The organism is Pseudomonas sp. GM21 (assembly GCF_000282215.1).
Taxonomy (GTDB): domain Bacteria; phylum Pseudomonadota; class Gammaproteobacteria; order Pseudomonadales; family Pseudomonadaceae; genus Aquipseudomonas.
Genome location: NZ_AKJS01000146.1, coordinates 1 through 49536, shown reverse-complemented (window position 1 = coordinate 49536; position 49536 = coordinate 1). Strand labels below are relative to the sequence as shown.

Sequence of the window (49536 nt, the reverse complement as noted above, 5' to 3'; positions counted from 1 at the left end):
CTCCCCGTAGCAGCTGACGAGCAACGCGAGGCTGCGTCTGGGATTTGCCTGACAAAACGCGATTGCCCGGTGAGGTTCAAGACGGTATCTACAGGGACCGAGTTATTTCATCCCCAACCGCTTGGCCATGCGCCCCAGATTCGCCCGGTCCAGGCCCAGCTCACGCGCCGCACTCGCCCAGTTGTTGTGGTGCCGCTCAAGGCAGGCACTGATCAATTGCCGCTGATAGTTCTCCGTGGCTTCACGTAAATCGCCAGACACCGACACTGCAGGGCTGGCCACTGCTTGCTCGGTAACGACCTCGACCCGGCCCGTGGGCAAGTCCAGGTCAGCCGCGCTCAAACTGAGAATCTTCGGTCGGTCCTTGCAGTTACCCAGTGCTTTGAGCGCACTTCGGCCAATCAAATGCTCCAGCTCCCGCACGTTCCCCGGCCAGTTGTAGGCCATCAATGCGGCCTGTGCATCGCTGTTCAAACGCAGGCTGTTGAGGCCCATGCGCGAGCGGTTCTGCTCCAGGAAAAAACCGCTGAGCAGCAACACATCCCGTCCGCGATCGCGCAGCGCCGGTACCAGCAAGGGGTAAACACTCAAGCGGTGATAGAAGTCCGCACGGTAGCGACCGTTGCGCACTTCTTCGGCCAGGTCGCGGTTGGTTGCCGCGATCAGGCGCACGTCAACCTGGTGTTCCTTGTCCGAGCCCAAACGCTGCAATTGCCCGCTTTGCAGGACGCGCAGCAGCTTGGCCTGCACGGTCAGTGACAGCTCGCCGACTTCATCGAGAAACAGCGTACCGCCATTGGCCAGTTCGAACTTGCCGCGACGATCATTCGTCGCCCCAGTGAACGCACCTCGCACGTGGCCGAACAGTTCGCTCTCGACCAGAGTATCCGGCAGGGCCGCGCAGTTAAGGCTGATGATTGGTTTGTCGGCCCGCGCAGAGGCGGCATGAATCGCCTGCGCGACCAGTTCTTTGCCGACCCCGGTTTCGCCGGTGATCAGTACGGTCAGGTCACTGCCACCCACCAGGCTAATCTCTTCCACCAGACGTTTGTGCGCCTTGCTCTGGCCGATCATTTCGCGGTCCTGCTGACCGCTGGCCTGACGGTAAACCTCGGCGCGCTGGTGTTCGTCTTCGACACGATTGGCCAGGCGTTCGATGCGTTCGGCGGCGTTGACCGTGGCCGCCGCGAGGCTGGCAAAGGCTTGCAGCGCATCCAGTTCGATGGGTTCAAACTGTTCCGGGTCGAGGGCGTCGAGGGTCAGCAAACCCCATGGACGCTCGTCGATAAACAGCGGGCAACCCATGCAGTCGTGGACTTCCAGATGATCGTCGAGCCCATCGACCAGTCCGTCGTAAGGGTCAGGCAGGTCGCTGTCGGCGGCGAAGCGGGTGGGACCGTGGCTGCTGAGCAAGGCCTCGAAGCGCGGGTGTTCGCTGACTTTGAAGCGCCGGCCCAGGGTGTCAGTGCTTAACCCGTCGACGGCCAGCGGCACCAGCCATTCGCCGTCAAGGCGCAGCAGGGCAGCGGCATCACAGGGAAGCAGGGCGCGCATGGCTTCGAGCAGACGTCGATAGCGCTCCCCTTCGGGCAATTCGCGGGACAGGTCGGAAACCAGAGGCAGCAGAGCGGTGAGCAGGGATTTCGCAGTCATAGTGACCCCATGTAGTCGGCAAGACTATAAAACAGCTCATGTCGATATGACTACGGTGTTTTTAAGTTATTGATTTGTAACGATTATAGTTTTGGCACGGAATCTGATATGTCTTAGGAAATACACACAAAGCTCCGGAGTCGTCCTTATGCTTAGCGTTCAAGACCGTGCCATCGTCAAATCCACCGTGCCACTGCTGGAAAGCGGCGGTGAAGCGCTGATCACGCACTTCTACCGCATGATGCTCTCTGAATACCCCGAAGTCCGCCCGCTGTTCAACCAGGCCCACCAGGCCAGCGGTGATCAGCCACGCGCACTGGCCAACGGTGTGTTGATGTACGCACGACACATCGACCAGCTCGACCAGTTGGGCGACCTGGTGGCCAAGATCATCAACAAGCACGTGGCCCTGCAAATCCTGCCGGAACACTACCCGATTGTTGGCTCCTGCCTGCTGCGTGCCATCGCCGAAGTGCTGGGCGAGGAAATCGCCACCCCTGAAGTCATTGCGGCCTGGGGAGCGGCTTATGGTCAGCTTGCCGACATTTTAATCGGCGCTGAAGGCAGCATTTACGACCAGAAAGAACAAGCACCCGGTGGCTGGCGCGGGGCGCGGGAATTCATCGTCGCGGCCAAGGTCGAGGAAAGCGCGGAAATCACTTCGTTCTACTTGGAACCCGCCGACAAAGGTCCGATCCTTGCGGCGGAACCTGGCCAGTACATCGGCATGAAACTGATCCTGGAGGGCGAAGAGATTCGTCGCAACTACTCGTTGTCGGAGCTGGCGAACAAGGGCCACTACCGCATCAGCGTCAAACGTGAAACCGGTGGGCGTGCGTCTAACCACTTGCACGATCATCTGCAGGTCGGTTCGAGCATTCAGTTGTTCCCGCCATCGGGCGATTTCACCCTGACGGCCAACGACAAACCGCTGGTGCTGATCAGCGGTGGCGTCGGCATCACGCCGACCCTGGCAATGCTTGAAGCCGCGTTGGCCACCGAGCGCCCGGTACATTTCATCCACTGCGCGCGCAACGGCAGTGTGCATGCCTTCCGCGACTGGATTGATGGGTTGGCCGAGCGTCATCCGCAACTCAAGCGCTTCTATTGCTACGACGAAGATGATGGTGTCAGCGCTGCGGCGCACAAGGTCGGGTTGTTGAGCCAGGAGCAATTGGGCGAGTGGCTGCCCGAGCAGCGTGACCTGGATGCGTACTTCCTGGGGCCTAAAGGGTTCATGGCCGCGGTCAAGCGCCACCTCAAGGCCTTGGGGGTTCCAGAGAAGCAAAGCCGTTATGAGTTCTTTGGGCCGGCTGCGGCGTTGGAGTAACTGGGCGCGGCGACTCGGGAGACCGAGTCGCCTGCTTCGCGAGCAGGCTCGCTCCCACATTGGATCCGCATCGGACACATGATTGGTGCTCGACGCGGTCAATTGTGGGAGCGAGCCTGCTCGCGAATGGCCGCACCACGGTCTTCAACCTTGAAAAACACTTACAAAGTTAATCCCTTCTTAACCGGTTTATCGTTTATTCCCCCAAATCCGCCAGCACGCGCCAGGCTCTCAAACGTCGGAGCCTGCGTGTAGACTTGCGGCAATTGATACTTAAAAGGGATAGGCGATGAACGAGGAAACAATGCGGTTGGGACGCGAACGACGCTATCTGGTGTTACTGGGCATCATCTGCCTGGCACTGATTGGCGGTGCGTTGTACCTGCAAGTGTTCAAGGGCGAGGCACCATGCCCGCTGTGCATCCTCCAGCGCTACGCATTGTTGCTGATTGCGGTATTTGCCTTCATCGGCGCGGCAACGCGCACCCGGCGCGGCATTACTGTGTTCGAGACGTTGGTGGTCATCTGCGCCATTGCAGGCGCAGCGGTCGCCGGGCATCACGTCTACACCCAGTTCTACCCTGCGGTCAGCTGCGGCATCGATGTGCTGCAACCGATTGTCGATGGTTTGCCGCTGGCGAAGATCTTCCCGCTGGGCTTCCAGGTAGATGGTTTCTGTTCCACGCCGTACCCGCCGATCCTCGGTCTGTCGCTGGCGCAATGGGCGCTGGTGTCGTTCGTACTGATCGTGATTCTGGTGCCGTTGCTGACTTCGCGTAACCGTAAAGCGCCGCGCTGAAGCGGTTCGCTTCGCCGCTGCTTGATCTATAGAAACGCCCCGGCCCTCGTTGAGAGGGCCGGGGCGTTTTGCATTTCAGAGGCCGGATAAAAATCCCGTGATACGCGACAACCAGGGGTGCGACACGTGTGCGACACGTTGTCACAGCGGGAGTGTCGCGATGCATTTCACGAGGATTAATTGACGCAGGACAAGGCAACAAAATCTGACGGGTCCCGTGGCTCATCACATCACCCTGGAAATGATGAAGCAGGCAGTTTTAACAGGGGCTGGCGAATCGCCAGAGCCCTTGTCTGATAGGGGATTGGGCAATGACGAAGACACTGGAGGTGGCCTCGAAGCTGTCTGAACTGCGCAAGGTAGACCCACTAATTTTGGTGTTTTTGTTGAGAATGAATTTCGATAACATGCCGCGCTTTTGCGAATTCCGCTAGTGATTGTTGTCTGAATGGATAGAAATTATTTCGAGATAAGACATGGTTTATGAATCGCTACATATCTACAATCGCCCGCACTGAAATCCCGGCACTGCTCACCCTTACTCAGGTGCATGAGCAGAAGTAGGGCGTCGGGGGGCTTGAACGCTTCATGCGACTCCCTGGTGTCGGAGCCTTCCAATTATCCGCACCAAATGGAATTGGTCTGTAACAAGGCCTTTGACCACGAATTCGAATAAGAACTTAACGCTGGCCCAGGATTTGTCGAGCAGCGTCTGACGCGCGACGGGCAGCCCTTATTCAATCCAAGAAAAATGCCAACCCTTGGCAGGGTGAAGTGTTGGCGATCAAAACCCAACTGCATTGCGCAAGCTGCTTTAGAGGTCGTGAGATGAGTAAAAACAGGTACCCCAGATTACTAGGCCTAGTGCCGCTGCTCGGCACGTTGTTGCTGGGAGGCTGCAACATGACCTTGCTCAATCCAACGGGCCAGGTCGGCCTGGAACAGCGAAACCTGATCATCACCGCCACGCTGCTGATGCTGTTGGTCGTGGTGCCGGTTATCGTCATGACCTTCCTGTTTGCCTGGAAGTACCGCGCTTCCAACCAGAACGCCATTTACACCCCGAAATGGTCGCACTCGACCAAAATCGAAGTGGCAGTCTGGACCATCCCGGTTCTGATCATCATTGCCCTGGGTTACATCACCTACGTTTCGACCCACGAATTGGACCCTTACCGTCCGATTGAATCCGACGTCAAGCCTGTGACCATCGAAGTGGTCGCGCTGGACTGGAAGTGGCTGTTCATCTACCCGGAACAAGGCATTGCCACGGTCAACAAGATCGTGTTCCCGGCGCACACGCCAATCAACTTCAAGATCACCTCCGACGCCGTGATGAACTCGTTCTTCATCCCGGGCCTGGGCGGCCAGATCTACGCGATGGCGGGCATGCAGACCAAGCTGCACCTGATCGCCGACCGTAACGCTGAAATGGACGGTATCTCCGCCAACTACAGCGGCGCAGGTTTCACCGGCATGAAATTCAAAGCGATCGCAACTTCCCAGGAAGATTTCGACGCCTGGGTAAGTGAAGTCAAAAAGGCACCTAAGCAGCTTGAACAAGCTGAGTACGCAGCCCTTGCCAAGCAGAGCCAGAACAACCCAGTCGAGCTCTACTCCTCGGTGACGCCGAACCTGTTCCAGACCATCGTCGACAAGTACGAAGGCATGAAACCGGGTCCTAAGGTCAAGCACGAGAAGAAAGAGAAAGAAGTGGCCGCTACGCAAGGAATGGACATGAACTCGCATTCAGCTGCCGGGGCAGAGGAGTAAACGATGTTTGGTAAATTAAGTTGGGAAGCGGTCCCGTTCCACGAACCGATCGTGATGATAACCATCGCCATGATCGCGCTCGGTGGTCTGGCGCTGTTCGCTGCAATCACCTACTTCAAGAAGTGGACTTATTTGTGGACCGAGTGGCTGACGTCGGTCGACCACAAGAAAATCGGCGTGATGTACATCATCGTCGCCATGGTCATGCTGCTGCGCGGTTTTGCCGACGCCATCATGATGCGTACCCAGTTGGCCATGGCCACCGAGGGTTCGCCTGGCTACCTGCCACCTGAACACTATGACCAGATCTTCACCGCCCACGGTGTGATCATGATCATCTTCATGGCGATGCCATTCTTCACCGGCCTGATGAACCTTGCAGTGCCGCTGCAGATCGGCGCGCGTGACGTTGCTTTCCCGTTCCTGAACTCCCTGAGCTTCTGGCTGCTGGTTTCCGGCGTGGTGCTGATCAACCTGTCCCTGGGCGTCGGCGAATTCGCCAAGACCGGTTGGGTTGCCTATCCACCGCTGTCGGGTCTGCAATACAGTCCGGGCGTGGGGATGGATTACTACATCTGGGCGCTACAGCTATCGGGTCTGGGGACGACACTAACGGGGGTCAACTTCCTGGCCACCGTGCTGAAAATGCGTACCCCTGGCATGAAACTGATGGACATGCCGATCTTCACCTGGACCTGCACCTGGGCCAACGTTCTGATCGTGGCTTCGTTCCCGATCCTGACCGCTACCCTGGCACTGCTGACGCTTGACCGTTACATGGATTTCCACATTTTCACCAATGAACTTGGTGGCAATCCAATGATGTACGTCAACCTGTTCTGGGCGTGGGGTCACCCTGAGGTGTACATCCTGATCCTGCCGGCATTCGGCATTTTCTCGGAAGTCATCTCGGCCTTCACCGGCAAGAAACTGTTCGGCCACCACTCGATGATCTACGCTTCGGGCGCGATCTCGGTACTGGGCTTCATGGTTTGGCTGCACCACTTCTTCACCATGGGTTCGGGTGCCAGCGTCAACGCCTTCTTCGGTCTGGCGACGATGCTGATCTCCATCCCGACGGGTGTGAAGCTATTCAACTGGCTGTTCACCATTTACCAAGGGCGTCTGCGTTTCACCAGCCAGGTACTGTGGACCCTGGGCTTCATGGTGACCTTCGCCATCGGCGGCATGACCGGCGTACTGCTGGCCATCCCGGGTGCTGACTTCGTTCTGCACAACAGCCTGTTCGTGATCGCTCACTTCCATAACGTGATCATCGGCGGCGCGGTATTCGGCTACATCGCAGGTTTCGCCTTCTACTTCCCGAAAGCGTTCGGCTTCAAACTGCACGAAGGTTGGGGCAAGGCAGCGTTCTGGTTCTGGATCACCGGCTTCTTCGTCGCGTTCATGCCGCTTTATGTTCTGGGCTTCATGGGTATGACCCGTCGTCTGAACGCCACCACCAACCCTGAGTGGGTGCCGTACCTGTACGTCGCCATGTTCGGTGCGGTGATGATCGCTGTCGGCATCGCCTGCCAGCTGATCCAGCTGTACGTCAGTGTGCGTGACCGCAACAAACCAGAGAACATCTGCGATCACGGCGACCCGTGGAATGCCCACACTCTGGAATGGTCGACCTCGTCGCCACCTCCGTTCTACAACTTCGCCGTGCTGCCGAAAGCCGACTGCATCGACCCGTTCACCGAAGCCAAGGAAAACGGTACTGCGTACAAGGCTCCGGCCAGGTACGAGCCGATCCACATGCCGAACAACACCGCCACTGGTGTGGTGATGGGCGCGCTGTTGACCGTGTTCGGTTTCGCGATGATCTGGCACATCTGGTGGCTGGCAATCGCTAGCCTGGCCGGCACTGTCATCTACTTCGTGATCCATGCTGCACGTGACGATCAAGGCTACATGGTGCCGGTCGATGTAATCGAACGCATCGAAGCCGAGCAGCACAAGCGTCTGGTCGCGGCAGGGAAAATCCCGGCCACCGCCATCCGTGTTGAAACCTCGTTGGAACAGGCTTAAACCATGTCGAACTTAGTGACCAATGCTGGACACACCCATGTCGATGGACATGGGCACGATGACCATCACCACGACTCGGGCGAGATGACCGTATACGGTTTCTGGCTCTACCTGATGACCGACTGCATTCTGTTTGCGTCGATCTTCGCGGTGTACGCGGTACTGGTTAACAACGTAGCGGGTGGCCCGTCGGGCCACGACATCTTCGAGCTGCCATACGTGCTGGGCGAAACCGCTCTGCTGTTGTTCAGTTCGATCACCTACGGCTTCGCCATGCTGGCGTTCTTCCGGGGCAACAAGAAGCAGGTCCTGGGCTGGCTGGCCATGACCTTCATGTTCGGTGCCGGCTTCATCGGCATGGAGATCAACGAGTTCCACGTGTTGATCTCCGAAGGCTACGGCCCTAGCCGCAGCGGCTTCCTGTCCGCGTTCTTCACCCTGGTCGGTACCCACGGTCTGCACGTGACCAGCGGTCTGATCTGGATGGCGATCATGATGTATCAGGTGCAGAAAAATGGCCTGACGGCGACCAACAAGACCCGTCTGAGCTGCCTGAGCCTGTTCTGGCACTTCCTGGACGTTGTGTGGATCTGCGTATTCACCGTTGTTTACCTGATGGGGACTATGTAAATGGCTAACACACACGCTCACGACAGCCACGACGCCGGCCACGGCAGCGTCAAGTCCTACGCGATCGGCTTCATCCTGTCGGTGATCCTGACCATCATCCCGTTTGGTCTGGTGATGTACCCGACGCTGCCGAAGTCGATCACCCTGATGATCGTCCTGGCATTCGCCGTGATCCAGGTGCTGGTGCACCTGGTGTACTTCCTGCACCTGGACCGTTCGGCCGCGCAGCGTAACAACGTGATTGCGTTTGTCTTCGCCGCGATCGTGATCGTCCTGCTGGTTGGCCTGTCGCTGTGGATCATGTTCAGCATCCACACGTTCATGATGGCGAAGTGAGGTAAGTCCGGATGTCCTTTAAGCACTTTATCCAAATCACCAAACCGGGGATCATTTTCGGTAACGTGCTTTCTGTGGCAGGCGGATTTTTCCTGGCCTCGAAAGGGCATGTCGATCTGGCCATATTCCTGGCCGCCATGATCGGCACGTCCCTGGTGGTGGCTTCCGGTTGCGTGTTCAACAACTGCATCGACCGCGACATCGACCTGAAGATGGAACGCACCAAGAACCGGGCGCTGGTCCAGGGCTTGATCTCCCTGAAACTGGCCCTGGCCTTTGCGACCGTCCTGGGTGTTGCCGGCGTTGCGTTGTTGTACATCGTGGCGAACCCGTTGGCCGCGCTGTTCGCGGTGATCGGTTTCATCATCTACGTCGGCTTCTACAGCCTGTACCTCAAGCGCAAGTCGGTTCACGGCACGCTGGTGGGCAGTCTGTCGGGCGCCATGCCGCCGGTGATCGGCTACGTCGCTGTGACCAACAGCTTCGACATGGCCGCACTGACGTTGCTGGTGATGTTCAGCCTGTGGCAGATGCCGCATTCCTACGCCATCGCGATCTTCCGCTTCAACGATTACCTGGCCGCATCGATTCCGGTGCTGCCCGTGAAGCGCGGCATCGAAGTGGCCAAGAAGCACATCCTGCTCTACATCCTGGCGTTCCTCGTGGCGACCTTGATGCTGACCTTCAGCGGTTACGCCGGCATGAGCTACCTCGCCGTCGCCGCGGCCATGGGCATGTACTGGTTGTACATGGCCTGGACCGGTTACAAGGCAGTGGATGACACGGTCTGGGCACGCAAGCTGTTCGTGTTCTCGATCTTCACCATTACCGCGTTGAGCGTGATGATGTCCCTGGACTTCAAAGTGCCGACCGAGCTGTTGCTGACGTACGCGCCTTAAGCGTCGGATGCTGTAAAGAAAAGCCCCGCCTTCGAGAGAAGTGCGGGGCTTTTTGTTGGGGCTTTCTGGTAGACCGTGTCGCGGCCATCGCGAGCAGGCTCGCTCCCACATTCGACCGCGTTCCTCCAATTGGAATGCGATCCCCTGTGGGAGCGAGCCTGCTCGCGATGGCCACACATCGGTGTGCCAGGAATCTTACTTATCGAGCAAACGGAAAAACCGCTCGCGCACCTGTAAATCATCACTGTGCGCAACATTGAAGCGCAGAAAACCATTGGCGTCGGCCGCTTTGCTCAGCATGGTACCGGGCGTCAGCACCAGGTCATTTTTGAGGCCTCTGTCGGCGAGGTTTTCGGCGTGAACACCGTTGGGCAAACGGGTCCAGGTGAACAGCCCTTCACCCGGTACCGACGACACCGAGCATCCAGCCTCCACCAGCCAGTTCGCGACGCGACTGCTCGATTCATACAGGCGATCCACCGTACGGCGGATGTGTTTGGCGTAGCTGCCGTTGCTGAGCATGGTGTGGATAATCTGCTCCGCCAATTCCGAGGTCACACCACCGATGCTCATCTTCAGGGCAATCATTTGGGCGGCCAGTTGCGGTGACAACACGGCGTAACTGACCCGGCTGTTCGCCGTCAGGGTCTTGGAAAAACCGGACACATAGCTGACAGTGTCCAGCCCGCTCGCGGCCAGGCGCGGGGTGCGTCGTTGCTGGAGGTCGCCGTACAGGTCATCTTCAACAATGTGGAAACCATAACGGTGACTCAACTCCAGCAGGCGATACACCTGCGCCGCGGAAAACGAGTGCCCGGTGGGGTTATGCAGGGTGCTGTTGGTCATGTAGAGAACGGGGCGATGGGCGATGAGCAACTGCTCGAAAGCCTCCATATCCAGACCATTACAATCGCGGGGCAGGGTGATGATCCTGGCGCCGTGCAATGCCAGGTTGGTGTGCAAGTTGAAGTAACACGGATCGTCGAGCAGCACCGTATCACCGGGTTTTATCAACAGGCGCATCAACTGGTCGATGGCCTGCATGGTGTTAGCGGTGGTGATGATTTGCTCCACGGGCACTTCGATACCGATGCCCGACAACTTCACCCGCAACGCTTCACGTAGCGGCCGATAACCACCGACCTCACCGTATTCGCCCATGCGCAGCGACGTCGCGCGAAGGGTGCCGCGCACCGCTTTGAGCAGTTCGTCGGCGGGCAACCACGAGCCTGGCAGAAATCCGCAGCCGGGACGCAGCGCGCCATTGTCCACCAGCACTGCACGGCGGACCCTGCTGAGGGTATCTTGTGGTTGCAGATCCGGACCCGCAGCGGCCGGGGTTTGCGGGCTCGCGCGGTGGACGTAATGCCCCGCGCCCTGGCGTGAGACCACCAGTCCCTTGGCACGCAATCGGTCGAGGGCGTCGACCACGGTGGACTTACCGACGCTCATCAATTCCGAGAGTTCGCGAATCGGCGGCAACTTGGCCCCGTGCGGCAGGCCTCCCTGGCTGATCGCCTCGGACAGCTGATCGACAATCTGCTGCACCAGCGGTGCTCCTGGCTGGAACTCGATGGCGGCGATCACGGCGCGCTGAGCCTGCATTTTACTGGTCTCCCTGGCAGTAAAGTTCGCTGGATTCTATACGAACTTGCCCTGATCAGGAGAAGCGTCTGTCTCTACTATCAAGTGCGCAGTTCGCATGATGGATCAGGAGAGCTCAGTAAATGATTACGCACATAACCCGTGACGAACGTTTTCTCGCGATGGCCAAAGAACTCGGCTTCGATATCTACGACGAAAACCCGGCCGGCGGGCATTACGCGCCGCTGCTTCGGCATGACAATGAGCTGTATCTCAGTGGCCTGGTGCCGCGCATGAACGGCAAAATCCAGTACCCCGGCCGAGTGGGGCTGGAACTCAATCTCGCCGACGCTCAAGAAGCCGCAAGCATCAGCGCCATACGCGGTCTGGCGCTGATCCGCGAGGCCGTCGGTTCACTGGAAAACGTCAAGGCAGTGCTTCGCGTCACTGTTTATGTGAAATCCACCTTCGACTTTGTCGATCTGAGTGAGGTGGCCAACGGTGTGTCGGATGTCTTGACCCACGTGTTGGGCGACGCCGGCAAACATACCCGGACGACGGTCGGTGTTTATCAGCTGCCGAAAAACGCGCCGATAGAAGTGGACATGATCGTGGCCCTCCATCCCTAGACGCTCTAAATCCTGCAGGCAATAAAAAGCCCCGCTGCAAAGGCGGGGCTTTCAGGTGAGGCGTGTTACTGAGCGGCGATGCTGTAGCCGTCGAACGCAGTTTGCTGTTGCAGTGCGGTGATGATGTTCTTGCGGTTGACCGCTTGTTCGACCCCGGAGTTGTCCAGGAACGTCTCGCTTTCCAGCTCCGCTTCATCGCCTTCGCCGACAAAGGTAAAGCCGAGGAATTCCAGTGCATTGCGATCCACGTTCAGGCTTGAACGCGGGGTGCGCAGTGGCAGGGTGACGCTCATTCCGTCCTTGCTGATGGTGAACACTTCAAGGTCTTTCTTGGCGCGAGCCGCTTTGCTTTTGCCGCTGCTCGGGTTGCTGATCGCTTGATGCGTCTGGTTCAGCACTTTCAGCGCCAGGCCGTAGACGATGTCCTGAAACGCCGGGTCATCCTTGAAGCTGGAGAGAATCCGGCCGATCGAGAATTTGCTGCTCAGGTCTTCCAGAGCCGCAATGTCGGCCGCTTCCGCGTCCTTGAGTTGCTTGAGTTCGCCCATCAGTTCATAGGCTTTGTCATCGTCGAAGCTGTCATGAGCCTGGCGAATCGCGGCGCGCAGCTCGCGGATCTGGTCACTTTCCCGGGTGGATTGAAAAGCGTCCAGGACCATCTCGCTGATGATCTTGGCCTGAGGCATATGCTGTGAAAGATTGATGGAGTTTTCGTATTCCGCTTTGGACGACAAGGTGACTACGGATTCAGCGGTGTTGGAATCGGACATTGAAATTTCACTACTTCTTTTAACTTGAATTGAGGCGAGAAAGCACAGGGCCTTTTCAGGTCGCCTAATCTATTGGACCGCGACAGCGTTGTCACGGATGAACAGGCGGTTGGTCAGGATTTTTGCGGGAGGGCAACAACCGGTGGCCATTCTTCGGGGCGGGGGTCACCCCGAAATCACATTCTTGCCCGCCACCTTCGACCGATACAGCGCCTGATCGGCCCGGGCCAGCAATCCGGTCTGTTGTTCTTCTTCGAAGCGCTGCACCACGCCGAAACTCATGGTCACTTGAAACTCGCCCACCGGTGGCAAGCTCAACAGGCCATCGCGGATTTCTTGAGCAAGGAGCCTGGCATCAGCCAACGAGGTATCAGGAAGGATCATGATGAATTCGTCACCACCCCACCGCGCCAGCAGATCACCTTCACGCACGTAGTGCTTCACTCTCTCGACCATCTGCACGATTGCCGCATCGCCCAAGGCATGGCCGTAGTGATCGTTGATCGTCTTGAAGTCGTCGATGTCCATGGCGATCAAAGACAGTGGGCGTCGAAAGCGCTGGGCTCGTTCGCATTCCTGAGGCAGGGTTTTTTCCATCAGGTAGCGATTGGCGATGGAGGTCAGTGTATCGGTTTGCGCCAGTTTGCGGTTCTCTTCGAGTTGAACCTGAAGCTGTTGATTGACCCGTGACAACTCCCGGGTTCGCTCTTCAACGGTCGCTTCAAGGGAATGAGTGCGTCGTTCCAGCTCCTCGAGCAGACGTCGTTTGTCGTCGATGCTGCGGTGCGCACCGACCATCCGCGCTACTGTGCCGTCGGCGTTGCGTGACAGCACGTAGCCCCGGTCTTCGATCCAAAGGTAACTGCCATCCAGCATGCGGCAGCGATACTCGGTTTGATAGGTGGGCGTGCGCTGGTGCAGGTAGTCATCAAACACGGTCATGACCGAGGGGTAGTCTTCAGGGTGGATGACGTTTTCCCAGGTCAACGCGGTGTTTTCCAGGGAGTGAGGCTCGTAGCCGAGCATCGTGTACCAACCGGGATTGCGGTAGACAAAACCTGTGTTGGCGTTCCAGTCCCAGATACCATCGCTGACCAGTTCCAGAATGGTGTGGAGCAGGTCTTCGCTAAAATCCGACACATTGAGTTTCAATGGCTTGATATTTGACGCTTCCCCCATCACCCCTCTCCCTGACGCACTGCTTTCAATTGACTCGCCTGGCGTCGAGATTAGTGCATGGCGCATTGCCACGCCTAGTCTTTGCCCCATAACTGCATGGCAAAGTCGACGAAATGCCTTAATTTCGGCAAGCGGTAGCGATCCTGGGCGTACACCAGATGCATCGGCCGGCTTGGCAGTTGATAGTTCTGCATCAACGCCACCAGTTTTCCGTTGAGCAGATCCTGTTCGACCAACGCATCGGGCAACATCACGATGCCCATTCCGGTTCGCGCAGCCTGATGCAACCCTGCCGAGCTATTGATCAGCATCGGACCACTGACGGCCACCATCACTTCGCCTTCCGGCCCGCTCAGACGCCATTGTTTTGCGACCGATTGCCAGTCATCCCCGACCGGGTAGGCAAAGGACAAGCAATCGTGATGTTGCAGGTCTTCGGGTTTTTCCGGCGTGGTACGGCGCGCCAGGTACGCAGGTGACGCGCACATGGTCAGGGTGTAGTCGATCAGCGGGCGGGCGATCAGGTTGGACGGCTCAATGGCGCCCAAACGAAACGCCACATCGAGGCCATTCTCGAGCAGATCGGGGCGCCCATTCGTGAGCACCACGTCCAGTTTGACCTGAGGGTATTGCAGAGAAAAATCGCTGAGCGCCGGCGCAAGCTTTTCCGTGCCGAAGGTCAGCGGTGCCGTGATGCGCAAGACTCCACTCGGCACGTCCTGACTCTGTTCGGCCAGGCGTTCGGAGTCGGCCACCAACCCCAGTACTTCAAGACAGCGCAGGTAATAAGCAGAGCCGAATTCCGTCAGGCGCTGGCGCCGTGTCGTACGGTTGAGCAAGCGCACACCCAGGCGTTGCTCCAGTGCGCGCAGGTGATTGCCGACCATGGTCGTGGACATTTCACACTGCTGCGCGGCGGCCGTCATGCTGCCGGCCTCTACCACGCGTACGTAAACGGTCATTGCCTGGAACAGATCCATTATCAAGCTCGGCTTTAAAATGATTGAAGTATTGCAGTATTTATCCAGCTCAGGTGGCTAACCATACTGCAAAAACACCGACCCTTGATGGAGCTTGATGCCATGACCGCCGCCTGCCTGATGAGCACTTACCAACCGCTGGCCCTGAGTTTCAGCAGAGGCCTGGGGACGCGCCTTTGGGACGAGGACGGTCGTGAGTACCTGGACGCGGTGGCGGGCGTGGCGGTGACCAACGTCGGCCACTCCCATCCTCGAATCGTCTCGGCGATCAGCGAGCAGGCCGGTTTGCTGTTGCACACGTCCAACCTATACAGCATCGACTGGCAACAACAGTTGGCGCAGAAACTGACGAACCTGGCGGGCATGGACCGTGCGTTCTTCAACAACTCCGGTGCCGAAGCCAATGAAACCGCGCTGAAACTCGCACGGCTTTACGGCTGGCACAAAGGCGTCGAGCAACCGCTGGTGGTGGTCATGGAGAACGCGTTTCATGGCCGGACGCTAGGTACGTTATCCGCCAGCGATGGCCCGGCCGTGCGTCTGGGTTTCAATGAGTTGCCAGGGGATTTCCTCAAAGTGCCATTCGGTGACCTCAGTGCACTGGATAAAGTGCAGCAGGCCTACGGCCAACAAATCGTGGCGATCCTGATGGAGCCGATCCAGGGCGAAAGCGGCGTCCAGTTGGCGCCGCCGGGTTATCTCAAAGCGGTGCGCGAACTGTGCAACAAGCGCTCGTGGTTGATGATGCTTGACGAAATCCAGACCGGTATCGGCCGCACCGGTCAATGGTTCGCGTTTCAGCACGAAGGCATCGTCCCGGACGTCATGACCCTGGCCAAAGGCTTGGGCAACGGCATCCCCATCGGCGCCTGTCTGGCCCGAGGCAAAGCTGCCGAACTGTTCACTCCCGGCAGCCACGGCAGCACCTTCGGCGGCAATCCGCTGGCCTGCCGTGTCGGTTGCACCGTATTGGAGATCATTGAAGAACAAGGCTTGCTGGAGAATTCCAGGCTTCAGGGTGAACGTTTGTTGGCCAGATTACGTAGCGAATTGGCGGACAATCCAAACGTATTGGCGATCCGTGGTCAAGGCTTGATGATCGGCATCGAACTCAAGCAACCGATCCGCGACCTGCCCCTCATTGCTGCACGGGATCACGGTTTGTTGATCAACGTGACACGGGGTAAAACCATTCGATTACTGCCGCCGCTGACGATTGATGAGCGGGAGGTGGAGATGATTGTCAGAGGGGTTGGTCGGATAGTGAGAGCGAGCTGAGATGCTCGCTCAGTAGTGATATCTACACATCACGACGCATATCGTACCTTCTTCGACTGCGTAGACCAGTCGATGCTCAGCCGTAATTCGGCGTGACCAAAAACCGCTCAAATTGTGTTTGAGCGGTTCAGGTTTTCCGAGTCCATCAAAGGGTTCGCGTTGAATCGCCTTAATCAGCAGGTTGATTCGTTTGAGCCCGGCCTTGTCGTTTTGTTGGAACCAAAGATAGTCGTCCCAACCTTCAGGAGTGAACTCGATATTCATTCTTCGATGAGTTGCCTGGCTTTGGATTTCCCTGCTCGCAGGTTGCCGATTGATTTGATCAGGCGCTCGGCATTGGCGGGTGAACGCAACAGGTAGGCGGTCTCTTCGAGCGCGTTGTACTCCGCGAGAGACATCATCACAACGGGCTCACCTTTTTGGCGGGTCACCAATAATGGAGCACGGTCTTCGTTGACCCGATCCATGGTTTCCGCCAGATGTGCCCGCGCGGTGGTGTAGTTGATGGTTTGCATGGCGTAGTCCTCGCTTGATGCAGAGAACGTACAGAAATGAGTACAGGATGACAAGGTAATACCTCTGAGTGGTCGTTGCACAGACGCGGTCTCTGCGCTTGCACTCAGTATCGCCGAAGCTCCTTCACGACGTTTCGGTGAGCGATGTAGTCCTCATCCGAATTACGTGCCTTCCATTTCTCAATAGAAACGTAAAAATCCTTGGCAAACGCTATGGAATTGCTCGACTGGTCACAGTTGACTGGCGAATTCCGTAACTTCAGTTCGATCCATGAGTTTGATTTTTGAACCACTGAACCCTCGAAACAAACGCTGATGCGCGAAATACCCACTCGACCCTTCGCGTCGACGATAGCTCCCGGCCCACTCCAGCAGGGCGATCAATCTCTCGTCGTCCTGTTTTTCTCTCTGGCGAATATTGGCAACGCAGCTTTCATCATCCACACACAACCAGATCAGCGCCGTTGCCCGGTGCATAAGCTCGCTGACGATCCAGCCATAAACACCTTCGATCACCCACTGTTCTTCATCGGCCGCAACCCGCGCTATGTCCAGTACTGCGGCATATGGGCGGGCGATGCTGTGTTTGTCCGAGAGCCAGTGAATCTTGTCGAGATCGATCCATGGCACCTTGAGTTGAGCGGCCATTCGTTTCGCCAGCCAACTTTTGCCTGAACCAGAGTTGCCGATGATCAGCGTGCGGGTGAGGTTCATGGAGAATCGCCGTTTCAGTCGTCATGTTCAGGCGCAACCATCCGGGTCTTGGGCGAGCCGTTTGAGTTGTGCTGATAAATGTCCTGGGGTTGTCCTTTCTCATTGAAGAACACCTGGCCGATGCCTGCCGAATTCCATAGCCGTTCGCCGGCCTCGGCATGTTCGGGGGTGTGCGGGACGATGCGCATGCGGCGGCGTTTGGTCAGCCAGTTCAGTGGCGAACGCGGCGAATAGAGCCAGCGATTGAGGCGGTCGAACCATTCGAGCAGTCTGGGCGGGAATTCGTTTTTGATGCCGCTGCTGGTGATCTGCCAGATTTTCGGGCCGCCCTTGCGGTGTCGGATAAACACTTCGTAGACGAAGGAATAATGCACGTCACCGGACAGCACCACGTAGTTACCCGGTGTGCGCGAGTGTCGGAAAATGTTCAGGATCACTTGGGCCGCGCCGCGATGGGCCATCCAGTTTTCGGCGTCCACCAGCAGGGGATAACCGAACCAGCTGAAGACTTTCTGCACGGTTTCGATCAGTTTGACGCCGAAGATCGGCGCGGGTGAAACGATGATCGCCGACGGGTGATCCAGCAGCTCCTGTTGCAGTTCGCAGAGGGCTTCCCAGTCCAGCAAACCCGACGGTAGCTTGAGGTTCATCTCGCTGCGCCAGCGCCGGGTGCGGGTATCGATCACCACCAGCGCGGGCGTGGTGGGCAGCACGTATTGCCACTGCTGAAATTTCAACAGCGTGTCGATCAAATCATCCTGCACCGGACTGTCGAGGTAACGATCGCCCCCGGTGGCGCTGAGCAAACGGGTTTTTTCCAGAATGTCGCCAAACGCATCCGGGTTGTTGCCCCAGCCCTGGCACAGCATGTAGGCGATCAGGGCGTTGCCGATGATGCGCTTGGAGAACGGATGGCCGTAGGCCGTTTCCTCCCATTGCGCGGACAGATTCCAGTCGTCGGTAATGTCGTGGTCGTCGAAGATCATCAGGCAAGGCAGGTGCGCCATGGCCCGTGCGGCACCGCCCAGGCCCGACTGGAAGTCATCGATACAGGTTTGTTCAACGGCATAGAGTTTTTGTCTTGCGAGCGTCAGCGCGGGAGGTTGCGGATTGATCAGTGTCCAGGGCGTCGGCGACCAGACCAGCAGGTACATGGCCATCACTTCGGCGAAGGTCATCAGGTGATTGTCGGCATTGCTGCTGGTGAAAATCGGTTTACTCGCGCCGCCGAAAAATCGATCCCGCAGGGTTTCGTTGCTCTTGAGCGCCGGTAACAAATCCGCACGGTGGTAGTAACTGGCCGGATGTTCGTAGAGTTTGGCGCTGTCGCTGACCACGGCGCCTTCGAGGCACTCTTCAAACAGCCCCAATCGCTCGATCAAGGCATGGATCGCCCGTAACATCGGGCCCGCCACATCGTCGGCGTAAACCTGGTCGCCGCTCATCATCAACAACGCCGGCCGCTGCGAGGCGTCCTGTTCCTCGGCCAATACACGGTCGACACAGAGCAAACCATCGGTGGCCGGGTAGTGCGGTTTGCGGCAGGAACCATGCAGCAACTGATCAATGCGCGAGCGCAGGACAAAGTTCGGGCGACGCGCATCGCCGTAGAGCAGATGCGGGGCCCACTCGGCGACGCCCGTCATCGCGTCATCGATCAACAGGTCGTACTCGATCAGTGTGTCGCAGGGCAGGGCCGTCGCCAGCGGCACATCGATCAAGTGGATAAACCCGTGAGTGCCGATCGGGATGACCGTGCACTGTCCGGCATCCAGACGGATGTCGTCGCAGTCTTGCAGACGCAACGTCAGCGACAATTCGCGGGATCCGACCAGCCACATGACCAGCCGTGCAGGTTCCAGTCGCCGCAACAGCGGGCCGACCAGCACCGGAGGCAGTGAATGGCAATCGTCAGGCAATGGCAGAGATACGGACATCCGGGTTCAAGGCTCTTGGTGCACAGGATGGCGATGATAGCTCAGGTGGTCGCCTTTTCCTGTTAAGCGGGAGCCGCGATTTCTCACGACCCCACGCCCAAGAGTTTGTGTGAGCTTAAGCCTCCCAGCCCGCCCCACTGACAGCCGCTTGTGCCAGTGGGTGCATGTCCGCCCCCTGATGCTCCGTTTGCCAGGCCAGCAATTCCTTGCGCATGCCAGGCGTCCAGTACATTTTCAGGTGATTACGCACACCAAGCACGGCGGTTTGCTCGTCCGGTTCGCTGGCGAAGTACTGGGCGATCTGGTTGACCATTTTGATCAGGTTTTCAGTGCTCATCGGCGTACCTCCGCTTTAGCGCCACGGGCATGCCGGCGTTCCTTGAGCAAACGGTCCTGTTCATCGCTGAACGCCTGATAGCGTTTTTGCCACTCGGAAGGGTGGTAGACACGGCTAACCTCCACGGCGGTAACCTTGTACTCCGGACAGTTGGTGGCCCAGTCGGAGTTGTCGGTGGTGATCACGTTGGCCCCCGACTCAGGGAAGTGGAAAGTGGTGTACACCACGCCCGGTGCGACCCGTTCGGTGACCCGCGCACGCAGGACGGTCTGCCCGGCGCGGCTGCCGATGCCGACCCAGTCACCCTCGTTGATGCCACGACTTTCGGCGTCGGTCGGGTGGATTTCCAGGCGGTCTTCGTCGTGCCAGGCGACGTTTTCGGTACGCCGGGTCTGGGCACCGACGTTGTACTGGCTGAGGATGCGCCCGGTGGTCAGCAGCAGCGGATAGCGACTGTTGACCTTTTCCTCGGTGGGCACGTAGCCGGTGAGCATGAACCGCCCCTTGCCCCGCACGAATTGTTCGATGTGCATGGTCGGCGTGCCGTCGGGTGCCGCAGCGTTGCACGGCCATTGCAGGCTGCCGTGGCGATCCAGTTCGGCATAGCTGACGTTGGTGAAGGTCGGCGTCAGGCTGGCGATTTCATCCATGATTTCTGATGGGTGTTGGTAATTCATCGGGTAGCCCAACGCGTTGGCCAAGGCCACGGTGCCTTCCCAATCGGCCTTGCCGCCCAGCGGATCCATGACCTTGCGTACCCGCGAAATGCGGCGCTCGGCGTTGGTGAAGGTGCCGTCCTTCTCCAGGAACGAAGCGCCCGGCAGGAATACGTGGGCGAACTTGGCGGTTTCGTTGAGGAAAATATCCTGCACCACCACGCATTCCATGGCCGACAGGGCAGCGGTGACGTGCTGGGTATTCGGGTCGCTCTGAGCGATGTCCTCGCCTTGGCAATACAAGCCCTTGAAACTGCCGGCCAGTGCAGATTCGAACATGTTCGGAATACGCAGGCCCGGATCGGGTTGCAGCGTGACGTTCCACGCCTGTTCGAACTGCGCCCGTACCACTTCGTTGGAGATGTGCCGGTAGCCGGGCAGCTCGTGGGGAAAGGAGCCCATGTCGCAGGAGCCCTGAACGTTGTTCTGCCCACGCAGCGGGTTCACGCCCACGCCTTCGCGACCGATGTTGCCGGTGGCCATGGCCAGGTTGGCGATGCCCATGACCGCGGTGCTGCCTTGGCTGTGTTCGGTGACGCCGAGGCCGTAGTAGATCGCCGCGTTGCCGCCGGTGGCATACAGGCGAGCGGCGGCGCGGATGTAGGCAGGCTCTACGCCGCAGATGTCGCCAAGGACTTCCGGCGCGTTTTCCGCACGGCTGACAAACTCGCTCCAGCGGGCGAAATCACTGCCCTCGCAACGGGCGTCGATAAAGCTCTGATCGAGCAGGCCTTCGGTGACGATGACGTGGGCCAGGGCGTTGAGCATGGCGACGTTGGTGCCCGGGCGCAGGGCCAAATGATATTCAGCGCGGGCATGCACCGAGTCCACCAGATCAATGCGGCGTGGATCGATGACAATCAGTCGAGCACCTTCACGCAGGCGGCGTTTGAGCTGGGAGGCGAACACCGGGTGCGCATCGCTGGGGTTGGCGCCCATCACCAGGATCACGTCGGCCTGCATCACCGAGTCGAAGCTCTGGGTGCCGGCGGACTCGCCCAAGGTTTGTTTCAAACCATAGCCGGTCGGCGAGTGGCAGACCCGCGCACAGGTGTCGACGTTGTTGTTACCGAACGCGGCGCGCACCAGTTTTTGCACCAGATAGGTTTCTTCGTTGGTGCAGCGACTGGAGGTGATGCCACCAATGGAATCGCGGCCGTATTTTTGCTGCAGTCGGCGGAATTCGCTGGCGGCGTAGGTCACCGCTTCATCCCAGCTGACTTCCTGCCAAGGGTCGTTGATGTGCTGGCGGATCATCGGCTTGGTGATGCGATCCGGGTGAGTGGCGTAACCCCAGGCGAAGCGCCCTTTGACGCAGGAGTGGCCGTGGTTGGCCTGACCATTCTTGTCCGGAACCATGCGCACCAGTTGATCGCCTTTCATCTCGGCGCGGAACGAGCAACCCACGCCGCAATAGGCACAGGTGGTGATCACGCTGCGTTCAGGCTGACCCAGCTTGACCACGCTTTTTTCCATCAGGGTCGCGGTGGGGCAGGCTTGCACACAGGCGCCGCAGGACACGCATTCCGAGTCGAGGAAATTATCGCCACCGGCGGCCGCGACCCGGGATTCGAAACCGCGCCCGGTGATGGTCAGGGCAAAAGTGCCCTGGGTTTCTTCGCAGGCACGCACGCAGCGGTTGCAGACGATGCACTTGCTCGGGTCGTAGTCGAAGTAGGGGTTTGAGGTGTCCTTCACGTCGGCGAGATGGTTGTCACCTTCATAGCCGTAACGTACTTCCCGCAAGCCGACCTGACCGGCGACGGTCTGCAGCTCGCAGTTGCCGTTGGCCGAGCAGGTCAGGCAGTCCAGCGGGTGATCGGAGATGTACAACTCCATGACGTTGCGGCGCAGGGTCGCGAGCTTCGGCGTCTGGGTGTGCACGCTCATGCCTTCGCTGACCGGCGTGGTGCAGGACGCCGGGTAGCCGCGCATGCCATCGATCTCCACCAGACACATGCGGCAAGAGCCGAAGGCTTCGAGGCTGTCGGTGGCGCACAGTTTTGGAATCGTGGTGCCCATCAACGCAGCAGCGCGCATCACCGAAGTGCCTTCAGGGACGCTGATGCTGCGGCCGTCGATGTTCAGGGTGACTTGCACCTGGCTGTCGCGGGCCGGAGTGCCAAGATCGATGTCGGTATTCGGGTCGAAGAGAGTGATCATTGGTCGGCCTCCGAAGATTGCAGACCGAAGTCGGCGGGGAAGTACTTGAGGGCGCTGGCGACCGGAAAGGAAACCATGCCGCCCAAGGCGCACAGCGAACCGTATTGCAGGGTGTCGCACAGGTCCTTGAGGATGATCACCTGCTCATCGCGACCGTTCTGATCCGGCGCGGCCAGCAAGCGGTCGATCACCTCCACGCCCCGGGTCGAGCCGATGCGGCAGGGCGTGCATTTGCCACAGGATTCCTCGGCGCAAAACTGCATGGCGAAGCGCGCCATGTGGGCCATGTCGAGGCTGTCGTCAGCCACCACCACACCACCGTGACCGAGCATCGCGCCGATACCGGCGAACGCTTCGTAATCCAGCGGCGTGTCGAATTGCGAAGGCGGCACCCAGGCGCCGAGCGGGCCACCGACCTGGGCGGCTTTCAGCGGTCGGCCACTGGCGGTGCCTCCGCCGTAGTCTTCCACCAATTCCCGCAGCGTCAGGCCGAAGGCCCGTTCCACCAGGCCGCCGTGACGAATATTGCCCGCCAACTGGAAGGGCATGGTGCCGAGGGAACGGCCCATGCCGTAGTCGCGATAGAACTGCGCGCCCTTGGCCAGAATCAGCGGCACCGAGGCCAGGGTCAGCACGTTGTGCACCAGAGTCGGCAGGCCGAACAGCCCCTGCAACGCGGGAATCGGTGGCTTGGCGCGGACGATCCCACGCTTGCCTTCGAGCGAGTCCAGCAGTGCGGTTTCTTCACCGCAGATGTAAGCACCGGCACCGACACGCACTTCCATATCGAAGGCCAAGCCGCTGCCGCCGACATTGGCGCCGAGGTAGCCGTTAGTGCGGGCAATCTCCAGCGCCTCGTTCAGCGTGGCGATGGCCTGTGGATATTCCGAGCGTACATAGATGTAGCCGTAGCTGGCGCCGACGGTGATACCGGCAATCGCCATGCCTTCGATCAGCAGGAAGGGGTCGCCTTCCATCAACATGCGGTCGGCGAAGGTGCCGGAATCGCCCTCGTCGGCGTTGCACACAATGTACTTCTGCGCCGCCTGGGTGGCGCGTACCGTGCGCCATTTGATCCCGGCGGGGAAGGCTGCGCCGCCACGGCCGCGCAGGCCCGAATCGAACACCGCCGTTGCGGTCTCATCGCCGCCAATAGTGACGGCCCTGTTTAAACCCTCGAAACCGCCGTGGGCCCGGTAATCGTCCAGCGACAGCGGCCGGGTGATACCGGCGCGGGCGAACAGCAGGCGTTGTTGAGACTTGAGATAGGGCAGCTCTTCTACAAGACCCAAGGCCAGCGGATGAGCGCAGGGCTCGCCTTGCAGGGCATCGAGCACGGACGGCACATCTGCTGCGGTCAACGGGCCGAAGCCGATTCGACCTTGCGGGGTGTCCACTTCCAGCAGCGGTTCCAGCCAGTAGAGGCCGCGAGAACTGGTGCGTTGCAGGTCCTGACTGATAAGGGCCAACGCCACCTCATCGGCACCGACGGCACGGGCCAGGGAATCACAGGACAGATAGAGGCTCATACGTCCTCCCGGCAAGCGTCGAGCAGGGCATCCAGACGCTCGGCACTCAACCGCGCATGCACCTGACCATCCAGCTCCAGCGCTGGCGAACAAGCACAAGCGCCGAGGCAATACACCGGACGCAAACTGATATTGCCGTCGGCGCTGCTGCCGTGGTCGTCCAGTTGCAGGCGTTCGCGCAACTGCGCAGCGAGCTGCTCGGCGCCGCGACTCTTGCAGGACTCAGCCCGACACAGACGCAGAATATGCCGAGCTGGCGGCGAGGTACGGAAATCATGGTAGAAACTGATCACCCCGCGAATCTCCGCCTGACTCTGATTGAGGGCGTGGGCAATCTCGGGGATGGCGGCATCGGGGATGTAACCGATACCGGCCTGAATCTCATGAAGAATGGGCAACAGTGCGCCGGGGGTGCCCTTGTGGCGCTCCAGCAGGCTGTTGACCATCGGCAGGTGCAACATCTCATCAGGCATTCAGCAATCCTCACGGTCACGGACAAACCAGGCGGTCGTCGGTCGTCCGAAAGTGTCGGCTGCGGCACTCACACCACGTCACGGTATCGTGGCATTGTCAGGCCGTTGGCCAGGGCACCCTGAGCGGGCATCTTGTTGTACCCGGCGCGGTCTTCGCCGCACCTCAAAAGGGCATTAAGGGAGCTTGCCACGCGGCTATTGATTCGACTGCACCAAAGCGACGTGTTTGGTTCTTTCTACGACTACCCATTAAGTCTAGACGAGGCCCAGCCCAAGGCGTCGTACGCAGCTCGTACTCGGAATTTACATTCAAAAAAAGGGAATGACAGATGATTGATTTCAACAACAAAGGCTTCTTCAAACTCAAGCAAAACGAAGAATACGCAGAACGCGTCAGCGCGCTGCTGCTGGAAGGGGAGCAAGTCATCGACTCCTACAAATCCATGCGCGACGGCGTCGTGTTTACCAACAAACGCATCATCGCCGTCAACGTGCAGGGCATCACCGGCAGCAAAAAAGACTTCACCTCGCTGCCCTACAAAAACATCGTGGCGTACTCAGTGGAAACGTCCGGGACGTTTGATCTGGACTCGGAGCTGGAGATTTACTTTTCGTCGTTGGGCAAAGTGAAGTTTGAATTCACCGGCAAGACGTCGATGGTGGAAATCTCAAAACTGATTTCCCAGCACGTGCTTTGATCTGAACACTAAAAAGCCCCGAAAGCTCGGGGCTCCAACTGACTAAATGTAAATCCAATGTGGGAGCGAGCCTGCTCGCGATAGCGCCAGTTCAGCCAACATCAACGCTGAACCTACCGCCGCCATCTAGCAGCCCACTCCCCATTTTTCAACCGCTACCCTTCAGACGTTCCCGCCGTCCGCTCAGGCGCCGCCGCAGAACCCCGACCCCGCCCAAGCACCTTCACCGCATCATCAACCACCGCCTTACTCATCGCCGTCAAATAATGCGCAGCCCAGGCATGGCGATCGGTGTCTGTGGCGTAGGCGGCATCTTCGTTCAGCTTCTTGGCGAGAAACAGAAAGTCAGAAGCCATGGCCAATGCATCGCCGAGGGGAACGCCACGAGTGACATGGAAGAGCGGTTGATCTGCGCAGTAAATGGCAGGTGTTAGGCCGATGGTTTTCAGCTCGGATTGATCGGTCATTGGCCACCTCCGATGATGGAGGTGCGGTGGGAGAGGGTAGACAGTGGGGCGTTACGCAACCGGGAGTCGCGTTGAAGGAAATGCCAAATTTCGTACGGATTGATGCTGCGCATTATCAGACTCCTTGATATATGGAGCTGCCAGATTCGTTACCACACGAATGGGTGACAGCTGTGCGCAGGGTGGTAAACCGGGAATCAAGGAAACCGGCACGCCCGAAGGCGTCCCACGCACAGCCGCCATGACTCACGCCGCAGGCATAAAAAAAGCGCCTGATGACGTGTCTGGGGCGCTGTTGCGCCTTGAATAACTCGGGTTACCACACCCGGTCGCTGAATTGGCAGCGACGGTGGGAGAGTATCGTGCAGATCCGCTTCCTGCAACCTTTGAAAGCTCCTGACTCGTGCGCAACTTTCCCTGCAATTCAATAGTTTTAGGCTGCGAAGAAAATATCCCTACGGCTATTTCGGAACCCTCTGACATTTCCAATTTCGCGGCCTTCCAGTATCGTTCCAATCACCGAAGGCTCGACAAAGCATGGGCGTATTCAAAAGGACATTATCAGCGACAATTGGGCAAGCATGTACTTGTAAGCTAGGCTCTGGAAGCATAATCCCGATACTGGTGTTTAATTCTCACTATTAGGTTTTTGCCGCTCAACGGTGGAATGGTGAGCTCGCAGGAAGGGGGGAATGTAGGAGCAAAATTGAGTCGCTTGAAGAATTTGTGCAAGTCTTTCAGATTTTCAACGTTTGGGCGTTTCTATTCAGGAATTAAATAATAATATGAATTATTTTATTGATACTGCTGTGAACATCGAAGGTAACAGCAGGTTGCGCACACCACAAATCGAAGCGTACCTAAAAATAAAATCTTTTTTTTGTGTTCCGGAGAATAAAGAGGCTTTGGTAGTCCTTCCTACGGGTACTGGTAAAAGCGGTCTTATTTCTATTGCTCCTTTTGGTACGTGTAGTGGGCGGGTTCTCATTGTTACTCCTGGGCTAGTTACTAAGGATAGTATTAGGAAGACTCAGGAGGCGTTGTATGATAATTTTTGGATTAATTTCGATGTTTTATTCAATCATCAAGACTTGCCAGTTACGGTTGAGTACTCTACGGGGTTGCTCAGGCAGCATCTGGATGATAGCAATATAGTGTATTCGAATATTCAGCAGCTCACAAATAGTAGAGGAGCTTCTCTTGTTGATGCAGTTCCTTCGGATTATTTTGATTTAATAATAATTGACGAGGCGCATCACGCTCCGGCCGATAGTTGGAAACAGTTGCTAGGGTATTTTGGAGCTGCAAAAAAACTTTTTGTAACGGGCACACCCTACCGTGGCGATAATCAAGAACTCCCTGGTGCTCTTATCCATGAAACGCAACTCTCAGAAGTAATGAGGGATAAATATGTAAAATGGTTAAGGAAGGAGACGGTCAGCGCGCACTCGCTGTTCTTTACAATCGCTGATTATCCCGGGCGAAAATTTACTCGGGATGAGGTGATGGAACTTAAGGATAAGGAGTGGGTAGAAAAGAGCGTTGCTTTGTCAGAAGAGTGTTCAAAGGATGTAATTAATCATAGTGTTGAGAAGTTGAAGGAACTCAAAAAGCAATCTCCCAAAGTGTCACATAAGATTCTCGCTGTCGGATGCAGTATTGCGCATGCTGAAGACTTGAAAAAATGGTATGGCGAACTAGGTTTGCCTGTGGCGCTTGTACATAGTCAAATGGATTCGGCAGATGTTTTGTCTGAGTTCCGGAAAATTGATGCGCATGAGGTTGAAGTAGTAGTTTCTGTGAATATGTTGATGGAGGGGTATGACCACAAATATCTTACCATTCTTGCCTTATTTCGACCTTACCGAAGTATTAATGCCTTTGCGCAAATTGTAGGGCGTATTCTTCGAGCGATTCCTGTCGAAGAGATCAGTGCATTTGAAATCGATAATAATGCCCTGATCATCTACCATCAGGAAACAGGCCTTGATGAAATGTGGCATATTTTTCAGCAAGAAGTAGATAGAGCAAAGCATCAGAGGACAAGAGAGTACGAGTTTTTGGAGCGTGACTATCTCGAACGCGATAGCTCATTGGGCGGAGTCGTCACCGAGGCTATTTTTTCAGGTAATGCCGAGTCCTATTTAGATGATTTGGACTTTAATCTACTGTTTAAGCAAAAGCGTCAAGAAATTAACGAGGCGGCAGAAGCTCAGCTTACAGAGATTCAAAAGGCAGGCAACTTTGATGAGGAGACTCTCAAACGTTTAAAAGATGTGTTGGTGGACGCAAAAACTAAAGAAGTATCACAATATATTGATCCGAATTTGATTGAGAAGAGGCCTGCCCTAGCCCGTCAGCAGCTTCGTAAAATATTAGCGAAGAAAATTCAGGATGAGTCCGCAAGCTTGTTATCTGATCGTGGGTTGGAAGATAAAGGAGTAGAACTAAGTAGGACTTTCAAAAAGATTGTAAGTTATATTAATCTGGATACTCCCAATGATGGTGTGCTTGTAATTTATATCAATCACAAGCTATACTCCCGCTTCGGTAAGCGCGAGGCCTTAGAAAATAAGGCCTTAATGCAAGCTTTAGATTATGTTCCAGCTATAGTGGAAGAGTTAAGAGGTATGCTCCGATGAATGTTTCTTTGGATGAATCGGTCCAGGGCTTGCTTGATCTACATCTAACTCGGGGTGTTCAGCCTTCCGATCTTGCTGATAATTTGTTTGATGTAGAATATACTGATTACGCCTTGAAGAGGAGAGGTTCAGTTTTGACTCTTGAACTCTCTTATCAAGAAGAGTTAGAGAGCTTCTCTCAGAAAGTTTGTATGCGCTACACTTATAGTATGGAAAGATATCTAATTAGGGTTGAGCAGCGTGTCGGTTCTAGTAAGTTTTCTGTCCAGTGGTGTAGGGATGCGGCTATAGCGAAAGCGATTGCGGACGTTACTCGATGTCTGTCTAACGCTGGATTGACAGCCAAGGCGATCAGTGAGGTGCTTGATACGTTGCCTCAAGATTTGATTAGTTCAATTGGTGAGCGTTTGAAGCTAGTGGCTTGATTGTGATTCTGAATGGAACGCCCGGTGCAAGGCTGGGCTTTTTGTTTTCTGTGTTTATTGATATATAGCTTTTTAGTGATCTATATCGCTCTCGTTTTGGATTGTGGACATTGATTTAATGCTTGTAAAATAAATCAGGTCCTTTTCAATTCTTTGCCGAAATCTACTGCGAACTTTATGGCTCCAGTTCCAGTTTTTTATCCATACCATCCAACTGCTTCTAGCGTTAATTCTAAGCGCATTTCCACCTTTCGTTGAATCGCCTCAATGTTCCCTGGCCCACTAGTAACTTAAATATCGCTGGTTGTCGCTCACAATCAGATCTTCACGTAAAGTCGGAATTTGATCACTCGTCTAGTAACAACTTTTAAGTTGTAATTGAAAGTGGTCTCGCAGTTATAATTTTAAGTGGCTTGGTGAAAGTTTAACTCCAGTCATAACCTTCAAACTCTACATCATGACTCAGTAGTCTTGCGGTCTTCATGCCCATTAAATTTTCACGCTCAAGGAAGTACACCATTAGCTCACTAAAATCTGTCGGCATTTGTGTATTTGGGCCGGTGCCGTATTTTAGGAATGCCGAATGAAACTCCGGATAAGCTTTGGCGATATATGTTTCATTGTCTTTTAAAGAAATTAGTCCAATTAGTGCTTTATCTTGGAAAATATCCGCGAGTCCTTCCTTTGAAAAGGTTGGGTGCCCTAGCTCAGCGGACCTGGCGATCAGAATAGTTCTTAAACACCACGCAAGTCTTTTGTTGAGGAGATAGTAGTCTTGAATATTTTTAGCGTGTGCGATCAGTGCGTAACCCAGTTCGCTTGCATTTGAAATTTCGGTGCTATAACTTTCTTTTTTTATAAAACTTCTTCTGATTTTATCAAAGATGTTTCCCGGGTCATATATTACTTTGGCTTCTAGGCTGATGTGCATGAAAAACAAGTCGCCACCCTCTGCTCTAGAAATAGCTTGAGCCAAAGGGTAGCAAGCAATGTTAGTGGTGCCCTCCACTATCATTTCATATCGTTCATCATCAGTGACCGCAAACAGGTCTGTATCTGAATCTACAGAATGATCCTCACGAGCACGACTTCCATATACGACAAGTGAAAGAATAGGCATTAATTAACCCTACTTATTCTATTAATCAGCGTAGGTACTAGTACTGCATACCACCAGAGACCAAAAAAGGCGTTAATTCCGTACAGTGCTTGGATATTAACTGGGTTGTCGGCGCTAGCATATTTTGTATAGCCTACCAAAAAGGTAATGTCAAAACCTTTTATGAGCCCTTTTTGAAAGTCGTCAAGCATATAGCCATATAAAATTCCAAATGCAAGAGTTAGTAGAATTCCAATTATTGCTGGTCGTGCGATGCTTTTGCCCCAGCAATTAACAAATCCGGACATGTTTAGCAAAAGTAGTTCAAGGCATGCAGCTAAAAAATTCATCCCGTGGCCTACAAAACCCTTCCCATGCATGATTTCGTATTTCGACTGATGAAGTTTGCTCTTTAGCGATTGGTTTAAATATGTTTTGACGGCGCCATAGTATGCGTCATCATCACCATGGTTTTCAGCGTTTTTAAGTAGCGTTCGAGAAAATTTAGCCTTGGTTCCTTCTAATCTCATTTTCTGATAGCTTGGGTTCTTGCTGTACTTAGATAAGATTTTTTTGTCAAGGTTTGTATAGGCTGCACTTATAAATTTATCGGGATTTGATATTAGTGTGTTCGGCAATTTTGTCTCAGTGCCAGACAATGTGATATCAATCCATTCGCATTCGTAAAAAATACAGTCTTGAAATTCCGCCATTGTAAAAGAACAGCGATCGAATTTACACTCGCTAAATTTTACCCCTCTCCAAACACCACCGCCGAAGTCGCATTTAGTAAAGCTACACTTGCCAAACGATATTTCATGTCGAGAAACTTCGCTAACGAACTCGCCATTAAAATCACATTCGTGGAAGTTTATTGACTTGCAGTTAAATCTACGTAATGATTTTTTCTCAATATACTCTAATAATCCAGTTGAAGTAAATAAAAGTTGGCTGGGACCTTTGTTGTTCGTAAAGTCCCAGCCGTGCGGCGTTAAATGCAAATTATGACCAACAAAAATAGAGTCCCAGTAAGACTTGCTTCTTTTTTGAAAGCCTATTATTACGGGCTTTTTTTCGGGCTCTCCAGGTGCTGCAATATCTACTAGATCTCTCACTTTGCGCTCCATGCAGCCTCTAATAGGTGCGGGTATAATCCTCTCACAGCCCACCGATGAATCCGAACAATTCTGTGGGAGAAGGAGACGGTTTTATTCTTGGATAATACATATCGGCCCGACTCGGGCGCTTCCGCTTCATAGGTCGCCCGTCTTCATTCATTGAATGTCTTTCAAATAATCCTTGAGCGCACCGAGCGCGGGATCAAACTCCGCTATCGTCTGAACACTGGAAAATTCAGCCGCCAACCTCTGCAATTCCTGTCCCAGCGGCTTATCAACACCGCCGATGGCTTCCCGCGCCAACCCCACACATTCATCCACCTTCAAATGAATCCCCTCAACATCCCCCCGCCGCACCAACAACCCAAAAACCTCCCGCTCATAATCACTCATCAGCAAATCATCCCGAAGAATCGGACTCGAATCCTCCGTCTCATAAGCAAGCTTGAGGCAGAACAGGGCGACGGTTTCCAGCAGCAGTTCCATGGGGTGAATCCTTGAGAGGGGTCGTACCGGCCAATAATACGAAGATCAAAAGCTCGCAGCCTTCGGCAGCTGCTACACGACAGCGGTAAGCAAGCTCACTTTTCTGTGGGCGAAAAAAAAGGCCTTGCTAAGCAAGACCTTTCTTAATTTTGGTGCCCCGAGGGAGACTCGAACTCCCACTCCTTTCGAAAACGGATTTTGAATCCGCCGCGTCTACCAATTCCGCCATCAGGGCTCAATGGCCGCGGAGTATAGAGATGAGATAACCGTTGGTCAATCAGGTACATGGAGAATTTTTGATATTTCCGCTAGACTTCCCGGCCCTGCTAGACGAACCCCATCATGCGCGTTGCTGACTTTACCTTCGAGCTCCCCGATTCGCTGATCGCCCGCCATCCTTTGGCCGAGCGTCGCAACAGCCGCCTGTTGACCCTTGATGGGGTCAGCGGCGCCCTGGCACACCGTCAATTCACTGATTTGCTTGAGCATTTGCGCCCAGGCGATTTGATGGTGTTCAACAATACCCGGGTGATTCCGGCGCGGCTGTTTGGCCAGAAGGCTTCCGGCGGCAAGCTGGAAATCCTGGTCGAGCGCGTGCTCGACAGTCATCGCGTGCTGGCGCATGTGCGTTCCAGCAAGTCGCCGAAACCGGGTTCCAAGATCCTGATTGATGGCGGTGGCGAGGCCGAGATGCTGGCGCGTCACGATGCGTTGTTTGAGTTGGGGTTCGCCGAAGAGGTGTTGCCGCTGCTCGACCGCGTCGGGCACATGCCGTTGCCGCCTTATATAGACCGCCCGGATGAAGGCTCGGACCGTGAGCGTTATCAGACGGTCTACGCCGAGCGCCTGGGCGCTGTGGCGGCGCCGACGGCGGGCCTGCATTTCGATCAGCCGCTGATGGAGGCGATTGCCGCCAAGGGTATCGACACCGCGTTCGTGACCTTGCACGTCGGCGCCGGCACGTTCCAGCCGGTGCGCGTCGAGAAGATCGAAGATCACCACATGCACAGCGAATGGCTGGAAGTCGGCCAGGACGTGGTGGATGCGGTGGCGGCCTGCCGCGCTCGCGGTGGTCGCGTGGTGGCCGTGGGGACCACCAGCGTGCGTTCGCTGGAAAGCGCTGCGCGCGATGGCGTGCTCAAGCCGTTCAGTGGCGACACCGACATTTTCATCTACCCAGGCCGACCGTTTCATGTGGTCGATGCTCTGGTCACCAACTTCCATTTGCCCGAATCCACGCTGTTGATGCTGGTTTCGGCGTTCGCCGGTTATCCCGAAGCCATGGCTGCTTATAAAGCGGCCGTCGAGCATGGATACCGCTTTTTCAGCTACGGTGATGCGATGTTTATCACCCGTAACCCCGCACCACGTGGCCCTGAGGACAAAGAATGAGTCGCCAAAGTCGTATGTCGTTTGAGTTACTTGCTACTGACGGCAAGGCTCGTCGCGGTCGTTTGACCTTTCCACGCGGCACCGTAGAAACCCCGGCCTTCATGCCGGTGGGCACCTACGGCACCGTCAAGGGCATGTTGCCGCGGGATATCACCGCCACGGGCGCGGAAATCATTCTGGGCAACACTTTCCACTTGTGGCTGCGTCCTGGCACTGAAGTGATCAAGAAGCACGGCGACCTGCACGATTTCATGCAGTGGAAAGGCCCGATTCTGACCGACTCCGGTGGTTTTCAGGTGTTCAGCCTGGGCGCCATGCGCAAGATCAAGGAGGAGGGCGTGACCTTCGCTTCTCCGGTCGACGGCGCCAAAGTGTTCATGGGCCCGGAAGAGTCGATGCAGGTTCAGCGTGACCTGGGCTCGGACATCGTGATGATCTTCGACGAATGCACCCCGTACCCGGCTGACGAAGACGTCGCTCGCGTGTCGATGGAGTTGTCATTGCGTTGGGCCAAACGCTCGAAAGAAGCCCATGGCGACAACACGGCGGCGCTGTTCGGCATCGTTCAGGGCGGCATGCACCAGGACCTGCGCATGCGCTCCCTGGAAGGCCTCGACAAGATCGGCTTTGATGGCCTGGCCATTGGCGGTCTGTCGGTGGGCGAGCCCAAGCACGAAATGATCAAGGTGCTGGATTACCTGCCGGGTCAGATGCCGGCTGACAAACCTCGTTACCTTATGGGCGTTGGCAAACCGGAAGATCTGGTTGAGGGTGTGCGCCGCGGTGTGGACATGTTCGATTGCGTGATGCCAACCCGTAATGCCCGCAATGGGCATCTGTTCATTGACACCGGCGTGCTGAAGATCCGTAACGCGTTCCATCGCCATGATGATTCGCCGCTGGATCCGACCTGCGATTGCTATACCTGCCAGAACTTCTCCCGTGCTTATCTGCACCATCTGGACAAGTGCGGCGAAATGTTGGGTAGCATGTTGAATACCATCCATAATTTGCGCCATTATCAGGTGCTTATGGCTGGTTTGCGCGAGTCTATTCAACAAGGTACATTGGCCGCCTTTGTCGATGCCTTCTACGCCAAACGCGGGTTACCTGTTCCGCCTTTGGACTGAGTTTTCTGACCCCAAGATCCAACATTTGCAACTGGAGTGCTAAATGAGCTTTTTTATCTCTAATGCCATGGCTGACGCTGCTGCACCTGCTGCTGCGGGCCCAATGGGTGGCGGCTTTGAGTGGATTTTCCTGGTTGGTTTCCTGGTCATCTTCTACCTGATGATCTGGCGTCCACAGGCCAAGCGCGCCAAAGAGCAGAAGAACCTGCTGGGCAGCCTGCAAAAAGGCGATGAAGTTGTGACCACCGGTGGTATCGCCGGCAAGATCACTAAAGTGGCAGACGATTTCGTTGTTCTGGAAGTTTCCGACACCGTCGAAATGAAATTCCAGAAAGGCGCCATTGCCGCCACGCTGCCAAAAGGCACGCTAAAAGCGATCTAAGTTTCAACTTCTACTCAATCGACGGGGCGCGCAAGGCGCCCCGCGTCATATAGCGGGCGGCGTGATGCTGAACAAATACCCTCTGTGGAAATACATTCTGATCCTGGCGGTGCTGGCGGTCGGTCTGATTTATTCCGCTCCCAATTTATATCCTGATGACCCGGCCATTCAGGTCAGCGGCGCAAGCACTGCGCTGGTGGTCACTCAGGCTGATCTGGATCGCGTGAGCGCTGCGCTCAAGGAATCCGGGATCAACGTCAAGGCTGCCACGCTGTCGGCGAACGGCAAGGGTGGTCTGATTCGCCTGACCAAGGCTGAAGCTCAGCTGCCTGCCAAAGACGTCGTGCGCAAGGTGTTGGGCGATGACTACGTCGTTGCACTGAACCTGGCACAAACCACGCCACAATGGCTGCGCAACCTGGGCGCGCACCCGATGAAGCTGGGTCTGGACTTGTCCGGTGGTGTGCACTTCCTGCTGGAAGTGGACATGGACAAAGCCATCGACGCACGCTTGAAGGTGTACGAAGGCGACGTAAAGAGCCTGTTGCGTAAAGATAAACTGCGCTATCGCAGCCTGCCGCAATTCAACGGTGCCATTCAGCTGGGCTTCACTGATGAAGCAGCCCGCGAACAAGCCCGTGTGCTGATCCGCAAGAACTTCACTGATTTCGACATTGTTCCGGCCGACCTCAATGGTCAGTTGGTGCTGCGTCTGGCGATGACCCCGGCCAAGCTGGCGGAAATCCGCGAATACTCCATCAAGCAGAACTTGACCACGGTACGTAACCGCGTCAACGAGCTGGGTGTTGCCGAACCGATCGTTCAGCGTCAGGGCGCCAACCGCATCGTGGTTGAGCTGCCGGGCGTTCAGGACACTGCAGAAGCCAAGCGTATCCTCGGCAAGACGGCCAACCTTGAGTTCCGTCTGGCCGCTGAGCCGGGTGCTTCGAAAGCCACTTCCGAGACCTTCGAGTTCCGTGAAGGCAATCGTCCGCCGGCACAGATCGAGCGTGGCCTGATCATCACTGGTGACCAGGTGACTGACGCCAAGGCTGGCTTCGGCGAGCACGGCACTCCGGAAGTGAACATTCGTCTGGATGGTCATGGTGGCGAGCTGATGAGTCGTGCGACTCGCAGCAACGTCGGTCGCAGCATGGCGGTGATCTTCATCGAGCAGCGCCCTGTTACCACCTACACCAAGCAGATGGTCAACGGCGTCGAGAAAGACGTCGCGGTTCAAACGTTCAAAGAAGAGAAGAAGATCATCAGCCTGGCGACCATCCAGTCGCCGCTGGGTGCTCAGTTCCGCATCACTGGCCTGAACGGCCAGGGCGAGTCTTCCGAGCTGGCACTGTTGCTGCGTGCCGGTGGTCTGGCTGCCCCGATGTACTTCGCTGAAGAGCGCACCATTGGTCCAAGCCTGGGTGCCGACAACATCACCAAGGGTATCGATGCATCGCTGTGGGGCATGCTGTTTGTCTCGCTGTTCATCATCGCCATCTACCGCTTCTTCGGCATTATCGCCACTGTCGCTCTGGCGGTGAACATGGTGCTGCTGCTGGCCTTGATGTCTTTGCTGGGGGCAACGCTGACCCTGCCAGGTATCGCCGGTATCGTATTGACCATGGGTATGGCGGTCGACGCCAACGTTCTGATCTTCTCGCGGATACGTGAAGAAATCGCGGCGGGCATGACCGTTCAACGGGCAATCAACGAAGGCTTCGGCCGGGCATTCACCGCGATTCTCGACGCCAACCTGACCACCTTGTTGGTCGGCGGGATTCTCTTTGCGATGGGCACCGGCCCGGTCAAAGGTTTCGCAGTGACCATGTCCCTCGGGATCTTTACCTCGATGTTCACGGCCATCATGGTGACCCGCGCGATGGTCAACCTGATCTTCGGCGGTCGTGACTTCAAGAAGTTGTGGATTTAAGGGGCTGCCATGTTACGTACAATCAACTTCATGGGCGTTCGCAACTTTGCGTTCGGCGTCACATTGTTCCTTACAGTACTGGCGTTGTTCAGTGTTGCCACCAAGGGCATGAACTGGGGCCTGGACTTCACCGGCGGTACGCTCATCGAGCTGACCTACGAGCGTCCGGCCGACGTCACCAAGGTGCGTGAGCAGCTGGTGACAGCGGGTTATCACGAAGCCATCGTGCAGAACTTCGGTGCAACCACCGACCTGCTGGTGCGTATGCCGGGTGAAGATCCGCAACTGGGTCACCAGGTGGCCGAGGCCTTGCAAAAGGTCGGCGGCGACAACCCTGCGCAGGTCAAGCGCGTAGAGTTCGTCGGCCCGCAGGTGGGTGAAGAGCTGCGCGACCAGGGCGGCCTCGGCATGCTGATGGCGCTGGGCGGTATCCTGATCTACCTGGCGTTCCGCTTTCAGTGGAAGTTTGCGGTCGGCGCCATCGTTTCGTTGATCCACGACGTAATCGTGACCATCGGTATTCTGTCGTTCTTCCAGATCACTTTCGATCTGACGGTTTTGGCGGCGGTACTGGCGATCATTGGTTACTCGCTCAACGACACCATCGTGGTATTTGACCGGGTTCGTGAGAACTTCCGTGTGCTGCGCAAGGCGAGCCTGATCGAGAACATCAACATCTCGACCACGCAAACCCTGCTGCGGACCATGGCGACCTCGATCTCGACGTTGCTGGCGATTGCGGCCCTGTTGTTCTTCGGTGGCGATAACCTGTTCGGCTTCTCCATTGCGCTGTTCATCGGTGTTCTGGCGGGTACTTACTCGTCGATCTACATCGCGAACGTGGTGCTGATCTGGCTGAACCTCAGCAGCGAGGATTTGATTCCTCCTGCGGCGACCGAGAAGGAAGTCGACGACCGCCCATAACGGTTATCGTTTTCCAGCTGTTTGCCAAAAAAGGCGCGAGTTGAACTCGCGCCTTTTTTTATGCTCCAAGGCTGGGAGAAGCGCGGGTTTTCCCGCATGTGATGGTCAGGAGGTTCATGTGAACAAGTCGATGCTGGTTGGTGCGGTTTTGGGTGCTGTCGGTGTGACTGCCGGTGGTGCTGTCGCTACCTACAGCCTGGTTAAAAGCGGTCCTGAGTATGCGCAAGTACTCGCCGTTGAGCCGGTCAAGACACAGATCAAGACGCCACGTGAAGTATGCAAGGACGTTACCGTGACTCGGCAGGCGCCGGTCAAAGATCAGCACCAGATCGCAGGTACGGTGGTCGGTGCATTAGCAGGCGGTCTGCTGGGTAATCAGGTTGGCGGCGGCTCCGGCAAGAAAATTGCCACGGTTGCGGGTGCTGTCGGCGGTGGTTATGCGGGCAACAAGGTTCAGGAAGGCATGCAAGAGCGTGACACTTACACCACGACCCAGACTCGCTGCAACACTGTGAACGACATCAGCGACAAGGTCGTTGGCTACGATGTTCGGTATTCGCTGGATGGCAAGGAAGGCAAGGTGCGGATGGATCGCGATCCGGGTAACCAGATTCCGGTCGACAAGGAAGGCAAGCTGATCCTGACGCAGAACGACGAGAATCGCTAAGTACTCGGTTTAAGATTCAAAAAAAAGCACCTTTCGGGGTGCTTTTTTTGTGTCTGGAATACGCCTGTGGGAACACCTAAAACCTTGTGGGAGCCGGGCTTGCCCGCGATAGCGGTGTGTCAGTCACCAAAAATGGTGCAGGTGAAACCGCCATCGCGGGCAAGCCCGGCTCCCACAGGGATTGAGGTGATGCACAAATCGCAGGCATAAAAAAAGCACCCCGAAGGGTGCTTTCTCTGTCGCTGGACGCTTAGCGCTTCAGCGAAGGCGGCAGGTGCGGCTGGATAGCCGTCAGCACTGCCTTGAAGCACTTGGTGTTACCGGCAACGACGTGGCCTTTTTCAAGGAAGTCGTGACCGCCGGTGAAGTCGCTTATCAAGCCACCGGCTTCCTGGATCAGGAGGGCGCCTGCAGCCATGTCCCACTCGGACAGACCCGACTCCCAGAACGCGTCGAAACGACCGGCAGCCACGTAAGCCAGGTCCAGGCTCGCCGAGCCGGCGCGGCGGATGCCGGCAGTCTGGCCAACCAGGGCGCGGAACATGCCCAGGTAGTTTTCGAGGTTGTCCATCTGGTCGTCACGGAACGGGAAGCCGGTGCCCAGCAGGGCGCCGTCCAGGCTGGTGCGGCCGCTGACGCGCAGGCGACGACCGTTCAGTTGTGCGCCGCGACCACGGCTGGCGGTGAATTCTTCCTGGCGAACCGGATCCAGAACAACAGCGTGTTCCAGGCGACCGCGGTATTTGCAGGCGATGCTGACAGCGAAGTGAGGAATGCCGCGCAGGAAGTTGGTGGTGCCGTCCAGCGGATCGATGATCCACAGGTACTCTTCGCCTTCGATGCCGTTGCCGGCGTGCATGCCGGTTTCTTCACCCAGGATCGAGTGATTCGGGTAGGCCTTGCGCAGCGCATCGATGATTTTCTGTTCGGCGGCGCGATCCACCTCGGATACATAATCCTTGGCGTCTTTTTCGTCGACCTTGATGGTATCCAGGCGCTCGATGGAGCGGAAAATCAATTCACTGGCGCTGCGGGCGGCGCGCAGCGCGATATTCAGCATGGGCTGCATGGATGTGTCACCTAAGGTTGTTAAAGAAAGCCGGGCATTCTATCAGAACTTTTCTACAGGTGAAGGTCGGTGTTCGTTTTCATAGCTTAACGGTGTGTCCCGCCTCAGAAATACGTTCACTTTTTGACGAGTGGTCAATGTTGGCAGGCAAGGCGCGGCGCCGACTCATAGCTCGCTATGGGGAGAAGCGGCAACGCAGCATGCCGACATTGAACGCCGTCAAAAGTGAACAGTTATTTTTGAGGCGGGGCACCCGGAGTAACTGTAAGATTCGGCTCCCTGATTCTGTGTTCGAGAACGCCTCCCGTGCTGCAAAACATTCGTGTCGTCCTGGTCAATACCAGTCATCCCGGCAACATCGGCGGGGCTGCGCGTGCCATGAAGAACATGGGCCTGTCGCGGCTGGTGCTGGTCGAACCGCGGTTATTCCCGCATCACGAAGCCGACGCCCGTGCTTCCGGTGCCGGGGATATCCTTGAAAACGCGCACGTCGTCGCCACCCTGGAAGATGCCTTGGTCGGCTGCAACCTGGTACTGGGCACCAGTGCGCGTGACCGTCGCATTCCCTGGCCGTTGCTCGACCCCCGCGAATGCGGTGTGAAAGTAGTGGAAGAAGCCGGGCAGGGCGCCGAGATTGCCTTGGTGTTCGGTCGTGAAGATTCCGGCCTGACCAATGAAGAGCTGCAGCGATGTCATTATCACGTGCACATCCCCTCAGACCCGGAGTTCAGTTCGCTGAACCTTGGGGCGGCGGTGCAGGTGTTGGGTTATGAAGTGCGCATGTCCTGGCTTGCGGCCCAAGGGCAGCCGAGCAAGGTCGAGAAGGACGAAGTGGCGTCCACCAAAAGTGGTGAGCTGGCGACCATGGATGAGCTGGAGCGATTCTATGAGCACCTGGAGCAAACCCTGGTGGCCATCGAATTCCTCGATCCGGAAAAACCACGGCACTTGATGGCGCGCCTGCGCCGGTTATACGGACGTAGCTCGGTCAGCCGGGCGGAAATGAATATATTGCGTGGCATCCTCACGGAAACCCAGAAAGCGGCCCGTGGCGAGCTTCTAAAGCGGAAGGATTAAAAATGTTCGAGCGTTTGCGTGAAGATATCCAGAGCGTATTCCACCGAGACCCGGCGGCGCGTAACGCTTTTGAAGTCCTGACTTGCTACCCGGGCATGCATGCCATCTGGATTCACCGTCTGTCGGCGGCGTTGTGGCGCGCAGAGCTGAAATGGCTGGCGCGGCTGGTGTCGAACTTTGGTCGCTGGTTGACCGGGATCGAGATCCATCCGGGCGCCAAAGTTGGTCGTCGTTTCTTTATTGATCATGGCATGGGCATCGTCATCGGTGAAACCGCCGAGATCGGCAATGATGTCACCCTTTATCAAGGCGTGACTCTGGGAGGCACCAGCTGGAACAAGGGCAAGCGTCACCCGACCCTTGAAGATGGTGTGGTGGTCGGTGCAGGCGCCAAGGTGCTTGGCCCGTTTACCGTCGGCGCTGGGGCCAAGGTCGGTTCCAATGCTGTGGTGACCAAGGCGGTTCCGCCGGGGGCTACGGTCGTTGGTATTCCAGGGCGGATCATCGTCAAGTCCGATGATGAGCAAGATGCCAAGCGTAAAGCCATGGCCGAGAAAATCGGCTTCGATGCCTACGGTGTCGGCGAAGACATGCCTGACCCGGTGGCGCGTGCCATTGGTCAGTTGCTGGATCACTTGCAGGCGGTCGATGGTCGTCTGGAGGGGATGTGCGGCGCGCTGAAGGATCTGGGAAGTAATTACTGCGCCAAGGAGCTGCCTGAATTACGCGAAGAAGACTTCGCCTGCGTCAAGGACAAGGATCAAAGTCAGGCCAGCTAGATCGAGTCGACTGCATCGCCAGCAGGCTGGCTCCCACAGGGAAATGCATTTCAAATGTGGGAGCCAGCCTGCTGGCGATGAACGATAACGCGCAATTGCTGGCTGTAACCGTCCAGCCTTTGCTATGATGCGGCCGCTCTTTTGCGGGTAAACCTGACTAAAGTACTAGGTCTTATAGTTGACTTAAATACTCGGGAATTGCATACTCGCCTCATTCCGAACTCCGTGGTAATTGTCCATGCGACTGACTACAAAAGGCCGATACGCCGTGACCGCCATGCTCGATCTGGCGTTGCACGCGCAGCACGGGCCGGTGTCCCTGGCCGATATCTCCGAGCGCCAAGGCATCTCCCTGTCCTACCTCGAACAGCTTTTCGCCAAATTGCGCCGCAGCAATCTGGTGTCCAGCGTCCGTGGTCCGGGTGGTGGCTACCAATTGTCCCGCGACATGCAGGGCATTCAGGTGGCTCAGGTGATCGATGCGGTGAACGAATCGGTCGATGCAACCAAATGCCAGGGTCAAGGCGATTGCCATTCAGGCGATACCTGCCTGACTCACCACTTGTGGTGCGACCTGAGCCTGCAGATTCACGAATTTCTGAGCGGTATCAGCTTGGCTGACCTTGTGACTCGCCGTGAGGTACAAGACATAGCCCAGCGTCAGGACCAGCGCCGTTGCAACAGCAAGGCGCCACGCCTGGACAAGATTGAAGCGTCCGCCGTCGAATGACAGCCAAAGAGCTAACGGCACGCCAGCCAGCCTGATTTAGGAGATAGTCCATGAAATTGCCGATTTACCTTGATTACTCTGCGACGACCCCGGTTGATCCGCGTGTTGCGCAAAAAATGAGTGAATGCCTGCTGGTCGACGGAAACTTCGGTAACCCGGCGTCCCGTTCCCACGTGTTCGGCTGGAAAGCTGAAGAGTCCGTCGAAAACGCTCGTCGTCAGGTCGCAGACCTGGTCAACGCCGATCCGCGTGAAATCGTCTGGACCTCCGGCGCCACCGAATCCGACAACCTGGCAATCAAGGGTGCGGCGCACTTCTATGCGACCAAGGGCAAACACCTGATCACCACCAAGATTGAGCACAAGGCTGTCCTGGACACCATGCGCCAACTGGAGCGTGAAGGCTTCGAAGTGACCTACCTCGAGCCTCAGACCGATGGTCTGGTAACTCCGGCCATGATCGAAGCTGCACTGCGTGACGACACCATCCTGGTCTCGGTCATGCACGTGAACAACGAAATCGGCACCATCAATGACATCGAAGCCATCGGCGAACTGCTCCGCTCCAAGGGCATCCTGTTCCACGTCGACGCCGCTCAGTCCACCGGCAAGGTCGACATCGACCTGTCGAAGCTGAAAGTCGACCTGATGTCCTTCTCTGCCCACAAAACCTACGGCCCTAAAGGCATTGGCGCGCTGTACGTCAGCCGCAAGCCGCGTGTTCGCATCGAAGCGACCATGCACGGCGGCGGTCACGAGCGTGGCATGCGTTCCGGCACCCTGGCGACCCACCAGATCGTCGGCATGGGTGAAGCTTTCCGCGTAGCCAAAGAAGACATGGCTGCCGAAAACGTGCGCATCAAAGCCCTGAGCGACCGCTTCTTCAAACAGGTCGAAGGCCTGGAAGAGCTGTACATCAACGGCAGCATGACCGCCCGCGTACCGCACAACCTGAACCTGAGCTTCAACTACGTTGAAGGCGAGTCGCTGATCATGGCGCTCAAGGATCTGGCTGTTTCGTCCGGTTCGGCTTGCACCTCCGCATCGCTGGAGCCTTCGTACGTACTGCGCGCCCTGGGTCGCAACGACGAACTGGCACACAGCTCGATTCGCTTCACCTTCGGCCGTTTCACCACCGAAGAAGAAATCGACTACGCCGCGCAGAAAGTCTGCGAGGCCGTTACCAAGCTGCGCACTCTGTCGCCGCTGTGGGACATGTACAAAGACGGTGTCGACATTTCGAAAATCGAGTGGGCGGCACACTGATTTCAAGTCGCCGCGAACCGCCCTGTAAAACCAAGGTTTGCAGGGCTTAAAGAGCGACTCTCTGATGAGTGAGGAATAAGCATCATGGCTTACAGCGAAAAGGTCATCGACCACTACGAAAACCCGCGCAACGTCGGCAAGATGGACGCGGAAGATCCTGATGTCGGCACCGGCATGGTCGGCGCTCCGGCATGCGGCGACGTTATGCGCCTGCAAATCAAGGTCAACGAGCAAGGCATCATCGAAGACGCCAAGTTCAAGACCTACGGTTGCGGTTCGGCGATCGCTTCCAGCTCCCTGGCGACCGAGTGGATGAAAGGCAAGACTCTGGATGAAGCAGAGACCATCAAGAACACTCAGCTGGCTGAAGAACTGGCCCTGCCACCAGTGAAAATTCACTGCTCCGTACTCGCTGAAGACGCTATCAAAGCGGCCGTTCGCGACTACAAGCAGAAGAAAGGCTTGATCTGACTTTCAGGTTTTGGCGACGAGTAAGGAGTCACCGATGGCTATCAGCATGACAGAAGCGGCTGCTCGACACGTGCGGCGCTCCCTCGACGGGCGCGGCAAAGGTGAAGGGATTCGTCTGGGTGTTCGCACCACAGGCTGTTCCGGCCTTGCCTACGTGCTGGAGTTTGTCGACGAGGTGGTTGCAGAGGATCAGGTGTTCGAAAGTCACGGTGAAAAAGTGATTATCGACCCGAAAAGCCTGGCCTACCTGGACGGCACCGAGCTCGATTTCGTCAAGGAAGGGTTGAACGAAGGCTTCAAGTTCAACAACCCCAACGTACGCGGTGAATGTGGCTGCGGCGAAAGCTTCAACATCTGAGGCTTGTCGTGGGTACTCCTTGTCATTTCGCTTTATTTGAGCTGCAACCGAGTTTCAATCTGGACCTCGACCAGCTGGCTACGCGCTACCGTGAGTTGGCGCGCAGTGTTCATCCGGACCGCTTTGCTGACGCTTCCGAGCGTGAGCAGCGGTTGGCGCTAGAGCAATCCGCGAGTCTCAACGAGGCCTATCAGACGCTCAAAAGTCCCCCCAAGCGTGCGCGTTACTTGCTCGCTTTGAATGGTGGCGAGCTGCCGCTGGAGGTCACGGTGCATGATCCGGAGTTTCTTCTGCAGCAGATGGAGCTGCGTGAAGAGCTCGAAGACTTGCAAGACAGTGCCGATCTGGCCGGTGTTGCAGCGTTCAAGCGTCGGCTGAAAACCGCCCAGGATGTACTGAACCAAAGCTTCGCGGCTTGTTGGAATGATGCGGAGCACCGTGAACAGGCCGAACGCCTGATGCGGCGCATGCAGTTCCTCGACAAGCTCACCTACGAAGTGCGCCAGTTAGAAGAGCGCCTCGACGATTAACCCAGTGCCGCTCCGGTCGCACGCCTGATATACAGATAAGTCCTGATACCAATGGCCCTACTGCAGATCGCCGAACCCGGCCAAAGTCCTCAACCGCACCAGCGTCGTCTGGCTGTGGGGATCGACTTGGGCACTACCAATTCGCTGGTCGCTGCGTTGCGCAGTGGTCTTTCCGAGCCTCTGGCCGATTCTGACGGGCGGGTTATCCTGCCGTCTGCCGTGCGCTATCACGCCGATCGCGTCGAAGTCGGCGAGTCAGCCAAGCTGGCTGCCGCGACCGATCCGTTGAACACGGTGCTGTCGGTCAAGCGCTTGATGGGTCGTGGTCTGTCCGACGTCAAGCAATTGGGCGATCAACTGCCGTACCGCTTTGTCGGCGGCGAATCGCACATGCCGTTCATTGACACCATTCAGGGGCCGAAAAGCCCGGTCGAAGTCTCCGCCGATATCCTGAAAGTGCTGCGTCAGCGCGCCGAAGCGACGTTGGGTGGTGAGCTGGTCGGCGCGGTTATCACCGTTCCGGCCTATTTCGATGATGCGCAGCGTCAAGCCACCAAGGACGCGGCCAAACTGGCTGGTCTGAACGTCCTGCGTCTGCTCAATGAGCCGACTGCGGCGGCGGTGGCTTATGGTCTGGATCAGCATGCTGAAGGCCTGGTTGCCATTTATGACCTGGGCGGCGGCACCTTCGATATTTCGATTCTGCGCCTGACGGGCGGCGTGTTTGAGGTCCTGGCTACCGGCGGCGACAGCGCGCTGGGCGGCGATGACTTCGATCACGCGATTGCTGGTTGGATCATCGAGAGCGCCGGTTTGTCCGCCAACCTCGATCCGGGCACACAGCGTCAACTGCTGCAAACGGCCTGTGCGGCCAAAGAAGCGCTGACCAATGCCTCGTCGGTCGAAGTGGCTCATGGCGACTGGAAAGCCGAGATGACCCGCGAAGCGTTCGACGCGTTGATCGAGCCGATGGTCGCTCGCAGCCTGAAAGCCTGTCGCCGCGCAGTGCGTGATTCCGGTATCGAGCTAGAAGAAGTGCATGCAGTGGTCATGGTCGGTGGTTCGACTCGCGTACCTCGCGTTCGCGAAGCCGTCGCCGAGGCTTTTGGTCGTCAGCCACTGACCGAAATCGATCCGGATCAAGTGGTGGCCATCGGTGCCGCGATCCAGGCCGATACGCTGGCTGGCAACAAGCGCGATGGCGATGAGCTGCTGTTGCTCGACGTGATTCCGTTGTCCCTGGGGCTGGAAACCATGGGCGGCCTGATGGAGAAGGTGATTCCGCGTAACACCACCATCCCCGTCGCTCGTGCCCAGGACTTTACGACTTACAAAGATGGCCAGTCGGCCATGGCGATCCACGTGTTGCAGGGTGAGCGCGAGCTGATCAGCGACTGCCGATCCCTGGCGCGCTTTGAATTGCGCGGCATTCCGGCGATGGTGGCCGGTGCGGCGAAGATCCGCGTGACCTTTCAGGTCGATGCTGACGGTCTGCTCAGTGTTTCTGCCCGCGAGCTGGGCTCGGGCATTGAGGCCAGTATCCAGGTCAAGCCGTCTTACGGTCTGACGGATGGTGAAATTGCCAAGATGCTCAAAGACTCGTTCCAGCACGCCAACGACGACAAGGTCGCTCGGGTGTTGCGTGAGCAGCAGGTCGATGCCCAGCGCCTGATCGAAGCGGTGCAGGGCGCCCTCGATGTCGATGGCGAGCGCTTGCTCGACGCCGAAGAGCGCATGGTCATCGAATTGCAGATGCAGGAACTGACCGAACTGATGAAAGGTACTGATGGTTACGCCATCGAGCAGCAGACCAAACGTCTGTCGCAAGTGACCGATGCCTTTGCTGCCCGCCGCCTGGACTCGACGGTGAAAGCCGCGCTGGCGGGGCGCAACCTGAATGAGATTGAGGAATAACGATGCCGCAGGTCATTTTTCTGCCACACGAGAAGTTTTGCCCGGAAGGCATGGTTGTTGAGGCTGCGACCGGTACTTCCATCCTCGAACTGGCGCATGAGCACCATATCGAGATGGAAAGCGCCTGTGGCGGCGTCTGCGCTTGCACCACCTGTCACTGCCTGATTCGTGAAGGCTTTGACTCGCTGGAAGAGGCTGACGAGCTGGAAGAAGACTATCTTGATAAGGCTTGGGGGCTGGAAGCTCAGTCCCGCCTGGCCTGTCAGGCCAAAGTCGGGACTGAAGACCTGACGGTTGAAATTCCGAAATATTCGCTCAACCATGCGGCAGAAGCGCCGCACTGATTCAAGGAAGCGACATGAGTCTGAAATGGGTTGATGTGCTTGAAATCGCGATCCAGCTGGCTGAGTCCAGGCCGGAAGTGGATCCGCGTTATGTGAACTTCGTCGATCTGCACCAATGGGTGCTGGCATTGCCCGAGTTCAGTGATGATCCGACCCGCGGTGGCGAGAAGGTGCTTGAAGCCATTCAGGCCGCCTGGATCGAAGAAGCAGACTGAGTCTGCGCCGTACGCAGTTAGGCAATACCCAATAACCCGCGTATAATTCGCGGGTTTAATTTTTCACAAATTACCGTTTCTGGAGTTACACCATGGCTGTTCAACGTACTTTCTCCATCATCAAGCCTGACGCTGTTGCAAAAAACGTCATCGGCGAGATCACCACTCGTTTCGAAAAAGCAGGCCTGCGCGTTGTAGCTTCGAAACTGAAGCAACTGTCCAAAGCTGAAGCTGAAGGCTTCTACGCTGAGCACAGCGCTCGTGGTTTCTTCGGCGACCTGGTTGCTTTCATGATCTCCGGCCCGGTTGTTGTTCAGGTTCTGGAAGGCGAAAACGCTATCGCTCTGAACCGTGAGCTGATGGGCGCTACCAACCCTAAAGAAGCTGCTGCCGGCACCATCCGCGCTGACTTCGCTGATTCCATCGACGCCAACGCTGTACACGGTTCGGACTCCGAAGCCGCAGCTGCTCGCGAAATCTCGTACTTCTTCGCAGCTACTGAAGTAACCACTCGCTAAGCATTGCTTAAGAGTGAAGGTGAATCCATGACTACATCGACTGTAAAAACCAACCTGCTGGGTCTGACTCAACAGGAAATGGAAAAATTCTTCGACTCAATCGGGGAGAAGCGTTTCCGTGCCGGTCAGGTAATGAAATGGATTCACCACCTTGGCGTCGATGATTTCGACGCCATGACGAACGTCAGCAAGGCCTTGCGCGACAAGCTCAAGGCTATTGCCGAAGTTCGTGGTCCAGAAGTGGTCAGCGAGGACATTTCCACCGACGGCACCCGTAAGTGGGTGGTGCGCGTGGCGTCCGGCAGCTGCGTCGAGACCGTGTACATTCCCCAGGGCAAACGCGGCACTCTGTGCGTTTCGTCCCAGGCAGGCTGTGCCCTGGATTGCAGTTTCTGCTCCACCGGCAAGCAAGGTTTCAACAGTAACCTCACCGCCGCCGAAGTCATCGGTCAGGTGTGGATTGCCAATAAATCGTTCGGCAGCATACCGGCGACCGCCGACCGTGCCATCACCAACGTGGTGATGATGGGCATGGGCGAGCCGCTGCTGAACTTCGACAACGTTGTCGCGGCCATGCATCTGATGATGGACGACCTGGGCTACGGCATTTCCAAGCGCCGAGTGACCCTGTCGACCTCCGGCGTGGTGCCGATGATCGATGAGCTGTCCAAGCACATCGACGTCTCGCTGGCGTTGTCCCTGCACGCCCCGAATGACGCATTGCGTAACCAATTGGTGCCGATCAACAAGAAGTATCCGCTTAAGATGCTGCTTGAATCGTGCCAGCGCTACATGTCGTCCCTGGGCGAAAAGCGCGTGCTGACCATTGAGTACACCTTGCTCAAGGACATCAACGACAAGGTTGAACATGCCGTTGAGATGATCGAGTTGCTCAAGAACATCCCGTGCAAGATCAACCTGATTCCGTTCAACCCGTTCCCGCATTCCGGTTACGAGCGCCCGAGCAACAACGCGATTCGCCGGTTTCAGGATCAGCTTCACCATGCAGGCTTCAACGTCACCGTACGCACCACCCGCGGTGAAGACATCGATGCCGCGTGTGGCCAATTGGTAGGGCAGGTGCTGGATCGCACCCGTCGCAGCGAACGTTATATCGCCGTGCGCGAGTTGAGCGCCGAAAACGATATGGCGCAAAACGCCGCGAAATAATTCAAGAGAGGATCTCTATGTCCCTGCGCTTCGCGCTGCTTTTGCTGTGGGCCAGCCTGTGTGCTGGTTGTGTCCTGTCGGGCGATTTCAACCCGATGAAGACCAGCAAGGGCCGCGATGAGGCGCGTGTTGCCTACGTGCAACTGGGCTTGGGTTATTTGCAACAAGGCATGACCGAGCGCGCAAAAGTCCCACTGAAAAAGGCGTTGGAGCTGGATGGCTCGGACCCGGATGCCAATGCGGCATTAGGGCTGGTGTTTCAGGCTGAAATGGAGCCTGGACTGGCAGACCAGCATTTTCGCAAGGCGCTGTCCTCCCGCCCCAACGATGCGCGCATCCTGAACAACTACGGCAGTTTTCTGTTCGAAGAAAAACGTTACAAAGAGGCGTACGAGCGCTTTGAACAGGCCGCCGCCGATACGCTGTATCCTGAGCGTTCGCGAGTATTCGAGAACCTGGGCATGACCGCATCAAAGCTGGGTGAGCGTGATCTCGCGCAGCAGCAACTGGAAAAAGCCCTGCGTTTGAATCGCCAACAGCCACGTGCATTGCTCGAAATGGCTGAGTTGTCCTTCGAAGACAGGCATTATGTGCCCGCGCGTGACTATTACGATCGTTTTAGCCTGCTGGCCGAGCAAAATGCACGTAGTCTATTGCTCGGCGTTCGGCTGGCAACAGTGTTTGATGATCGCGACAAGGCCGCCAGTGCGGGCCTGCAACTAAAACGACTCTATCCCGGTACGCCGGAATATCAGCAATACCTGTCGGAGCAATGATGAAAGCGGCGCATCCCGAAGTTGTAGCAGCGAATCGCGTTAACCCCGGTGAGACTTTGCGCCAGGCCCGCGAAAGCAATGGCTGGTCGCTGGCCGAAGTGGCCCTCAAGCTCAACCTCACTGTCACCTCCTTGAGCAATCTGGAAGCCGGCGCCTTCGACAAGCTGCCAGGGCATACCTTTGCTCGCGGCTATATCCGTGCGTACGCCAAATTGCTGGGCATGGACCAGGCCGTTCTTGTCCAGCAGTTCGATCAATCGACGGGCACCGATTCCCACGGCAGCAGCGTGCACAGCCTGGGTCGTATCGAAGAGCCGGTGCGGGTTTCCCATACTATTTTGCGTATTGTCAGCCTGTTGTTGCTGATCGCCGTGATTGGCGGCGGTTTTGTCTGGTGGCAGGATCAAACTTCGCTGCGCACCAAGGATTTTATCAGTCTGAGCCCGGAACACGTTGAAGTGGAGGGCGCCGACGGGACCACCCAGATCCATCCGCTGGATGAGCCGGAAGATCAGGCCGTCGCGCAAGGTCAGACTGAAGGCGCTACCCCGCTGGCTCTGCCGCAAGCTGAAACCTCCTCCGAAACGCCGGCTGTAGCTGAAGCCACTGCACCAGATGTAACACCGACAACCCCGACGCCGGTTACCCCGACGCACAACGTTGCTCCAGTTGTGGCAGCACCCGCCACACCGGCTCCCG

General features: G+C 56.7%; 50 protein-coding genes and 1 tRNA gene. 32 read left to right on the top strand and 19 right to left on the bottom strand.

Going from position 1 to position 49536, the window contains the following annotated elements:
- Positions 1-102 precede the first annotated feature (102 nt).
- A complete protein-coding gene (norR, locus tag PMI22_RS05270; RefSeq protein ID WP_007948224.1) occupies positions 103-1653 on the bottom strand; it encodes a nitric oxide reductase transcriptional regulator NorR in 1551 nt (516 codons plus the stop codon).
- A gap of 148 nt (positions 1654-1801) precedes the next feature.
- Here norR and hmpA point away from each other — a divergent pair, with 148 nt between their 5' ends.
- The 7 genes from hmpA (at position 1802) to cyoE (ending at position 9454) form a co-directional block, all read left to right on the top strand.
- On the top strand, positions 1802-2983 hold the full coding sequence (hmpA, locus tag PMI22_RS05275; protein WP_007948223.1) for an NO-inducible flavohemoprotein: 1182 nt from the start codon (positions 1802-1804) through the stop codon (positions 2981-2983).
- A gap of 289 nt (positions 2984-3272) precedes the next feature.
- Entirely contained in the window at positions 3273-3782 is a 510-nt protein-coding gene (locus PMI22_RS05280) for a disulfide bond formation protein B (protein WP_033049633.1), read from the top strand.
- An 828-nt stretch (positions 3783-4610) separates the two neighbouring features.
- Positions 4611-5555, top strand: coding sequence for a ubiquinol oxidase subunit II (cyoA, locus tag PMI22_RS05285; protein ID WP_007948220.1), 945 nt, complete (start codon positions 4611-4613; stop codon positions 5553-5555).
- Positions 5556-5558: 3 nt separating this feature from the next.
- On the top strand, positions 5559-7589 hold the full coding sequence (gene cyoB / locus PMI22_RS05290; protein ID WP_007948219.1) for a cytochrome o ubiquinol oxidase subunit I: 2031 nt from the start codon (positions 5559-5561) through the stop codon (positions 7587-7589).
- A gap of 3 nt (positions 7590-7592) precedes the next feature.
- Positions 7593-8219 carry a cytochrome o ubiquinol oxidase subunit III gene (locus PMI22_RS05295; protein WP_007948217.1) on the top strand — a complete coding sequence of 209 codons (627 nt, stop codon included), beginning with the start codon at positions 7593-7595 and terminating at the stop codon, positions 8217-8219.
- Positions 8220-8555 (top strand): cytochrome o ubiquinol oxidase subunit IV, encoded by a 336-nt coding sequence (gene cyoD / locus PMI22_RS05300; protein ID WP_007948216.1) that lies wholly within the window; start codon positions 8220-8222, stop codon positions 8553-8555.
- An 11-nt stretch (positions 8556-8566) separates the two neighbouring features.
- On the top strand, positions 8567-9454 hold the full coding sequence (gene cyoE, locus PMI22_RS05305) for a heme o synthase (protein WP_007948214.1): 888 nt from the start codon (positions 8567-8569) through the stop codon (positions 9452-9454).
- 195 nt (positions 9455-9649) lie between these two features.
- Here the strand turns inward: cyoE and PMI22_RS05310 are convergent, their stop codons facing one another.
- Complete coding sequence (locus PMI22_RS05310) at positions 9650-11059, bottom strand: aminotransferase-like domain-containing protein (RefSeq protein ID WP_007948213.1); 1410 nt, start codon at positions 11057-11059, stop codon at positions 9650-9652.
- Between the two features lie 122 nt (positions 11060-11181).
- Between PMI22_RS05310 and PMI22_RS05315 the strand changes: the two genes are divergently transcribed.
- A complete protein-coding gene (locus PMI22_RS05315) occupies positions 11182-11667 on the top strand; it encodes a RidA family protein (protein WP_007948211.1) in 486 nt (161 codons plus the stop codon).
- A gap of 65 nt (positions 11668-11732) precedes the next feature.
- Here PMI22_RS05315 and PMI22_RS05320 read toward each other — a convergent pair whose 3' ends face one another.
- From PMI22_RS05320 to PMI22_RS05330, 3 genes are all read right to left on the bottom strand, one after another.
- Positions 11733-12437: a hypothetical protein gene (locus PMI22_RS05320; RefSeq protein ID WP_007948210.1), complete on the bottom strand. Its 705-nt coding sequence runs from the start codon at positions 12435-12437 to the stop codon at positions 11733-11735.
- 165 nt (positions 12438-12602) lie between these two features.
- A complete protein-coding gene (locus tag PMI22_RS05325; RefSeq protein WP_007948209.1) occupies positions 12603-13616 on the bottom strand; it encodes a sensor domain-containing diguanylate cyclase in 1014 nt (337 codons plus the stop codon).
- A 74-nt stretch (positions 13617-13690) separates the two neighbouring features.
- Positions 13691-14596 (bottom strand): LysR family transcriptional regulator, encoded by a 906-nt coding sequence (locus PMI22_RS05330; protein ID WP_007948208.1) that lies wholly within the window; start codon positions 14594-14596, stop codon positions 13691-13693.
- 102 nt (positions 14597-14698) lie between these two features.
- Here PMI22_RS05330 and PMI22_RS05335 point away from each other — a divergent pair, with 102 nt between their 5' ends.
- Positions 14699-15874 carry an aspartate aminotransferase family protein gene (locus tag PMI22_RS05335; protein ID WP_007948207.1) on the top strand — a complete coding sequence of 392 codons (1176 nt, stop codon included), beginning with the start codon at positions 14699-14701 and terminating at the stop codon, positions 15872-15874.
- A 9-nt stretch (positions 15875-15883) separates the two neighbouring features.
- On the opposite strand, the gene PMI22_RS05340 is transcribed toward PMI22_RS05335, so the two are convergent.
- The 8 genes from PMI22_RS05340 to PMI22_RS05375 form a co-directional block, all read right to left on the bottom strand.
- On the bottom strand, positions 15884-16138 hold the full coding sequence (locus PMI22_RS05340) for a Txe/YoeB family addiction module toxin (protein WP_007948206.1): 255 nt from the start codon (positions 16136-16138) through the stop codon (positions 15884-15886).
- The gene (locus PMI22_RS05345; protein ID WP_007948205.1) at positions 16135-16389 is read right to left on the bottom strand and encodes a type II toxin-antitoxin system prevent-host-death family antitoxin; all 255 of its coding nucleotides are present in this window, start codon (positions 16387-16389) and stop codon (positions 16135-16137) included. Before PMI22_RS05345 ends, PMI22_RS05340 begins: the two co-directional genes overlap by 4 nt.
- A 231-nt stretch (positions 16390-16620) precedes the next feature.
- A complete protein-coding gene (locus PMI22_RS05350) occupies positions 16621-17103 on the bottom strand; it encodes an adenylate kinase (protein WP_007948204.1) in 483 nt (160 codons plus the stop codon).
- Between the two features lie 14 nt (positions 17104-17117).
- Entirely contained in the window at positions 17118-19040 is a 1923-nt protein-coding gene (locus PMI22_RS05355) for an alkaline phosphatase D family protein (RefSeq protein ID WP_007948203.1), read from the bottom strand.
- Positions 19041-19155: 115 nt separating this feature from the next.
- Positions 19156-19377: a formate dehydrogenase subunit delta gene (locus PMI22_RS05360; protein WP_007948202.1), complete on the bottom strand. Its 222-nt coding sequence runs from the start codon at positions 19375-19377 to the stop codon at positions 19156-19158.
- Positions 19374-22256 carry a formate dehydrogenase subunit alpha gene (fdhF, locus tag PMI22_RS05365; protein ID WP_007948200.1) on the bottom strand — a complete coding sequence of 961 codons (2883 nt, stop codon included), beginning with the start codon at positions 22254-22256 and terminating at the stop codon, positions 19374-19376. The genes PMI22_RS05360 and fdhF overlap by 4 nt, the downstream gene beginning before the upstream one ends.
- A complete protein-coding gene (locus PMI22_RS05370) occupies positions 22253-23785 on the bottom strand; it encodes a formate dehydrogenase beta subunit (RefSeq protein ID WP_007948199.1) in 1533 nt (510 codons plus the stop codon). Before PMI22_RS05370 ends, fdhF begins: the two co-directional genes overlap by 4 nt.
- Positions 23782-24258, bottom strand: a complete 477-nt coding sequence (locus PMI22_RS05375; RefSeq protein ID WP_007948197.1) for a formate dehydrogenase subunit gamma — start codon at positions 24256-24258, stop codon at positions 23782-23784. The genes PMI22_RS05370 and PMI22_RS05375 overlap by 4 nt, the downstream gene beginning before the upstream one ends.
- A 329-nt stretch (positions 24259-24587) precedes the next feature.
- Here PMI22_RS05375 and PMI22_RS05380 point away from each other — a divergent pair, with 329 nt between their 5' ends.
- On the top strand, positions 24588-24956 hold the full coding sequence (locus PMI22_RS05380) for a PH domain-containing protein (protein ID WP_007948195.1): 369 nt from the start codon (positions 24588-24590) through the stop codon (positions 24954-24956).
- A 155-nt stretch (positions 24957-25111) separates the two neighbouring features.
- Here PMI22_RS05380 and PMI22_RS05385 read toward each other — a convergent pair whose 3' ends face one another.
- Positions 25112-25423: a DUF3077 domain-containing protein gene (locus tag PMI22_RS05385; protein ID WP_007948194.1), complete on the bottom strand. Its 312-nt coding sequence runs from the start codon at positions 25421-25423 to the stop codon at positions 25112-25114.
- A 785-nt stretch (positions 25424-26208) separates the two neighbouring features.
- Between PMI22_RS05385 and PMI22_RS0129730 the strand changes: the two genes are divergently transcribed.
- The gene (locus tag PMI22_RS0129730) at positions 26209-28065 is read left to right on the top strand and encodes a DEAD/DEAH box helicase (protein WP_033049631.1); all 1857 of its coding nucleotides are present in this window, start codon (positions 26209-26211) and stop codon (positions 28063-28065) included.
- Positions 28062-28490 carry a hypothetical protein gene (locus PMI22_RS0129725; RefSeq protein ID WP_033049629.1) on the top strand — a complete coding sequence of 143 codons (429 nt, stop codon included), beginning with the start codon at positions 28062-28064 and terminating at the stop codon, positions 28488-28490. Before PMI22_RS0129730 ends, PMI22_RS0129725 begins: the two co-directional genes overlap by 4 nt.
- 424 nt (positions 28491-28914) lie before the next feature.
- Here PMI22_RS0129725 and halB read toward each other — a convergent pair whose 3' ends face one another.
- From halB to PMI22_RS05405, 4 genes are all read right to left on the bottom strand, one after another.
- Entirely contained in the window at positions 28915-29610 is a 696-nt protein-coding gene (gene halB / locus PMI22_RS05390) for an anti-phage Hailong system nucleotidyltransferase HalB (protein WP_007948190.1), read from the bottom strand.
- Positions 29610-30716 (bottom strand): anti-phage Hailong system effector protein HalA, encoded by a 1107-nt coding sequence (gene halA, locus PMI22_RS05395; protein ID WP_007948189.1) that lies wholly within the window; start codon positions 30714-30716, stop codon positions 29610-29612. The genes halB and halA overlap by 1 nt, the downstream gene beginning before the upstream one ends.
- Positions 30717-30863: 147 nt before the next feature.
- Positions 30864-31193 carry a hypothetical protein gene (locus PMI22_RS05400; protein WP_007948188.1) on the bottom strand — a complete coding sequence of 110 codons (330 nt, stop codon included), beginning with the start codon at positions 31191-31193 and terminating at the stop codon, positions 30864-30866.
- 150 nt (positions 31194-31343) lie between these two features.
- Positions 31344-31428: transfer RNA gene (locus PMI22_RS05405), tRNA-Leu, on the bottom strand.
- 107 nt (positions 31429-31535) lie between these two features.
- On the opposite strand from PMI22_RS05405, the gene queA reads away from it, so the two are divergent.
- The 6 genes from queA (at position 31536) to PMI22_RS05435 (ending at position 37621) form a co-directional block, all read left to right on the top strand.
- A complete protein-coding gene (gene queA / locus PMI22_RS05410) occupies positions 31536-32585 on the top strand; it encodes a tRNA preQ1(34) S-adenosylmethionine ribosyltransferase-isomerase QueA (RefSeq protein ID WP_007948187.1) in 1050 nt (349 codons plus the stop codon).
- A 14-nt stretch (positions 32586-32599) separates the two neighbouring features.
- Positions 32600-33715 (top strand): tRNA guanosine(34) transglycosylase Tgt, encoded by a 1116-nt coding sequence (gene tgt / locus PMI22_RS05415; RefSeq protein WP_162131657.1) that lies wholly within the window; start codon positions 32600-32602, stop codon positions 33713-33715.
- Positions 33716-33758: 43 nt separating this feature from the next.
- Positions 33759-34097: a preprotein translocase subunit YajC gene (yajC, locus tag PMI22_RS05420; protein ID WP_003185175.1), complete on the top strand. Its 339-nt coding sequence runs from the start codon at positions 33759-33761 to the stop codon at positions 34095-34097.
- Between the two features lie 64 nt (positions 34098-34161).
- The gene (gene secD / locus PMI22_RS05425; protein ID WP_007948185.1) at positions 34162-36030 is read left to right on the top strand and encodes a protein translocase subunit SecD; all 1869 of its coding nucleotides are present in this window, start codon (positions 34162-34164) and stop codon (positions 36028-36030) included.
- Positions 36031-36039: 9 nt separating this feature from the next.
- The gene (gene secF / locus PMI22_RS05430) at positions 36040-36954 is read left to right on the top strand and encodes a protein translocase subunit SecF (protein ID WP_007948184.1); all 915 of its coding nucleotides are present in this window, start codon (positions 36040-36042) and stop codon (positions 36952-36954) included.
- 118 nt (positions 36955-37072) lie between these two features.
- Positions 37073-37621: a glycine zipper 2TM domain-containing protein gene (locus PMI22_RS05435; RefSeq protein ID WP_007948183.1), complete on the top strand. Its 549-nt coding sequence runs from the start codon at positions 37073-37075 to the stop codon at positions 37619-37621.
- Positions 37622-37871: 250 nt separating this feature from the next.
- Here the strand turns inward: PMI22_RS05435 and suhB are convergent, their stop codons facing one another.
- Entirely contained in the window at positions 37872-38690 is an 819-nt protein-coding gene (gene suhB, locus PMI22_RS05440; RefSeq protein WP_007948182.1) for a type III secretion system regulator SuhB, read from the bottom strand.
- Positions 38691-38996: 306 nt separating this feature from the next.
- On the opposite strand from suhB, the gene trmJ reads away from it, so the two are divergent.
- The 14 genes from trmJ to PMI22_RS05510 all read left to right on the top strand — a co-directional run.
- On the top strand, positions 38997-39767 hold the full coding sequence (gene trmJ, locus PMI22_RS05445) for a tRNA (cytosine(32)/uridine(32)-2'-O)-methyltransferase TrmJ (protein WP_007948181.1): 771 nt from the start codon (positions 38997-38999) through the stop codon (positions 39765-39767).
- Between the two features lie 2 nt (positions 39768-39769).
- A complete protein-coding gene (gene cysE / locus PMI22_RS05450; RefSeq protein WP_007948179.1) occupies positions 39770-40546 on the top strand; it encodes a serine O-acetyltransferase in 777 nt (258 codons plus the stop codon).
- A 238-nt stretch (positions 40547-40784) separates the two neighbouring features.
- The gene (gene iscR / locus PMI22_RS05455; RefSeq protein ID WP_007948177.1) at positions 40785-41276 is read left to right on the top strand and encodes a Fe-S cluster assembly transcriptional regulator IscR; all 492 of its coding nucleotides are present in this window, start codon (positions 40785-40787) and stop codon (positions 41274-41276) included.
- Between the two features lie 50 nt (positions 41277-41326).
- Entirely contained in the window at positions 41327-42541 is a 1215-nt protein-coding gene (locus PMI22_RS05460; RefSeq protein WP_007948176.1) for an IscS subfamily cysteine desulfurase, read from the top strand.
- 84 nt (positions 42542-42625) lie between these two features.
- Positions 42626-43012, top strand: a complete 387-nt coding sequence (gene iscU, locus PMI22_RS05465) for a Fe-S cluster assembly scaffold IscU (protein WP_003443374.1) — start codon at positions 42626-42628, stop codon at positions 43010-43012.
- Between the two features lie 34 nt (positions 43013-43046).
- Complete coding sequence (gene iscA, locus PMI22_RS05470) at positions 43047-43370, top strand: iron-sulfur cluster assembly protein IscA (RefSeq protein WP_003227904.1); 324 nt, start codon at positions 43047-43049, stop codon at positions 43368-43370.
- Positions 43371-43378: 8 nt separating this feature from the next.
- Entirely contained in the window at positions 43379-43900 is a 522-nt protein-coding gene (gene hscB, locus PMI22_RS05475) for a co-chaperone HscB (protein WP_007948175.1), read from the top strand.
- Positions 43901-43951: 51 nt separating this feature from the next.
- Positions 43952-45814: a Fe-S protein assembly chaperone HscA gene (gene hscA / locus PMI22_RS05480; RefSeq protein ID WP_007948174.1), complete on the top strand. Its 1863-nt coding sequence runs from the start codon at positions 43952-43954 to the stop codon at positions 45812-45814.
- A 2-nt stretch (positions 45815-45816) separates the two neighbouring features.
- On the top strand, positions 45817-46158 hold the full coding sequence (gene fdx, locus PMI22_RS05485) for an ISC system 2Fe-2S type ferredoxin (protein ID WP_007948173.1): 342 nt from the start codon (positions 45817-45819) through the stop codon (positions 46156-46158).
- Positions 46159-46172: 14 nt separating this feature from the next.
- The gene (gene iscX / locus PMI22_RS05490) at positions 46173-46373 is read left to right on the top strand and encodes a Fe-S cluster assembly protein IscX (RefSeq protein WP_007903597.1); all 201 of its coding nucleotides are present in this window, start codon (positions 46173-46175) and stop codon (positions 46371-46373) included.
- Positions 46374-46465: 92 nt separating this feature from the next.
- A complete protein-coding gene (gene ndk, locus PMI22_RS05495) occupies positions 46466-46891 on the top strand; it encodes a nucleoside-diphosphate kinase (RefSeq protein WP_007916882.1) in 426 nt (141 codons plus the stop codon).
- 27 nt (positions 46892-46918) lie between these two features.
- The gene (gene rlmN / locus PMI22_RS05500) at positions 46919-48061 is read left to right on the top strand and encodes a 23S rRNA (adenine(2503)-C(2))-methyltransferase RlmN (RefSeq protein WP_007948172.1); all 1143 of its coding nucleotides are present in this window, start codon (positions 46919-46921) and stop codon (positions 48059-48061) included.
- Positions 48062-48078: 17 nt separating this feature from the next.
- Entirely contained in the window at positions 48079-48837 is a 759-nt protein-coding gene (gene pilW / locus PMI22_RS05505; protein ID WP_007948171.1) for a type IV pilus biogenesis/stability protein PilW, read from the top strand.
- The coding region (locus tag PMI22_RS05510; protein WP_007948170.1) for a helix-turn-helix domain-containing protein at positions 48837-49536 on the top strand (700 nt) is incomplete at its 3' end. The genes pilW and PMI22_RS05510, both read left to right, overlap by 1 nt.

Excerpts from the sequence above, each read along its gene's own strand:
- norR (WP_007948224.1), bottom strand. The coding sequence starts at position 1,653 with ATGACTGCGAAATCCCTGCTCACCGCTCTGCTGCCTCTGGTTTCCGAC.
- hmpA (WP_007948223.1), top strand. The coding sequence starts at position 1,802 with ATGCTTAGCGTTCAAGACCGTGCCATCGTCAAATCCACCGTGCCACTG.
- PMI22_RS05280 (WP_033049633.1), top strand. The coding sequence starts at position 3,273 with ATGAACGAGGAAACAATGCGGTTGGGACGCGAACGACGCTATCTGGTG.
- cyoA (WP_007948220.1), top strand. The coding sequence starts at position 4,611 with ATGAGTAAAAACAGGTACCCCAGATTACTAGGCCTAGTGCCGCTGCTC.
- cyoB (WP_007948219.1), top strand. The coding sequence starts at position 5,559 with ATGTTTGGTAAATTAAGTTGGGAAGCGGTCCCGTTCCACGAACCGATC.
- PMI22_RS05295 (WP_007948217.1), top strand. The coding sequence starts at position 7,593 with ATGTCGAACTTAGTGACCAATGCTGGACACACCCATGTCGATGGACAT.
- cyoD (WP_007948216.1), top strand. The coding sequence starts at position 8,220 with ATGGCTAACACACACGCTCACGACAGCCACGACGCCGGCCACGGCAGC.
- cyoE (WP_007948214.1), top strand. The coding sequence starts at position 8,567 with ATGTCCTTTAAGCACTTTATCCAAATCACCAAACCGGGGATCATTTTC.
- PMI22_RS05310 (WP_007948213.1), bottom strand. The coding sequence starts at position 11,059 with ATGCAGGCTCAGCGCGCCGTGATCGCCGCCATCGAGTTCCAGCCAGGA.
- PMI22_RS05315 (WP_007948211.1), top strand. The coding sequence starts at position 11,182 with ATGATTACGCACATAACCCGTGACGAACGTTTTCTCGCGATGGCCAAA.
- PMI22_RS05320 (WP_007948210.1), bottom strand. The coding sequence starts at position 12,437 with ATGTCCGATTCCAACACCGCTGAATCCGTAGTCACCTTGTCGTCCAAA.
- PMI22_RS05325 (WP_007948209.1), bottom strand. The coding sequence starts at position 13,616 with ATGGGGGAAGCGTCAAATATCAAGCCATTGAAACTCAATGTGTCGGAT.
- PMI22_RS05330 (WP_007948208.1), bottom strand. The coding sequence starts at position 14,596 with ATGGATCTGTTCCAGGCAATGACCGTTTACGTACGCGTGGTAGAGGCC.
- PMI22_RS05335 (WP_007948207.1), top strand. The coding sequence starts at position 14,699 with ATGACCGCCGCCTGCCTGATGAGCACTTACCAACCGCTGGCCCTGAGT.
- PMI22_RS05340 (WP_007948206.1), bottom strand. The coding sequence starts at position 16,138 with ATGAATATCGAGTTCACTCCTGAAGGTTGGGACGACTATCTTTGGTTC.
- PMI22_RS05345 (WP_007948205.1), bottom strand. The coding sequence starts at position 16,389 with ATGCAAACCATCAACTACACCACCGCGCGGGCACATCTGGCGGAAACC.
- PMI22_RS05350 (WP_007948204.1), bottom strand. The coding sequence starts at position 17,103 with ATGAACCTCACCCGCACGCTGATCATCGGCAACTCTGGTTCAGGCAAA.
- PMI22_RS05355 (WP_007948203.1), bottom strand. The coding sequence starts at position 19,040 with ATGTCCGTATCTCTGCCATTGCCTGACGATTGCCATTCACTGCCTCCG.
- PMI22_RS05360 (WP_007948202.1), bottom strand. The coding sequence starts at position 19,377 with ATGAGCACTGAAAACCTGATCAAAATGGTCAACCAGATCGCCCAGTAC.
- fdhF (WP_007948200.1), bottom strand. The coding sequence starts at position 22,256 with ATGATCACTCTCTTCGACCCGAATACCGACATCGATCTTGGCACTCCG.
- PMI22_RS05370 (WP_007948199.1), bottom strand. The coding sequence starts at position 23,785 with ATGAGCCTCTATCTGTCCTGTGATTCCCTGGCCCGTGCCGTCGGTGCC.
- PMI22_RS05375 (WP_007948197.1), bottom strand. The coding sequence starts at position 24,258 with ATGCCTGATGAGATGTTGCACCTGCCGATGGTCAACAGCCTGCTGGAG.
- PMI22_RS05380 (WP_007948195.1), top strand. The coding sequence starts at position 24,588 with ATGATTGATTTCAACAACAAAGGCTTCTTCAAACTCAAGCAAAACGAA.
- PMI22_RS05385 (WP_007948194.1), bottom strand. The coding sequence starts at position 25,423 with ATGACCGATCAATCCGAGCTGAAAACCATCGGCCTAACACCTGCCATT.
- PMI22_RS0129730 (WP_033049631.1), top strand. The coding sequence starts at position 26,209 with ATGAATTATTTTATTGATACTGCTGTGAACATCGAAGGTAACAGCAGG.
- PMI22_RS0129725 (WP_033049629.1), top strand. The coding sequence starts at position 28,062 with ATGAATGTTTCTTTGGATGAATCGGTCCAGGGCTTGCTTGATCTACAT.
- halB (WP_007948190.1), bottom strand. The coding sequence starts at position 29,610 with ATGCCTATTCTTTCACTTGTCGTATATGGAAGTCGTGCTCGTGAGGAT.
- halA (WP_007948189.1), bottom strand. The coding sequence starts at position 30,716 with ATGGAGCGCAAAGTGAGAGATCTAGTAGATATTGCAGCACCTGGAGAG.
- PMI22_RS05400 (WP_007948188.1), bottom strand. The coding sequence starts at position 31,193 with ATGGAACTGCTGCTGGAAACCGTCGCCCTGTTCTGCCTCAAGCTTGCT.
- queA (WP_007948187.1), top strand. The coding sequence starts at position 31,536 with ATGCGCGTTGCTGACTTTACCTTCGAGCTCCCCGATTCGCTGATCGCC.
- tgt (WP_162131657.1), top strand. The coding sequence starts at position 32,600 with ATGTCGTTTGAGTTACTTGCTACTGACGGCAAGGCTCGTCGCGGTCGT.
- yajC (WP_003185175.1), top strand. The coding sequence starts at position 33,759 with ATGAGCTTTTTTATCTCTAATGCCATGGCTGACGCTGCTGCACCTGCT.
- secD (WP_007948185.1), top strand. The coding sequence starts at position 34,162 with ATGCTGAACAAATACCCTCTGTGGAAATACATTCTGATCCTGGCGGTG.
- secF (WP_007948184.1), top strand. The coding sequence starts at position 36,040 with ATGTTACGTACAATCAACTTCATGGGCGTTCGCAACTTTGCGTTCGGC.
- suhB (WP_007948182.1), bottom strand. The coding sequence starts at position 38,690 with ATGCAGCCCATGCTGAATATCGCGCTGCGCGCCGCCCGCAGCGCCAGT.
- cysE (WP_007948179.1), top strand. The coding sequence starts at position 39,770 with ATGTTCGAGCGTTTGCGTGAAGATATCCAGAGCGTATTCCACCGAGAC.
- iscR (WP_007948177.1), top strand. The coding sequence starts at position 40,785 with ATGCGACTGACTACAAAAGGCCGATACGCCGTGACCGCCATGCTCGAT.
- PMI22_RS05460 (WP_007948176.1), top strand. The coding sequence starts at position 41,327 with ATGAAATTGCCGATTTACCTTGATTACTCTGCGACGACCCCGGTTGAT.
- iscU (WP_003443374.1), top strand. The coding sequence starts at position 42,626 with ATGGCTTACAGCGAAAAGGTCATCGACCACTACGAAAACCCGCGCAAC.
- iscA (WP_003227904.1), top strand. The coding sequence starts at position 43,047 with ATGGCTATCAGCATGACAGAAGCGGCTGCTCGACACGTGCGGCGCTCC.
- hscA (WP_007948174.1), top strand. The coding sequence starts at position 43,952 with ATGGCCCTACTGCAGATCGCCGAACCCGGCCAAAGTCCTCAACCGCAC.
- fdx (WP_007948173.1), top strand. The coding sequence starts at position 45,817 with ATGCCGCAGGTCATTTTTCTGCCACACGAGAAGTTTTGCCCGGAAGGC.
- iscX (WP_007903597.1), top strand. The coding sequence starts at position 46,173 with ATGAGTCTGAAATGGGTTGATGTGCTTGAAATCGCGATCCAGCTGGCT.
- ndk (WP_007916882.1), top strand. The coding sequence starts at position 46,466 with ATGGCTGTTCAACGTACTTTCTCCATCATCAAGCCTGACGCTGTTGCA.
- rlmN (WP_007948172.1), top strand. The coding sequence starts at position 46,919 with ATGACTACATCGACTGTAAAAACCAACCTGCTGGGTCTGACTCAACAG.
- pilW (WP_007948171.1), top strand. The coding sequence starts at position 48,079 with ATGTCCCTGCGCTTCGCGCTGCTTTTGCTGTGGGCCAGCCTGTGTGCT.